The organism is Chryseobacterium oryctis, assembly GCF_025971925.1.
Classification (GTDB): Bacteria; Bacteroidota; Bacteroidia; order Flavobacteriales; family Weeksellaceae; genus Chryseobacterium; species Chryseobacterium oryctis.
Window position 1 is genome coordinate 57672 of record NZ_JAPDHV010000006.1, and the last position, 57671, is coordinate 115342.

57 protein-coding genes and 1 tRNA gene (2 of these 58 cut by a window edge) are annotated in these 57671 nt (G+C 32.1%); 26 read left to right on the top strand and 32 right to left on the bottom strand.

The annotated features are described in order from the left end of the window. The 3 genes from OH806_RS13140 to OH806_RS13150 all read right to left on the bottom strand — a co-directional run. Positions 1-210, bottom strand: the 5' end (the start) of a protein-coding gene (locus OH806_RS13140) for an enoyl-ACP reductase FabI (protein ID WP_264744131.1). It extends 600 nt beyond the left edge of the window; 210 of the gene's 810 nt are visible here — the first part of the coding sequence; the start codon lies at positions 208-210; its stop codon lies off the left edge, out of view. 676 nt (positions 211-886) lie between these two features. After that, positions 887-1741, bottom strand: coding sequence for a nucleoside phosphorylase (locus OH806_RS13145; protein ID WP_264744132.1), 855 nt, complete (start codon positions 1739-1741; stop codon positions 887-889). 296 nt (positions 1742-2037) lie between these two features. Continuing rightward, positions 2038-2361 (bottom strand): translation initiation factor, encoded by a 324-nt coding sequence (locus OH806_RS13150; RefSeq protein WP_123274767.1) that lies wholly within the window; start codon positions 2359-2361, stop codon positions 2038-2040. 113 nt (positions 2362-2474) lie between these two features. Here OH806_RS13150 and gpmI point away from each other — a divergent pair, with 113 nt between their 5' ends. The 5 genes from gpmI to OH806_RS13175 all read left to right on the top strand — a co-directional run bounded on the left by gpmI (position 2475) and on the right by OH806_RS13175 (position 7379). Continuing rightward, a complete protein-coding gene (gene gpmI / locus OH806_RS13155) occupies positions 2475-4016 on the top strand; it encodes a 2,3-bisphosphoglycerate-independent phosphoglycerate mutase (RefSeq protein ID WP_264744133.1) in 1542 nt (513 codons plus the stop codon). Positions 4017-4157: 141 nt separating this feature from the next. Further along, entirely contained in the window at positions 4158-5135 is a 978-nt protein-coding gene (locus tag OH806_RS13160) for an acyl-ACP desaturase (RefSeq protein WP_264744134.1), read from the top strand. An 88-nt stretch (positions 5136-5223) separates the two neighbouring features. Continuing rightward, positions 5224-5655, top strand: a complete 432-nt coding sequence (locus OH806_RS13165) for a BT0820 family HAD-type phosphatase (protein WP_264744135.1) — start codon at positions 5224-5226, stop codon at positions 5653-5655. Positions 5656-5802: 147 nt separating this feature from the next. Next, on the top strand, positions 5803-6612 hold the full coding sequence (gene map / locus OH806_RS13170; protein WP_264744136.1) for a type I methionyl aminopeptidase: 810 nt from the start codon (positions 5803-5805) through the stop codon (positions 6610-6612). Next, positions 6612-7379, top strand: coding sequence for a class I SAM-dependent methyltransferase (locus OH806_RS13175; RefSeq protein ID WP_264744137.1), 768 nt, complete (start codon positions 6612-6614; stop codon positions 7377-7379). Before map ends, OH806_RS13175 begins: the two co-directional genes overlap by 1 nt. A gap of 42 nt (positions 7380-7421) precedes the next feature. On the opposite strand, the gene OH806_RS13180 is transcribed toward OH806_RS13175, so the two are convergent. The 3 genes from OH806_RS13180 to OH806_RS13190 form a co-directional block, all read right to left on the bottom strand. Continuing rightward, the gene (locus OH806_RS13180; protein ID WP_264744138.1) at positions 7422-7748 is read right to left on the bottom strand and encodes a DMT family transporter; all 327 of its coding nucleotides are present in this window, start codon (positions 7746-7748) and stop codon (positions 7422-7424) included. A 72-nt stretch (positions 7749-7820) separates the two neighbouring features. Continuing rightward, the gene (locus tag OH806_RS13185) at positions 7821-8384 is read right to left on the bottom strand and encodes a Crp/Fnr family transcriptional regulator (RefSeq protein ID WP_264744139.1); all 564 of its coding nucleotides are present in this window, start codon (positions 8382-8384) and stop codon (positions 7821-7823) included. A 110-nt stretch (positions 8385-8494) separates the two neighbouring features. Further along, on the bottom strand, positions 8495-9499 hold the full coding sequence (locus tag OH806_RS13190) for a hypothetical protein (RefSeq protein ID WP_264744140.1): 1005 nt from the start codon (positions 9497-9499) through the stop codon (positions 8495-8497). Between the two features lie 257 nt (positions 9500-9756). Here OH806_RS13190 and era point away from each other — a divergent pair, with 257 nt between their 5' ends. Both era and OH806_RS13200 read left to right on the top strand, forming a co-directional pair. Further along, complete coding sequence (era, locus tag OH806_RS13195; RefSeq protein ID WP_264744141.1) at positions 9757-10632, top strand: GTPase Era; 876 nt, start codon at positions 9757-9759, stop codon at positions 10630-10632. Between the two features lie 67 nt (positions 10633-10699). Next, a complete protein-coding gene (locus OH806_RS13200) occupies positions 10700-11128 on the top strand; it encodes a DoxX family protein (RefSeq protein ID WP_264744142.1) in 429 nt (142 codons plus the stop codon). A 62-nt stretch (positions 11129-11190) separates the two neighbouring features. Here the strand turns inward: OH806_RS13200 and OH806_RS13205 are convergent, their stop codons facing one another. Then, positions 11191-11352 (bottom strand): bacteriocin-like protein, encoded by a 162-nt coding sequence (locus OH806_RS13205; RefSeq protein WP_264744143.1) that lies wholly within the window; start codon positions 11350-11352, stop codon positions 11191-11193. 119 nt (positions 11353-11471) lie between these two features. Between OH806_RS13205 and OH806_RS13210 the strand changes: the two genes are divergently transcribed. Further along, the gene (locus tag OH806_RS13210; RefSeq protein ID WP_264744144.1) at positions 11472-13874 is read left to right on the top strand and encodes a S9 family peptidase; all 2403 of its coding nucleotides are present in this window, start codon (positions 11472-11474) and stop codon (positions 13872-13874) included. A gap of 41 nt (positions 13875-13915) precedes the next feature. Here the strand turns inward: OH806_RS13210 and OH806_RS13215 are convergent, their stop codons facing one another. Next, on the bottom strand, positions 13916-14605 hold the full coding sequence (locus OH806_RS13215; protein ID WP_264744145.1) for an HAD family hydrolase: 690 nt from the start codon (positions 14603-14605) through the stop codon (positions 13916-13918). A 77-nt stretch (positions 14606-14682) separates the two neighbouring features. Here OH806_RS13215 and OH806_RS13220 point away from each other — a divergent pair, with 77 nt between their 5' ends. Then, positions 14683-15252, top strand: coding sequence for a Crp/Fnr family transcriptional regulator (locus OH806_RS13220; RefSeq protein WP_264744146.1), 570 nt, complete (start codon positions 14683-14685; stop codon positions 15250-15252). A gap of 31 nt (positions 15253-15283) precedes the next feature. On the opposite strand, the gene OH806_RS13225 is transcribed toward OH806_RS13220, so the two are convergent. From OH806_RS13225 to OH806_RS13255, 7 genes are all read right to left on the bottom strand, one after another. Continuing rightward, on the bottom strand, positions 15284-16645 hold the full coding sequence (locus OH806_RS13225) for an MATE family efflux transporter (protein WP_264744147.1): 1362 nt from the start codon (positions 16643-16645) through the stop codon (positions 15284-15286). 89 nt (positions 16646-16734) lie between these two features. Continuing rightward, positions 16735-17919: a sigma-54-dependent transcriptional regulator gene (locus tag OH806_RS13230; protein WP_264744148.1), complete on the bottom strand. Its 1185-nt coding sequence runs from the start codon at positions 17917-17919 to the stop codon at positions 16735-16737. 56 nt (positions 17920-17975) lie between these two features. Then, complete coding sequence (locus OH806_RS13235) at positions 17976-18635, bottom strand: YggS family pyridoxal phosphate-dependent enzyme (RefSeq protein WP_264744149.1); 660 nt, start codon at positions 18633-18635, stop codon at positions 17976-17978. A 119-nt stretch (positions 18636-18754) separates the two neighbouring features. Then, on the bottom strand, positions 18755-19621 hold the full coding sequence (locus OH806_RS13240; RefSeq protein ID WP_264744150.1) for a polysaccharide deacetylase family protein: 867 nt from the start codon (positions 19619-19621) through the stop codon (positions 18755-18757). 138 nt (positions 19622-19759) lie between these two features. Further along, complete coding sequence (locus OH806_RS13245; RefSeq protein WP_264744151.1) at positions 19760-22582, bottom strand: heavy metal translocating P-type ATPase; 2823 nt, start codon at positions 22580-22582, stop codon at positions 19760-19762. A gap of 143 nt (positions 22583-22725) precedes the next feature. Next, entirely contained in the window at positions 22726-23289 is a 564-nt protein-coding gene (locus OH806_RS13250; RefSeq protein WP_264744152.1) for a helix-turn-helix domain-containing protein, read from the bottom strand. Further along, complete coding sequence (locus tag OH806_RS13255) at positions 23286-23684, bottom strand: acyl-CoA thioesterase (RefSeq protein ID WP_264744153.1); 399 nt, start codon at positions 23682-23684, stop codon at positions 23286-23288. Before OH806_RS13255 ends, OH806_RS13250 begins: the two co-directional genes overlap by 4 nt. A gap of 403 nt (positions 23685-24087) precedes the next feature. Between OH806_RS13255 and OH806_RS13260 the strand changes: the two genes are divergently transcribed. Then, positions 24088-24447: an RNA recognition motif domain-containing protein gene (locus OH806_RS13260; protein ID WP_264744154.1), complete on the top strand. Its 360-nt coding sequence runs from the start codon at positions 24088-24090 to the stop codon at positions 24445-24447. Between the two features lie 66 nt (positions 24448-24513). Here OH806_RS13260 and OH806_RS13265 read toward each other — a convergent pair whose 3' ends face one another. Together OH806_RS13265 and OH806_RS13270 are read right to left on the bottom strand one after the other, a co-directional pair. Further along, positions 24514-24978 (bottom strand): BlaI/MecI/CopY family transcriptional regulator, encoded by a 465-nt coding sequence (locus OH806_RS13265; RefSeq protein WP_264744155.1) that lies wholly within the window; start codon positions 24976-24978, stop codon positions 24514-24516. A 9-nt stretch (positions 24979-24987) separates the two neighbouring features. Continuing rightward, on the bottom strand, positions 24988-25494 hold the full coding sequence (locus OH806_RS13270) for a phosphatase PAP2 family protein (protein WP_264744156.1): 507 nt from the start codon (positions 25492-25494) through the stop codon (positions 24988-24990). Positions 25495-25716: 222 nt separating this feature from the next. Here OH806_RS13270 and pdhA point away from each other — a divergent pair, with 222 nt between their 5' ends. The 6 genes from pdhA to OH806_RS13300 all read left to right on the top strand — a co-directional run bounded on the left by pdhA (position 25717) and on the right by OH806_RS13300 (position 31370). Next, positions 25717-26718, top strand: coding sequence for a pyruvate dehydrogenase (acetyl-transferring) E1 component subunit alpha (pdhA, locus tag OH806_RS13275; protein WP_264744157.1), 1002 nt, complete (start codon positions 25717-25719; stop codon positions 26716-26718). An 82-nt stretch (positions 26719-26800) separates the two neighbouring features. Then, positions 26801-28399, top strand: a complete 1599-nt coding sequence (locus tag OH806_RS13280; RefSeq protein ID WP_264744158.1) for a pyruvate dehydrogenase complex dihydrolipoamide acetyltransferase — start codon at positions 26801-26803, stop codon at positions 28397-28399. Positions 28400-28505: 106 nt separating this feature from the next. Beyond that, positions 28506-29174, top strand: coding sequence for an ABC transporter ATP-binding protein (locus OH806_RS13285; RefSeq protein ID WP_264744159.1), 669 nt, complete (start codon positions 28506-28508; stop codon positions 29172-29174). Between the two features lie 13 nt (positions 29175-29187). Further along, positions 29188-29763, top strand: a complete 576-nt coding sequence (locus tag OH806_RS13290) for a murein L,D-transpeptidase catalytic domain family protein (protein ID WP_264744160.1) — start codon at positions 29188-29190, stop codon at positions 29761-29763. Positions 29764-29799: 36 nt separating this feature from the next. After that, positions 29800-30477: a RadC family protein gene (radC, locus tag OH806_RS13295; RefSeq protein WP_264744161.1), complete on the top strand. Its 678-nt coding sequence runs from the start codon at positions 29800-29802 to the stop codon at positions 30475-30477. After that, a complete protein-coding gene (locus OH806_RS13300) occupies positions 30474-31370 on the top strand; it encodes a hypothetical protein (RefSeq protein WP_264744162.1) in 897 nt (298 codons plus the stop codon). The genes radC and OH806_RS13300 overlap by 4 nt, the downstream gene beginning before the upstream one ends. Here the strand turns inward: OH806_RS13300 and OH806_RS13305 are convergent, their stop codons facing one another. Next, positions 31371-32099, bottom strand: coding sequence for an FkbM family methyltransferase (locus OH806_RS13305; protein WP_264744163.1), 729 nt, complete (start codon positions 32097-32099; stop codon positions 31371-31373). 212 nt (positions 32100-32311) lie between these two features. Between OH806_RS13305 and OH806_RS13310 the strand changes: the two genes are divergently transcribed. The 3 genes from OH806_RS13310 to OH806_RS13320 all read left to right on the top strand — a co-directional run bounded on the left by OH806_RS13310 (position 32312) and on the right by OH806_RS13320 (position 36389). Then, positions 32312-32824: a DUF7935 family protein gene (locus OH806_RS13310; RefSeq protein ID WP_264744164.1), complete on the top strand. Its 513-nt coding sequence runs from the start codon at positions 32312-32314 to the stop codon at positions 32822-32824. 23 nt (positions 32825-32847) lie between these two features. After that, entirely contained in the window at positions 32848-33459 is a 612-nt protein-coding gene (locus OH806_RS13315; RefSeq protein ID WP_264744165.1) for an inorganic pyrophosphatase, read from the top strand. 191 nt (positions 33460-33650) lie between these two features. Further along, positions 33651-36389: a sodium-translocating pyrophosphatase gene (locus tag OH806_RS13320; RefSeq protein ID WP_264744166.1), complete on the top strand. Its 2739-nt coding sequence runs from the start codon at positions 33651-33653 to the stop codon at positions 36387-36389. A 59-nt stretch (positions 36390-36448) separates the two neighbouring features. On the opposite strand, the gene OH806_RS13325 is transcribed toward OH806_RS13320, so the two are convergent. After that, positions 36449-37588, bottom strand: coding sequence for an aminotransferase class I/II-fold pyridoxal phosphate-dependent enzyme (locus tag OH806_RS13325; RefSeq protein WP_264744167.1), 1140 nt, complete (start codon positions 37586-37588; stop codon positions 36449-36451). A gap of 90 nt (positions 37589-37678) precedes the next feature. On the opposite strand from OH806_RS13325, the gene OH806_RS13330 reads away from it, so the two are divergent. From OH806_RS13330 to OH806_RS13345, 4 genes are all read left to right on the top strand, one after another. Next, positions 37679-38731, top strand: a complete 1053-nt coding sequence (locus tag OH806_RS13330; protein WP_264744168.1) for a M28 family metallopeptidase — start codon at positions 37679-37681, stop codon at positions 38729-38731. Positions 38732-38805: 74 nt separating this feature from the next. After that, a complete protein-coding gene (locus OH806_RS13335; RefSeq protein WP_264744169.1) occupies positions 38806-39171 on the top strand; it encodes a VOC family protein in 366 nt (121 codons plus the stop codon). Positions 39172-39180: 9 nt separating this feature from the next. Further along, positions 39181-39675: an endonuclease V gene (locus tag OH806_RS13340; RefSeq protein ID WP_264744170.1), complete on the top strand. Its 495-nt coding sequence runs from the start codon at positions 39181-39183 to the stop codon at positions 39673-39675. Positions 39676-39889: 214 nt separating this feature from the next. Further along, positions 39890-41188, top strand: a complete 1299-nt coding sequence (locus tag OH806_RS13345) for a T9SS type A sorting domain-containing protein (RefSeq protein WP_264744171.1) — start codon at positions 39890-39892, stop codon at positions 41186-41188. Between the two features lie 101 nt (positions 41189-41289). Here the strand turns inward: OH806_RS13345 and OH806_RS13350 are convergent, their stop codons facing one another. The 4 genes from OH806_RS13350 to uvrA all read right to left on the bottom strand — a co-directional run bounded on the left by OH806_RS13350 (position 41290) and on the right by uvrA (position 45972). Then, a complete protein-coding gene (locus OH806_RS13350; RefSeq protein WP_264744172.1) occupies positions 41290-41718 on the bottom strand; it encodes a hypothetical protein in 429 nt (142 codons plus the stop codon). Positions 41719-41732: 14 nt separating this feature from the next. Then, positions 41733-42737 (bottom strand): hypothetical protein, encoded by a 1005-nt coding sequence (locus tag OH806_RS13355; protein ID WP_264744173.1) that lies wholly within the window; start codon positions 42735-42737, stop codon positions 41733-41735. Between the two features lie 28 nt (positions 42738-42765). Continuing rightward, positions 42766-42837, bottom strand: a tRNA-Arg gene (locus tag OH806_RS13360). Between the two features lie 342 nt (positions 42838-43179). After that, positions 43180-45972 carry an excinuclease ABC subunit UvrA gene (gene uvrA, locus OH806_RS13365; protein ID WP_264744174.1) on the bottom strand — a complete coding sequence of 931 codons (2793 nt, stop codon included), beginning with the start codon at positions 45970-45972 and terminating at the stop codon, positions 43180-43182. A gap of 556 nt (positions 45973-46528) precedes the next feature. Between uvrA and OH806_RS13370 the strand changes: the two genes are divergently transcribed. From OH806_RS13370 to OH806_RS13380, 3 genes are all read left to right on the top strand, one after another. After that, on the top strand, positions 46529-47317 hold the full coding sequence (locus OH806_RS13370) for a TonB-dependent receptor (RefSeq protein WP_264744175.1): 789 nt from the start codon (positions 46529-46531) through the stop codon (positions 47315-47317). Between the two features lie 119 nt (positions 47318-47436). Further along, a complete protein-coding gene (locus OH806_RS13375; RefSeq protein WP_264744176.1) occupies positions 47437-47577 on the top strand; it encodes a hypothetical protein in 141 nt (46 codons plus the stop codon). A gap of 67 nt (positions 47578-47644) precedes the next feature. Next, on the top strand, positions 47645-48091 hold the full coding sequence (locus OH806_RS13380) for a phosphohydrolase (protein ID WP_264744177.1): 447 nt from the start codon (positions 47645-47647) through the stop codon (positions 48089-48091). On the opposite strand, the gene OH806_RS13385 is transcribed toward OH806_RS13380, so the two are convergent. The 9 genes from OH806_RS13385 to OH806_RS13425 form a co-directional block, all read right to left on the bottom strand. Further along, complete coding sequence (locus tag OH806_RS13385) at positions 48088-48804, bottom strand: DUF2490 domain-containing protein (protein WP_264744178.1); 717 nt, start codon at positions 48802-48804, stop codon at positions 48088-48090. The genes OH806_RS13380 and OH806_RS13385 overlap by 4 nt on opposite strands. A gap of 58 nt (positions 48805-48862) precedes the next feature. Beyond that, positions 48863-49900 (bottom strand): TonB-dependent receptor domain-containing protein, encoded by a 1038-nt coding sequence (locus tag OH806_RS13390; protein ID WP_264744179.1) that lies wholly within the window; start codon positions 49898-49900, stop codon positions 48863-48865. Positions 49901-49987: 87 nt separating this feature from the next. Beyond that, a complete protein-coding gene (locus tag OH806_RS13395; protein ID WP_264744180.1) occupies positions 49988-51763 on the bottom strand; it encodes an acyl-CoA dehydrogenase family protein in 1776 nt (591 codons plus the stop codon). Between the two features lie 51 nt (positions 51764-51814). Next, positions 51815-52171 carry a four helix bundle protein gene (locus tag OH806_RS13400; RefSeq protein ID WP_264744181.1) on the bottom strand — a complete coding sequence of 119 codons (357 nt, stop codon included), beginning with the start codon at positions 52169-52171 and terminating at the stop codon, positions 51815-51817. 37 nt (positions 52172-52208) lie between these two features. Continuing rightward, a complete protein-coding gene (locus OH806_RS13405; protein ID WP_264744182.1) occupies positions 52209-53390 on the bottom strand; it encodes an acetyl-CoA C-acyltransferase in 1182 nt (393 codons plus the stop codon). 23 nt (positions 53391-53413) lie between these two features. Then, positions 53414-55807, bottom strand: coding sequence for a 3-hydroxyacyl-CoA dehydrogenase/enoyl-CoA hydratase family protein (locus OH806_RS13410; RefSeq protein ID WP_264744183.1), 2394 nt, complete (start codon positions 55805-55807; stop codon positions 53414-53416). Positions 55808-55817: 10 nt separating this feature from the next. Then, positions 55818-56267, bottom strand: a complete 450-nt coding sequence (locus OH806_RS13415; RefSeq protein ID WP_264744284.1) for a MarR family winged helix-turn-helix transcriptional regulator — start codon at positions 56265-56267, stop codon at positions 55818-55820. A 165-nt stretch (positions 56268-56432) separates the two neighbouring features. After that, positions 56433-57356 carry an ABC transporter ATP-binding protein gene (locus OH806_RS13420; protein ID WP_264744184.1) on the bottom strand — a complete coding sequence of 308 codons (924 nt, stop codon included), beginning with the start codon at positions 57354-57356 and terminating at the stop codon, positions 56433-56435. Between the two features lie 11 nt (positions 57357-57367). Next, positions 57368-57671: the 3' end of an iron ABC transporter permease gene (locus OH806_RS13425; protein ID WP_264744185.1), read on the bottom strand. Its footprint extends 668 nt past the window's final position; the window shows 304 of its 972 coding nt (coding positions 669-972); its start codon lies off the right edge, out of view; it ends in the stop codon at positions 57368-57370.

A 57671-nucleotide genomic window follows, 5' to 3' on the forward strand; every position in this document is an offset into this window, starting at 1 on the left:
TATAGAAGTTGCATCTGCACCAATAACTTCTGAACCTGTTTTTTCAGCTAAACCATTAAGTTCTCCCATTCTCAAAGCAATAGGAGCGTTTGATAAAATAAATTCAGCACCTTCTTCATGACATCTTTCTGCAACTTTCCATGCAATTGAATGTTCATTAAGGGCTCCAAAAATAATTCCCTTTTTGCCTTTAAGTAAACCGTATGACATAATTTTTTAATGTTTATTAATATACAAATGTAGCAATAATTTGTGTTTAGAGCATAATAAAAACGGAGCCTTCTCTAAAAAGACCCCGTTTTCTTGAAATATTTATACGACTTAATTTCTTTTATTAACTTCCTTACTTTATTATGACTATATACTATCTTGACGTTTTTAAAGATTTACCAAAATTTATTTTATCTTGCTTTCAATTTCTATTGATACTAATATTCTAACAATAATTATTCCTAAAACATTAGTTTTTTGTTAAACTTTTCATAATCTTTTGTTATATTTTCACAAGACTATTTATCTTTAAATAAATTCTGAATATTACATTATGGGAAAATTACATTGTTATTTCCAGATATCAGGAATGGTAAATAATTATATTGAAGATTATGTCATTAATATTTACAAAATACTTGGACAGGTTTCGTGTAAAAATGGATGACAAAGAGTTTTTAAAAAATGTGCAGATTTGATTGATTATAATAAAGAAGTAACCAAACAATCAAAAGATTTTGACAAAAAAGATAGGTTGCCTTATATTTCTCAAAAAATGCTTATATACGAAATGAATTTATATTTAGGAATTATAAAAAAATACGAGAAAAACAGCCCTTAACAATATAAAAAAGAACATGAAAAAGGGATTTCAAATTTTGAAATCCCTTTTGATTTATTTAATGATTCTATCCAAAACCCATGTAATAAGATTTTGCTCTGAAGCATGATGATCAGCTGAAAATTCGCCACGTCTTCTGTTCGCAATAACATTATTCACGGTAATTGCTTTATGACCTAGTAGTTTTGAAAGTGCATAGATTGCAGAAGTTTCCATTTCGAAATTGGTAATTCCTAAATCATTTAAAGTCTCAAGGAACTTATCATCAACAGCTTTTAAACGAAGCTGTCTTCCTTGTGGAGCATAAAAACCAGGGAAAGTAGCAGTATTTCCGTGGTATTTTGCGTCTTTATAATAATCTGCTATCTCTTCTGCCCAATCTGCAAAATAAAGCATCGGCTTAATTTTAGCATAAGGGAATTTTTCTAAAAAGTTCTTTGAAAATTCATTTTCAAAATCATAATCCTGATAAAAGTGCATCAACCCATCAAGACCTACAACATTTTGAGTAACAAGCATATTATCGACCTGTACATCCGGGTTTACACTTCCGCAAGTTCCCATTCTGAATAATTCCAGTGATTTATGCTCTGTTTTAAACTCCTTATTTTTAAGATCAATATTGACAAGAGCATCAAGTTCGTTCATTACAATGTCAATATTTTCTGTTCCGATTCCTGTTGACATTACAGTAATTCTCTCTCCGCGAAGAGTTCCTGTATGAGTATAGAATTCTCTTTTATTTTTTTTGATTTCTACTTTATCGAAATATTTTGAAACTTTTGCTACCCTGTCTGGATCTCCTACAAGAATGATTTTATCAGCAATATCTTCCGGTAAAAGATTCAAATGATAAACACTACCGTCTTCATTCAGAACAAGCTCTGAAGCTGCTAGTTTATTTAGCATAATTATGATTTTTAAAGTTTAATTATTAATAATTGTTTCATTAAAATTATCAATATAAAAAACGACAATTTTACCATAATAGTAAAATGCACATTATTTCAGAAATTGTTTATGATTTTGATAATTTTAAATTTTCCCTCAATATTCTTCAGTCATTATTTAAAATAGGTTGTCACAGAATTTTCAACCTTTACCTAATGAATTTAGATTTCGGGGTTTAAAATTAATAAAAAATACTTTAATTAAAACGTAAACAAAAATTAAAAACGAAGTTTTAGAAACTAACATTTTGAAATTTACCCACCAACTCTTTTGGTTTTATATCCCATTTCTTTAAGGATATTCATTATTTTATCACGATTATCCCCTTGAATAATAATTGTTCCATCCTTCTCAGAGCCTCCGATTCCCAAAGTGGTTTTAATTTTTTTTGAGATTTTCTTTAATTCTTCTTCACTGCCTTCCCAACCTTCAACAATTGTTACAGGTTTTCCATTTCTTCCTTTTTTCTCAAACTTGCATACCAAAGGCTCTTTTTGTTTAAATTCCTCTTCTGGCATTTCAAAATCCTGCTCTTCATGGTCAGGAAAAAGGTTTTTCAATTGATCTCTTAAATCCATAAAACAAAATTAATAATTTATTTGAAGTATTGATAACATGAGAAAATTAAGTAGACTAAATTCTTCAATTCATTCGAAATTAGGTAAATTTGTAGTACAAAATTTCATACAAAATGTCGAAAAAAGCAATATTGGCAATCCTTGACGGATGGGGTTTGGGAACGAATCCGAATGTTTCAGCAATAGATAAAGCAAATACACCATTTATAGATAGTTGTTATAAAAAATTTCCACATACTACACTTGAAGCAAGCGGTTTAGCAGTTGGGCTTCCTGCAGGACAGATGGGTAACTCAGAAGTTGGGCACATGAATTTAGGAGCGGGAAGGGTAGTTTACCAAAATTTGGTTAAGCTAAATATGGCTGTCGAAAACGGTACTCTGGGGCAAGAAAAGGTAATCCAAAATGCTTTTGAATATGCTAAAAATGAAAATAAAAAAATTCACTTTATCGGTTTGGTTTCCAATGGAGGGGTACATTCGCATATTAACCATTTAAAAGGTTTATTAACGGCAGCTCATGAATTTGGTTTAAATGAAAATGTTTTTGTTCATGCTTTTACAGATGGTAGAGACTGTGATCCCCATTCTGGATTAGGTTTTATTGATGAACTTCAAAAACACATGGAATCCACTACCGGAAAATTGGCAACCATTGTCGGTCGTTATTACGCAATGGATAGAGATAAAAGATGGGAACGTGTAAAATTAGCTTATGATGCTTTAGTAGAAGGAGTTGGTGAGCAGACAACTAATGCTTTAGCTTCAATAAAGGCTTCTTATGATAATAATGTGACTGATGAATTCATCAAACCTATAATTTTAATGAATACCACGCAAACTGGAAATGTAGTTCCTGTGGCTAAAATTATAGATAATGATGTGGTAATTTGTTTCAATTTCCGTACAGATAGAGGAAGAGAGATTACAGAAGTTCTTTCTCAACAGGATTTTCCAGATTATTTCATGAAAAAACTAAACCTTTATTATATTACATTAACCAACTATGACAAAACGTTCAAAAACGTTCATGTAGTTTTTGATGAAGAAGTTTTGCATGAAACAATGGGAGAAGTTTTGGAAAAAAACGGAAAAACTCAAATCAGAATTGCTGAAACAGAAAAATATCCACATGTTACTTTTTTCTTTTCAGGAGGAAGAGAAGCGGAATTCAATGGTGAAAGAAGATTGCTTTGTCCGAGTCCAAAAGACGTTCCTACATATGATTTAAAACCGGAAATGTCTGCCTACGACATTACCAATGCCATTGTTCCAGAATTGGAAAACGGAACTGCGGACTTTGTTTGTTTAAACTTTGCCAATACCGATATGGTAGGGCATACAGGAGTTTTTGAAGCAGCCGTAAAAGCAGCTGAAACCGTAGACAAATGTATTGAAAAAGTAGCTACGACTGCTTATGAGAACGGGTATGCTGTTTTTATTCTGGCAGATCATGGTAATTCAGATGTAATGATAAATCCGGATGGAACTCCAAATACACAACATTCAACGAATCTTGTACCTTTTATTGTAATGGATAAAGATCATACATGGGAATTAAAACCTGGTAAATTGGGAGATGTTGCCCCAACTATTTTAAAAGTAATGGGGGTAGAAGCTCCAGAAGTGATGACAGGAGATATATTAGTTAAATAAAATCTTTAGATATAGTAAAAATCATGCCGTTATATTAAAAATGACGGCATTTTTTTATAAAATTACGTTAAACACATCTGTTATCATGCTATAAATAATAAATTAATACTATCTTTGCTTCATAAAAATTAAATTTGTAAAATGTATCAAAAGCTTGTTAGAAAAGAAGTAATGGCGACATTAGAAAAGGAGGTTACTTCTTTTTTAGATAAATTTTTAACACCAATAGAAAAAATTTGGCAACCGTCAGATTATCTTCCTGATCCTTCAAGCTCAGATTTCAAATACGACTTAGAAGAAATTCAAACTTTTGCTCGTGAAATGCCTTACGATTTATTCGTAACATTAATCGGAGATTGTATTACTGAAGAAGCTCTTCCTTCATACGAATCTTGGTTAATGGGTGTTGACGGTATCGACCAGGAAGAGAAAGTAGGTTGGGCAAACTGGGTAAGAGCTTGGACTGCAGAAGAAAACAGACACGGAGATTTATTAAATAAATACCTTTATCTATGCGGAAGAGTAAATATGAGAGAGGTAGAAGTTACAACTCAATATTTAATTAATGATGGTTTTGATCTAGGTACAAGTATGGATCCGTACAGAAATTTCATCTATACAAGTTTTCAGGAAACAGCAACTAATATTTCTCATAGAAGAGTAGGTACTTTGGCAAAACAATCAGGAAACGGGAAATTAGCTAAAATGTGTGGTGTAATTGCAGCAGATGAAGCAAGACACGCTAAAGCTTACAAGCATTTCGTTGCAAAAATTCTTGAAATCGATCCATCTGAAATGATATTGGCATTTGAAGACATGATGCGCAAAAAAATTGTAATGCCAGCTCACTTGATGAGACAATCTGGTCAGAAAGCAGGTGAACTTTGGGGACATTTTTCAGATGCCGCACAAAGATGCATGGTTTACACAGGTCAGGATTACATCAATATCATGAAAGATTTGTTGGATGAATGGAAAATCGAACACGTAAAAGGACTTACTGAAAAAGCTGAAAAAGCTCAGGAATATTTAATGAAACTTCCTGCAAGACTACAAAAAATTACAGACAGAGTTTCAACTCCGGATTTACAATTTCAGTTTAGCTGGGTTAAAAGTTAATTCTATTATTAAAATATAAAACTAAGAGTGCTAGAGTTTTTTGGCACTCTTTTTATTTCTTATCTTTGCAAAGCTAAAAATAAACAGGATGTTAAATAATAAAAAAATTGCTGTTGATTTCGACGGAACTATTGTTGATGATGCTTATCCGGCAATTGGAAAGCCTAAAATTTTCGCATTTGAAACATTAAAAAGACTTCAGGCTGAAGGTTATAGATTAATTCTTTGGACATACAGACACGGCAAAACGTTAGATGAAGCTGTAGAATTTTGCAAAGCCAACGGAATTGAATTTTATGCAGTGAATTCTAGTTTCGAAGGTGAAGTTTTTGATGCTCAGACTCAATCAAGAAAATTAGATGCAGATTGGTTTATTGATGATAGAAATTTAGGAGGTTTTCCAGGTTGGGGTGAAATTTATAATATAATCCAGGAAAGAATAGAGTTCCGAGTGGAAGGTAAAGAAGTTTTAGCCTATTCAAAACTGAAAAAAGAAAAGAAAAAAGGATTATTCTGGTAGGATTATAGAAGTTAGAAATGAGACATTAGAAATTAGTTTTAATGTTGAGTTTAATTTGGCTTATAATAATATTCAGATAAAATTTTAGAATTGGAAGTTTAGGATTAACTAGTTTCTCAATTCTAATATCTAACATCTAAAATAAAAATGATTCAATTAAAAACAATAGACGAACTTCGTCTGATGAAACAAAGTGCTCAGTTGGTTTCTAAAACATTAGGTATGTTGGCAAAAGAAATCAAACCAGGGATTACCACTTTATATTTAGATAAATTAGCTCATGATTTTATTAAAGATCATGGTGCAGAACCTGCATTTTTAGGGTACGGAGGTTTTCCGAATTCTTTATGTATTTCTCCAAACGAACAGGTTGTACATGGTTTTCCAAATAATGATATTATAAAAGAAGGTGATATACTTTCTGTTGACTGTGGAGTCTTCATGAATGGTTTTGTAGGAGATCATGCCTATACTTTCGAAATTGGAGAAGTAAAGCCCGAAGTAAAAAAATTATTGAAAGTTGCTAAACAATCTCTTTACAAAGGTATTGAACAATGTATCAGAGGAAAGAGAATTGGTGATATTTCCAATGCAATCCAGATTCATTGCGAAAAAGAAGGTTACGGAGTAGTAAGAGAACTTGTAGGTCATGGAGTAGGAAGAGTAATGCACGAAGATCCTCAGGTTCCAAACTATGGACGACAGGGAAGTGGTAAAGTAATCAAAGATGGTTTAACGATTGCCATTGAACCGATGATTAACCTTGGAACAGAAAAAGTAAAATTCCATAATGATGGATGGACGGTAACAACTCTAGACAACCAACCTTCTGCCCACTTTGAGCACGATGTAGCTGTAATCAACGGAAAACCAGTATTACTTTCTACATTCCAGTATATTTATGATGCTTTAGGGATCGAAACAGACGAAGAGAAGCCTTTCCAACTGGATTTTTAATGAAAAAAGTAACTAAACTTTTATTAAATAAAATTCCGCGTCCAATGCTTATCAAAATGAGTATTTGGGCGAGACCTCTTATTTATCAGTTTTTCAAGGGAAATAATTTTTATGATCCTATTGACGGGCGTTCTTACCGAAAATTTCTCCCTTACGGATACGGAAGTCAGCGTGAAAATGCTCTTTCTCCAGGCACTTTAAGTCTTGAAAGACACCGTCAGATGTGGCTATATCTTCAGAATGAGACTGATTTTTTTATTAAAAATTATAAAGTTCTACACATAGCTCCGGAGCAGGAATTCTTGAGAAAGTTCAAGAAAATGAAGAATCTTGATTATATTTCGGCAGATTTATTTTCTCCTATTGTAGATGTAAAAGCAGATATTCTTGACTTACCTTTCGCTGATGAAAGTTTTGATATTGTTTTTTGCAACCATGTTTTGGAACATATTGAAGATGATGCAAAAGCAATGAGCGAACTGTATCGTGTGATACGTAAAGGAGGATGGGGTATTTTTCAGGTTCCGATGAAAAATTCTTTAGAAAAAACCTATGAAGATTTCAGTATAAAAGATCCGAAGGAGCGTCAGAAACATTTTGGGCAATACGATCATGTTCGCTGGTACGGAATGGATTATTTTGAAAGATTAAGAAGAGTAGGCTTTGAAACAGAACCTAATTTTTACTCAAAAAACTTTACAGACGAAGAAATCAAAAAATATGGTTTAAGACATAATGAAATCTTACCTGTAGTTTTCAAAAAATAAAAGAAACCCGTCTTTAACTGACGGGTTTTTATATTTTATCTCCTAGTGAGAAACAGCTTTCAGTCCTACAACCGAACCAATTAGAGTTACAATAAAAAATATTCTCCAGAAGCTCACAGGATCTTTAAAAAAGAAAATTCCCATCAGTGCTGTTCCTACAGCTCCAATCCCTGTCCATACGGCATAGGCAGTACCAATTGGCAATGTTTGCGTAGCTTTTATCAGTAAAAGCATACTTATTGTGAGAGAAATAAGAAACCCCGCAAACCAAAGATACATTACGCTTCCTGATGTTTCTTTTACTTTTCCTAAGCATGAAGCAAATGCCACTTCAAATAAACCTGCAATAATTAAGATAACCCAATTCATTTTTTAAATTTTCTGATGCAAAAATCCCAAATTATTCTCAGAAAAAATTTTACAATTGTTAAAAAAATGAATTTATTTAATTTCTGCCCGAATTCTGCTTAAACTAACCTGTGTAATTCCTAAATAAGAAGCAATATGTCCTAATTGCACCCTTCTTAAAAGACTGGGTTTATCTTTCATCAAATCTTTGTATCGGTCTAATGAGGTCTTAAACTGTCGAGAAATTATAAGTTCTTCAGTTTTTACCAATTCTCTTTCCGCAAACTTTCTTCCCCAATTTGCAATATGAATATCTTCATTAAATAGTTTTCTCAGATTATTAGTTTCTAGTTTATAAAGCTCACAATCTTCCAGAAGCTCAATATTTTCGTAACCAGGCTTATTTTCCACATAACTTTTCATTGAAACAACGGTTTCTCCCTCATTTCCAAACCAAAACGTGATATCATTTCCATCTCTTGAAGCATAGGCTCGTACAATCCCTTTTTTTATAAAATAAATATGCGGAATCACTTTATCTGCCTCCATCAGGCAAAATCCTTTAGGATGAAAAACCTCTGTTATATGCTTTTTTAATTCATTTTTAGAGTTTTCAGGTAGAGTATATATGTTATCAATTATCTGGTCAATATTCATAAACTAAGACTACGAAATTTCAAAAATACATGTAATTAGTTTAATCTTCACTATTTATTCAACAAAAAAAGGAGGTTAAAACCTCCTTTTTTTGTTGTGTTTTTAGAATCTTATTGGGCTTTTATTTGGTCTATAGTAAAAAATACCTTTGTTGCACCACATTTTCCATCAGGACAATTTGTGACATTCCCAACATTTGAAGGTGTGGAAGATCCCATCATATAATATAATTTGTAAAAAGTTTTATCATTGCCATCATTTGTAGTCCAAGAATACAAACGTTGTTCAGGCATTCCTCCTGCATATGTTTCGGGATCTCCCCAATATGGGTTTGTAGATGCAGTTTGTATTCTTGCTCCAGTTGTTGCATCAATAAGCGATGCGCTTGAGGTTGCATTATCACCAGCCCAAACTCCCGCAGGTAGTCTTAGTCGGTTTTGTTGATATCCTCCTGCACCACTCCATAAATAGTGACCATTAGAAATAATTTCTACAGAAGTAGTCGAATTATTTCGTATTTGTAAATTAACTTGTGAAAATGCTGTTTCTTCAGGTATAAAAGTTCTTACCGAAAATTTTCCATCTGGAGTGGTTATGGAGGTAGCATATCCCGCTCTCCCGTTATCTGTAGTAGCAGATAAAGGCCCCATTACAGCAATAGTTTCGACATTGGCTATATTTGTATTTCCAGAATTGTTATTGTTTCCTGAAGAAGTATTAAAAACCCTCCACTCAGAACCATTCCAAAAATAGTAGCCTGGTGATAATATAGGTCCTGTATTATAGATAAGTAGACCAGTAGCATTAGGGTTACTACTCAATTGCATTGTTGCTGATGATAAACTTATTCTGGGTCCTAAGATCCCCTTATCACTTGAAGTTACATCTAGAATTGCAGATGTATCAGGAGCGGTAGTTCCAATACCCACATTCCCATTATTTGTCACAATAAAATCATTAGATTGCTGTGCCGAAGATGGGACTCCTGTATTAGGATTATCTCTTGCACCATCTATATGAAAAATATTTTGTGGGTTAGCTGTATTTATTCCTACTTGGGAAAACACAAAACTTGAAGTAAAAAATAAACCTGATAATAAAAATTTAGCTTTCATGGGTAATTAATTAATATGATTAACAATTATACAAAAATAAATACATTACATTGAAATATTATTTCAAAAAATTACATATTATTATCAAAAATATACTTATAGTTCGATTATAAAATATAGAATTCAATCGGCTATGTATTTATAAAATTATTAATCTATTTTATAAAATTCACACCAGTTTTTTATTAATAAGTTTTAGGATTAATCGAAGAAGACAATTTTGTTTTATTAACTTTGCACTTCGTAATAAAATTTTTATGCACAAAGCTGGATTTGTAAATATAGTTGGAAAGCCCAATGCCGGAAAATCTACCTTATTAAATCAATTAATGGGAGAGAAATTGGCAATTGTAACACAAAAGGCACAGACAACACGTCACAGAATTTTTGGAATTTATAATGAGGATGATCTTCAGATTGTCTTTTCAGATACACCTGGAGTACTAGATCCTAAGTATGGTTTACAGGAAAAAATGATGGATTTTGTAAAAGATTCATTACAAGATGCCGATGTTTTTCTTTTCATTGTAGATGTTACAGATAAGGCAGAACCTTCAGAATTTTTAATAGATAAATTAAACAAAATTCCGGTACCTGTTTTATTGTTATTAAATAAAGTAGACCAAACGAATCAAGAGGGGCTCGAAAAACTGGTTGAAGATTGGCACAATAGAATACCAAAGGCAGAAATTCTTCCAATTTCTGCGCTTAATGCATTCAATACTGAAATTATTTTACCTAAAATAAAGTCTTTATTACCCGAAAATCCTCCATATTACGATAAAGATCAATTCACAGACAGACCCGAAAGGTTTTTTGTAAATGAAGCTATTCGTGAAAAAATACTTTTAAACTATGAAAAAGAAATTCCTTATTCTGTAGAAGTTGTTACTGAACAATTCAAAGAAAAAGAAGGAATAATATTCATTGATTCAATCATTTATGTTGAAAGAGACACCCAAAAGGGTATTATAATAGGTCATAAGGGAGAAGCAATAAAAAAAGTAGGGACTGAATCAAGACTAGATCTTGAGAAATTTTTCGCAAAAAAAATTCATTTGAATTTATTTGTAAAAGTGAAAAAAGACTGGAGAAAAAACGATAGAGATTTGAAAAACTTTGGTTACAGATAGACTAAAAAGTCAATATTCATCGTTGTATTAACAAGATTTTTATTATCTTTAATTAAATTTTCACTTGATGGATCGTTTCAATTCAAATTCCAACACGATATTTAAAGATGTTGCTTTGCTCGTTGTAAGAGTATTTATTGGTTTTGCTATGTTATCTCACGGATTTCCTAAACTGCAAATGTTATTAGACGGCGGAAAAATAGAATTCTATGATTTTCTTGGGTTAGGACCTCAGATATCATTAGGACTTACTGTTTTTGCGGAGTTTGCCTGTTCTATATTCCTTATTTTGGGGTTATTTACAAGAATAGCATTAGGATTTTTGATGTTTACAATGGCTTTTGCTGGGTTTGTAGTTCATGCAGGTGATCCTTTTGATAAAAGAGAAATGAGCTTGATTTACTTATCAATTTTTCTGCTTTTAATGGCTTTCGGTGCTGGAACGTTTTCAGTTGATTACATGATTGAAAAACGGAAGAGAGCTTCAGATTGGTAATTTATCTAGAAAACTTATAAAGAAAGAGGTATCTCAATTTTTTGAGATACCTCTTTTGTTACTTACGGTTTACAAGGAGACGAAGAAGGAATGCAGTCCCAGATAGGAATATCATTATCCGTCCAACCTACAATACATGCTCTGTATCCCGAGCCACATGCAGGAGCATTACCTCCAATAATACTTCCCAATTCCTTCCTAGACACTTTTTTTAATTTTTTCATAATGTTTTAATTTGGTTTGAATTACTAAAATATAATTATTTCTTTATAAGACAATAAGGTGAATGATATATTTAATTTTCTACTTAAAATTCATTAAATTCGTTGAAAAATGAAATATAATGAAGATAAGATTAACTATCTGCCTGCTTGCATTTCTTAATTTTTATGATGCACAGGAAAATATTACATACCAAAAGCCATCTGCGGAAATTCTTAAACTTGCAGATTATGAAAGACCTCCAAGTGTTTTGATGAACAGTAAAAAAGACTGGATTGTTTTTACCTACCGACCAACCTATAAAAACTTGGAAGACCTGAATCAGCAAGAAATGAAATTAGGAGGTCTAAGAATAAATCCTGTCACCAATATTTCAAGTACTGTTACTTATTTGAATAACCTTAAAGTGAGAAGAGTAAGTGAGAAAAACGAAATTCAGGTTAAGAATTTACCTTCAAATCCTAAAATTTCCAACACTTCATTTTCTCCGGACGAAAAAAAATTAGCTTTCACCAACACAACCAGTAAAGGTGTAGAATTATGGATTGTAGATCTTGAAAGTGCTACAGCAAAGAAAATTACAAATGATAATTTGAATGCAAATTTAGGCTCACCTTATATTTGGTATAAAGATTCTCAGAGTTTTTTAGTTAAAGCTCTTCCACAAAACAGACCTGTATTAATTGATTCAAGTAAAGATTTACCTACAGGACCAATAGTTTCTACATCTGACGGAAAAGTATCTCAAAATAGAACCTATCAAGATCTTCTAAAAAACCCTCAAGATGAGAAAAACTTTGAAACACTTACAAGTTCAGTAGTCTATAAAGTTGATTTAGATGGAAAACTAACCAAAATAAAAGATGCTGATTTATATTCTGGTCTAAGTTTTTCTCCGGACGGAAATTATTTAATGGCAACAACTATTAAAAAACCTTTCTCATACATTGTTCCTCTCAATAGGTTTCCGATGAGCACTACCGTTTATGATATGAATGGAAATATTGTAAAGGTAGTGAATGAAGTTCCCCTGAACGAAATAATGCCTAAAGGATTTTCTTCTGTAAGAACAGGAAAAAGAAATATGGGGTGGAGAAGTGATAAACCTTCAACCTTGACTTATGTAGAAGCATTAGACGAAGGAGACCAGGCGAAGAATGTGGAGTATAGAGATGAAATTTTCACTTGGGATGCACCATTTAATAATGCACCAAAATCTTTCTTCAAGACAAAACAAAGATATAATGGTATTGAATGGACAAATGACCATTATGCAATAGTAAGTGAATCTTGGTATGATACAAGAAAAGTGAAATCTTTCTTGATCGATCTTAATAACAATCAGTCTAAAGTAATTGATGACAGAAATTATCAGGATGTTTATAGCGATCCTGGGAATTTCAATACTACAAAAAATGAATACGGAAGATATGTAATTGATATAAAAGGAGAGAAAGCATATCTTATCGGAGAAGGCTTTACCAAAGATGGGCAACACCCTTTTATTGATGAAATGGATATGAAAACCCTGAATAAGAAAAGATTATATACTTCTCAATTAAAAAATGAAAAAGAAGACATTATAGATATTTTAAACCCAAGTAAAGGTGAAATTTTAACGGTTCAGCAATCTGCAAGTCAATATCCAAACTATTTTAAAAAGAATATTAAATCAAACAAAACAGAAGCTGTAACCAATTTTGCCAATCCTTTTGAAAGCATCAAAAATGTTTATAAAGAAGTAATTACTTACAAAAGAAATGATGGAGTTACGTTAACGGGAACTCTTTACCTTCCGGCAAATTATGACAGAAAAGCTAAAAATGAAAAACTACCTTTACTAATTTGGGCTTATCCTACGGAATATAAAGACAAAAATACTGCTGGTCAAAATACTCAGAATCCAAATGATTTTACATTCCCAAATTACGGTTCTTTCGTTTATTGGGCGGCTAAAGGGTATGCCATTTTAGATGATGCGGCTTTCCCCATCATCGGTGAAGGAAAAACGGAACCGAACGATACATTTATTCCTCAATTAGTTGCTAATGCTGAAGCTGCAATAAATGCAGTAGACCAGTTAGGATATATTGATAAGACTAAAGTTGCGGTAGGAGGGCACTCTTATGGTGCATTTATGACAGCAAATCTTCTTACACATTCCAAACTTTTCGCTTGTGGAATTGCCAGAAGTGGAGCTTACAACAGAACTTTGACTCCTTTCGGATTCCAAAGTGAGCAAAGAAACTATTGGGATGTTCCTGAAGTTTACAACACAATGTCTCCGTTCATGAATGCTGATAAAATGAAAACACCACTTTTATTAATTCATGGTGATGCAGATAACAATCCAGGAACGTTCACATTACAAACAGAAAGATATTTCCAGGCATTGAAAAATCTTGGAGCACCTGTAAAAATGGTTCTTCTTCCAAAAGAATCACACGGTTATGCTGCCAAAGAAAATATATTACATTTATTATGGGAACAAGACCAGTTCTTAGAGAAATGTTTAAAAAAATAAATTCATAAAAAAACTCGTTCAATTTTGAACGAGTTTTTTTATCAAATCAAATGTTTAAGGATATCATTTATTTGAGGTAATTCAATGAATTTTTCATGTACTAAATTATTTTCAGACTGTTCATGTGCCCAAGTTACATGATATGGAATGTGCGCTGCATATCCGCCAATTTCCAAAACAGGCAAAACATCAGATTTAATGGAATTCCCCAACATCAAAAAATTTTCAGATTTGCAATCCAAATGTTTCAACAAAGTTTCGTAGTCCAAAATCTTCTTATCACTCATAATTTCTATATGATGAAAATAATTCTGTAATCCAGAGTTTTTTAATTTACGTTCCTGATCCAACAAGTCTCCTTTAGTTGCAACCACCAATCTATATTTTCCTTTTAATTGTTCTAATGTTTCAGTAACTCCGTCTAAAAGAACAATAGGTTTTTGCAAAAGTTCTTTTCCTAACTCAATAGTTTTATTTATTAATTCTAAAGACGCTGTATTTTCAGAAACCTTACTTATAGTTTCTATCATGCAAAGCATAAAACCTTTTACACCATAACCATACAAATCTAAATTTTTCATTTCGACCTTAAACAGCTCTTGAGAAACAGAATGTTGAGGAAGATAATCTTCAAGAAGTTTACAAAATTCATGTTCTGCTTCCTGAAAGTAAGGTTCATTAATCCAAAGGGTATCGTCGGCATCAAATGCAATAGTTGTAATATTATTCATTTTAGTTTTGTAATTTTCTGCCAACAAATTTCATTATAAAAAACAAACGGAGAAAGGACATTTGTCCCTATTGAATTATGCTTAGAACCAATCAGTTATTTTTAAACTATATAGATGAACTTTACGAAAAACAAGAACGCAAAGAAGATATTGTATTGAAAAAATTCTTGAAAGGTGAGCTGATTTTAAAACAAAATGAAATTTCTTCTAAAGTAATGCTCATTAAAGATGGTATAACAAAATGTTATTTTATTGAAAAAAACGAAAAAGAATATATCATCGAATTTTTAAGTAAAGGTGAAATTGTTGGCGAAATAGAATTGATAAGAAATATACCATGTTTATGCAGTATTGAAGCATTGACGGAAGTCTATGTTTATGCATTATCAAAATCTTATTTTCAATCATTATTAAAAAGTGATTTGACTCTAAATAATCTCTTATTAGACGTTTTTGCAGAAAGAATTGTAAATACTTCTAGAAGGGCTTCTTATCAACAACTTTATACAACTGAACATACTTTACAGCAGTTATTAGAATTACAATCTCAGCAAGATATTAAATTATCAAAAGAAGATATGGCTGCTTATTTGGGAATCACAGTCAGAAGCCTGAACCGAACTTTTAAAAACTTGAATAATAAATAGAAAAGCAGTCTTTTTCAGACTGCTTTTAATTTTATGAATTCTGCTGAATTCTTTTTGATGACATATTTAGAAACCTAAATACAAGGAAAACTGCTGAGATTGTTAATCCTAAACCTAAGGCAATCCACATTCCGAAAGCTCCCATTTTTAAAGTTACACATAAGAAATATCCTAAAGGAATCGTAAATATCCAATAAGCAATAAACGTATAAATAGAAGGGATTTTCACATCCTGTAGCCCTCTTAATGTACCTAATGCCGTAACCTGAATACCATCTGAAAGCTGGAAAAGAGCCGCGATAATCATTAATTTTGATGCTAAAGCAATTACCTCTATTTCTTCCTTCTTGGTAAAGAATGTCGGAAGAATATTTCTACCTAAAATAAACACAATCCCGCAGATAAGCATGAAAATAAATGCTATTTTCAGGTTATTAATTCCTACTTTTCTTAATTCAACAAAGTTTTGCTCTCCCAATTTTCGACCAATCATTACAGTGGAAGCAACACTGAAACCTACACATAAATTAAACGTGAAAGAAGCCATACTCAAAGCTATTTGGTGAGATGCGATATCATGAGCTGAAATCAATCCGCAAATGAAAGCTGCACCAGCAAAAGCCGTTACTTCAAAAAACATTTGTAAAGCGGTTGGTAAACCTAGTTTAATCATTTTATCAAACATTTTCTTCGAAAAAACTTCAATTTTTAAACTGAAATCTTTGATGTATTGTCTCGTTTTCTTTTCATTCAAAAGAACAAAATATAAGAAAACAACCATGAAGATTCGGGCAATTAAACTGGCTAAAGCAGAACCTTTAACACCCATTTCAGGGAAAATCCAAAGTCCTTTAATGAAAACATAATTTAAAACAATATTAATTACGTTAGCTATAATTGTGGCTTTCGTTACACCAATTGTATAAGATAATCCTTCAGAAACCTCTCTCAGAGTCTGAAACGCCATAAACGGAACAATGCTTATTGCCATAATGGTTAAGAAATCTATTGTATCTGGTATAATTTTGTCTGGTTGCCCCGATTTGTAGAGTAGAGGCATTGCTAAAAACAATAAACCCATCAAAATAATTCCAACTGTCATATTAATAACAAATCCGTGGCTAAATACTGAATTTATGGTTTTGTGGTCTTGTTGAGAATGAGCTTCAGAAACCAATGGTGGAATAGCAAAAGAAAAGCCTAATGCCAATACAAACATTGAGAAAAACACAGCATTTCCTAGAGATACAGAAGCCAAAGCGTCTGCTCCCAACAATTTTCCGACAATAATATTATCGAACAAATTTACTGAGACCTGCCCAACCTGCGTAAGCATTACAGGAAGAGCCAAAGTCAAACACTCCTTAGTATAATTTTTATTTAAAAATTTCATAATAGTTTAATATTCATAGATTTTGTCAAAAAAAAATTTGCAGTAGAGTTACTGCAAATTTTTATAATTTATATTAAATAATAGTTAAATTATTTCCTTACAAAACTTGCAACGTCTTCGGCAGAAACCGTAGTTCCTCCTAAAATGATTAATCTTTCAACAACGTTTCTTAATTCTCTGATATTTCCAGTCCATGAAAGAGCTTTTAAGGCATCAATAGCCTTATCATCAAATTTTTTAGGTGCATTTCCGTGTTCATCAGCAATTAACCCAGAAAAATGCTCTACCAAAAGTTTGATATCTTCTTTTCTTTCATCAAGTGGCGGCACATAGATTTCAATCACAGAAAGTCTGTGATAAAGGTCTTCTCTGAATCGTCCAGCCTCAATTTCCGTCTGCATATTTTTGTTGGTTGCAGCAAGAACTCTTACATCAACTTTTATTTCCTTATCGCTTCCTACAGGAGAAACTTTACTTTCCTGTAAAGCTCTTAAAACTTTTGCCTGAGCAATAAGACTCATATCTCCGATTTCATCAAGAAAAATAGTCCCTCCGTTTGCTTGTTCAAACTTTCCTTGCTTATCCTTTATAGCTCCTGTAAATGAACCTTTTACGTGTCCGAATAATTCAGATTCAATTAATTCTGAAGGAATGGCAGCACAGTTTACTTCTACCATCGGACCTTTCGCACGTTCACTCTGATTGTGAATAGCATGAGCAACTAATTCTTTTCCGGCTCCGTTTGGTCCTGTAATAAGAACTCTGGCATCAGAAACTGCAACTTTCTCAATCATATCCTGAATTTTTCGCAAAGCCGCTGATTCACCAATCATTTGGTATTTCTTATTGACCTTTTTCTTTAAAGTTTTATTTTCAGTTTGAAGATTTTTATTCTCTTTCTTTAAAGTTTCTTTAGCTAAGGCATTTTTTACGCTTGTAATCAAACGGTTGATATCGATAGGTTTAGAAATGAAGTCATAAGCACCTTCCTTCAAACAAGATACCGCTGAATCTATGTCTGCGTGTCCTGAAATCATAATGAAAGTGGTTTCTGGTTTTAATGCTAAACTTTGTTTCAATAGTTCAGTTCCTGAAAGTTTAGGCATTTTAATATCAGAAATTACCAAGGCAAAATCTTCTTTTTCTACCTGTTTGTAACCTTCAAGTCCGTCTTCTGCGACAACAAATTCATAGTCAGTAAGTTCATCGGAAAGAATACTGTGTAGTACTCCTGAGATTGCTTTTTCGTCTTCTACGATAAGGATTTTTTGCATAGTTGCAAATTTAGATTTTTTGATTCAATTATTAGCAAAAACTATACCTAAATAATCTATATTGTGTAATTTCTGTTTCCGAAAATTGCAGAACCTACTCTTACAGAATTAGCCCCGCATTCTATAGCAATAGGGAAGTCATCACTCATTCCCATTGATAAAGTTTCCAGTGTTGTTAGTTGATTTAATTCATCAAAAACCTTTTTTAAAGTTAAAAATTCGCTTTTAACTTGGTTTTTATCATCTGTAAAAGTTGCCATTCCCATCAAACCAGTAATTTCAACATTGGGAAATTCTCCGCTTAAATATTGTTGGAATAACTCTTTAGCTTCATTTATTTCTAGTCCAAACTTAGAATCTTCTTCGGCAATTTTTACCTGAAGTAAAACTTTAATTTTTCTATCATATTTACCTGATTCTTTATTGATTTCAATAATTAATTTTTCCGAATCTACACTTTGAATTGTATCTATAAACTCGGCAATATATTTCACTTTATTAGTCTGCAAATGACCAATTAAATGCCATTGTATATCTTTCGGAAGGAGAGGGAATTTCTCCATAAGTTCCTGAACTTTATTTTCGCCAAAAACTCTTTGTCCTAGTTCATAAACCTCCTGAATTGCAGAAACAGGATGTGTTTTAGAAACAGCTACCAATTCTACATTTTCCGGCAACTGTTTTTTTATTTTGTTATAATTTTCCTGAATGCTCATAATTGCAAATTTCTGAATTTTAAATGCAAAAAGCTAATTTATTTTAAAATTTGAAGTAATAAAAAATCCATCTTAGTCTGAACAACCAAGACGGATTCAACTTTTAAAGAATTTTATATTTAATTTAGAATCTCATTGATTTTTGGATAGTCAGAAATTTTTCTAAAAACAAACCTATTCGTTTTCTGGAGCTTCTCAATGAATAAATCTAATTCATTAATAGAATCTGCATCTGTTAAATATTGGTCGTGAGTAAGAAAAACAAGATGTCTTGAAGTTTTTTCTAAGTCATTAAAGAAAATACTGTCGACTTTCTTCAGCATAGCTTGATGATTTCCCTTTAAAGACATTTTATTGGAATGTTTCCATTCCAAATCCCAACCAACAACTTTATAACCTGCCAATTTCAGCTTATCTGCTGCTTCGGTTGAACTTTTCAGGTCTGTTACGTTAATATTTTTAAGTCTCCAAATATTTCTTCCAGGTGTTCTGGCGATTTTATCATACAATTTCAAACTGTCTTTTGCCGTATCAAAATCATGAACTACCGCATCGGGGTTTTTATAAAAATCTGTGTATTTATTATTTGCGTGTGTAAAGCTATGATTTGCCAGTTCAATAAGAGGATTTTTTCTTAAAAGTTCCAGATTATCTTTTTGCTTCTTACTTCCATATACGTGTTTTCCTACTACAAAAGCGGTTGCACATACATTTCTTTTGTTCAAAATTTTGAGAAGGTTCTCAGTCCCTTGATTGGGACCGTCATCGAAGGTAAGATATATAACTCTTTTGTCTGAAGTTACTTCTTCATCATCGATTTTGGGGACTGTTTTCGCGACGGGATGTTCTTTGCGAATCAGTTTTTCTGATTCTTTTTTGTCGTTTTTACGGTTACAACCGTTAAATAAAATTGAAGTTGCACTCACCAATGCAAACATCCCAAGAAAAGTCTTGTTTATAGACTTTTCCGCAAAAATTTTTCTCATAAATTAAAGTGGAATTTTAGTTGTTAAAAAATGTTAAATTTTCCAATTGATTTTTAACAAATTATATGCCACATTTTCTTACTTTTTCACTTTTTAAGGATATTTTAAGGTTGATATAAAAAGATTTAAATCTTCTTGTTAATTAACATCTAAATCTACAGAATTCAATCTCAATGAATTCAAAATCACAGATAACGAACTAAAGCTCATTGCTGCTGCTGCAATCATGGGAGATAATAATATTCCGAAGAAAGGATATAATAATCCGGCAGCAATTGGAACCCCAAAAACATTATAGATAAAGGCAAAAAATAGATTTTGCTTAATGTTTGTCAACAATTTTTCACTCAGTAGCTTTGCTTTTGCTACTCCTAAGATGTCGCCTCTCAATAAAGTAATTTCAGAACTTTCAATTGCGACATCTGTTCCTGTTCCCATTGCAATCCCGATGTTTGCCTGAGCCAGAGCAGGAGAGTCGTTGATTCCGTCACCTGTCATGGCAACTATTTTTCCTTCTTGCTGAAGTTTTTTCACTTCATTCAGTTTGTCTTCAGGATGACAATTGGCTTTAAAATGTTTGATTCCCAACTCATTTGCAACAGCTTTTGCGGTATGTTCGTTATCTCCGGTCATCATTATAACGTCAACACCTTCTTTTAGCAACTGTTGAATCGCTTTTTTGGATGTTTCTTTAATTTTATCAGTAAAACTAATGAATCCTAAAACTTGATTCTCCTGAGCTACATAAGAGATTGTATGCGCTTTAGATTGAATTTCAATAGCTTTTTGTTTTATATTTTCGGGAATCAGAATTTGATGAGAGTTCAACAAACTTTCATTTCCTAAAAAGACGGTTTTTCCTTTTACAGTTCCTTTTACGCCTTTTCCTGAAATGTTTTCAAAATTTTCGACTTTCTCAGGAAGGATGTTTTCTTCTTTTGCTTTCTTAATAACAGCATTTGACAACGGATGTTCCGAATTTTGATTTAATGAATAAGCTAATTGTAAGATTAAATTTCTATCATTATTAACAGTTTCTACATATTCTACAGAAGGTTTTCCTTCGGTCAAAGTTCCTGTTTTATCTGTAATTAAAACGTTTACTTTATTCATTTGTTCAAGAGCTTCAGCATTTTTGATGAGAATACCATTTTTCGCACCTTTTCCAATTCCTACCATTAAAGACATTGGAGTTGCTAAGCCTAATGCACAAGGACAAGCCACAATCAGAACTGCAACAGCATTTACAAAAGCAAATAACGTTTTTTTACCTTCAGGACCAAAAAACTGCCATAAAATAAAGGTTAAAACCGCAATGAAAATAACCGTCGGAACAAATATTTTGGAAACTTTATCCGTTAGTTTTTGAATCGGAGCTTTACTTCTACTAGCTTCGTTCACCATTTTTATGATTTGTGAAAGCAAAGTTTCATCACCTACTTTTTCAGCTTTCATTATGAAAACCTGATTTCCGTTAATCGTTCCGGAAGATACTTTATCACCAACATTTTTTTCAACAGGAATTGGTTCTCCTGTTATCATACTTTCATCTAGATAAGAGTTTCCTTCTGCAATTTTTCCGTCTACAGGAATTTTTTCACCTGGCTTTACTTTCAAAAAATCTCCGATTTTCACCTGTGAAAGCAAAACTTTTTTTTCTTCACCATTTACCATGAGATTGGCTTCATCAGGCGAAAGGTTCATTAATTCTCTAATGGCATTTCCTGTTTTTTTATGAGCAGCAGCTTCCATCAATTGCCCTAAAATCACCAATGTTAAAATTACACAAACAGCTTCAAAATATAATGGAATTTCATGATTATGACCTCGAATTTCATGCGGAATTGCACTTGGAAAAATTAACGCAACAACACTGAAAAAAAATGCAGCGGAAACTCCCAAAGCAATTAAACTAAACATATTAAGATTCCAGGTTTTAAAAGAAATCCAACCTCTTTTCATCAAAAACCAACCAGAATAAAATAAAACAGGCAGTGTTAAAATAAACTCTACAAAACCTTGAGTTTGATGAGCAAATGGAAAATCAATAAACATTCCTCCCATCGAAAGAATAAAAACAGGAAGAGTAAAGACTAAAGAAATAATGAATTTTCTCTTTAAAATAGTATATGTTTCATCTTCGTCCTCATTTTTATCCGGCATTTTTACTAAATCCATCCCGCAAATAGGACAGCTTCCCGGTTCGTCCTGAACAATTTCAGGATGCATAGGACAAGTATATTTTGCAACTTTTTTTTCGGGATATTTTACCAAATCCATCCCACAAACAGGACAACCAACATTACTGTCATAAACTTTATCGCCTTCGCAATACATCGGACAATAATATTTTCCTGCCATATCATCTGTTACTTTTGGAGCCTCGTGATGTTGATGATGTGAATGAAATTCAGCATTTTTTACCAAATCTTCGGTGATTTCTTCCAAATGCATATGACAAACGGGACAATCTCCTTTTTCGTCATAAATTTTATCCTTTTCACAGAACATGGGACAATAATATTTTCCAATATTATCGTTGAAATTTTCAGGGAGATTTGTTGAAGAATAAGTCGGTTTATGATTCGGGTCTTTTGCTAATTTTTCCTCTATCGGAACTAAGTACATATTACAAACCGGACATCGTTTTCCTCGCTGGAAATATACCTTTTCGTCCTCACATTCCATCGGACAATAGTAAACGGAAGATGGAGAAATTCTGTCTTGAGGTTTAACAAACGTTTTTTCCGGATTGTTGGGATCTTCCAATTTATAATTGCCAATTTCTTCTAAGGCTTTATTTAAAATATTCAGTTCAATTTCTTTATCTGAATGTATGTTTGCAATGTTGTTTTCCAGATTTATGTTTGCATGTACTCCTTCAATTTCGTTCAATTTTTCAGATATCTTTTTCTGGCATCCTGAACACGTCATTCCAAGTACTTTATATTGCTTTTCCATGATCCTTATATTTATACAACAAATTTCCAAAATACAAATGGATGCTTGTTATAAATATAGGGATAATGTTTATAGAATTTAGTTTCCTTTTATCAATTACTATTAGAGACTTAATAAGAAACAATAAAAACTAAAATCCTATCTTAAACCTTATCAAGTGGTTTTCTAGTATGAACTTTCAGCTTTTTGAATTCGGTAGGAGTGAAGCCTGTGCTGTTTCTGAACTGTGAAGAGAGATGCTGAACACTTTTATACCCAAGTTTCCCCGCAATTTCTGTTAAAGTAAACTCATTATATAAAAGCAGTTCTTTTACTTTTTCAATTTTTTGAAGGATAAAAAATTGTTCTAAAGTAATATTTTCGTTTTGTGAAAAGGTTTTGGAAAGTGTGCTGTAATCTTTATGAAGTTTCGAGATTAAAAATTCAGACAAAAGAAAATTTTCATCAATATCCAGTTCACTTATTTTTACAATAATCAATTTCTTGATTTTCTCAATAAGCTGATGAGCGGAATCTTTAATTCTTTCAAACCCAGTTTCCAGTAGGCTTTTTTCTAAAACTAATAAATCGTCTTCTGAAATTTCAGATTCTACTTCCACTTCGCCAAGATTAATAGATTTAGTCTTAATATCCAAATCATTAAAAATATTCTGAACAGCAGATATACATCTACCGCAAACCATATTTTTTATAAAAACTTTGGTCATAGATTTAAATTGTTTAATCTGTCTTTTACATATTCAACCTTTGTTTTTCCGTGAGGAGCGGGATTTCCGTTTTCATCAAGATTAACCATTACAATTTTATCAACAGTGATAATGGTTTGATGAGTCATTTTATTTCTGACATCACAAGCCAGAGTAAGAGAAGTAGAACCGAATTTCACGACTTCTATTCCAATTTCAATAATATCTCCTTGTTTTGCAGAGCTCACAAAATTAATTTCTGAAATAAATTTTGTTACAACTTTTGTGTTTTCTAATTGAATTATAGCGTAAAGCGCGGCTTCCTCATCAATCCATTGCAATAATCTTCCTCCAAAAAGTGAATGATTTGGGTTTAAGTCTTCAGGTTTTACCCATTTTCTAGTATGATAGTTCATATTTTATGTTTTTTGTGAAACAAATTTAGTATTAAAAAATGGCTTTAACCGTAGAATAATATTCAGTTATCTGAAAATTAATATTTATTTTCTCAATTATTTTACCTGTATTAAATAAGAATATTTTAATTATAGTGATTTCAATACTTCAATCACAATATGCTTGTGAATTTTTATTTTCTTTAGAAAATATTCATATATAATTCACTAAAAATTAATACTTTTTAACAAAATAAAAAAATAATTAAAAATTTTACCAAAATAAAGTGAAAAAAAATTTTGTTTTGTAGTTTTTAATTGTACCTTGCGATAGTTTATATTTGGAATCAATATTTGTTCATTAATTTATGTTGCTTTTCTCTTATATACCAATTTTTTATTAATTTTTAATTTTTTATTTAAAATGAACATTTTTGTTTCAAACATCAATTACGCAACTAAAGAATATGAGTTGCATGACTTATTCGCAGAATTTGGAGATGTATCTTCTGCTAAAATTGTATTAGACAGAGAAACTGGTCGCTCAAGAGGATTTGGTTTCGTAGAAATGGGTGATGAAGAAGGAACACAAGCTATTGAAGCTTTAAATCAGAAAGATTTCAACGGGAAAATTCTTAACGTTTCTGAGGCTAAGCCAAGAGAAGAAAAGCCAAGAAGAAGTTTCGATAACAACAGAGGTGGTTATGGAAACAGAGGCGGAAACGGTGGAGGAAGCTACGGGAACAACCGTGGTGGAAACAACGGCGGAGGAAAACGTTGGTAAAAATATAAGCGGCTTTTGAAGCCGCTTTTTTTTTATTCATATATTTTAAAAAGATTAATTAAAAAATTAATCTTTTTTCTTTTTCTTCTTTTTATCTTTCTTTTTATCCTTTTTAGGATTCAAAATTTCATTGGCATATTCAAGTTTTGGTTCTTTAATTTTGGCTGGTTTTAATTCTATCTTCAAATCAAAATATCCTTTCAAATCATCCTGAGAAATCAATTTTTCATTAAATAAAAACTCCAAAATTTCCTTCCCTGAATCATTAAATAAATTATGAGAAAGCTCCCTTAAAAGAAATTTCTTGTATTCATCAAAAGGAACAATTACAGTATATTTAAAAATTCTCCCTTCCTTTTCTGTAGATAAATATCCTTTTTCAACTAATATCTTTAAGTAAGTAGAAACTGTATTTTGATGTGGTTTTGGTTCAGGATGATGCTCCATAATATCTTTTAAATAAAAGGATTCCAGCTTCCAAAATAATTTCATTAAGTTTTCCTCAGCAGATGTAAGATGGTTTATTTTCATATTAAATTCTTAATGTTGAAATTGTATATTGCAATATAGGTAAATAAAAGATATCATAAAAGCTATTAAAGCACCCATCAATACCTCTTTTGGTGTATGTCTTTTCAAGATAATTCTTGTTATTCCGACCAAAAATGCTATCCCAAGCCAAATGATTCCCATTTTCCAGTCAAGAACAAAAAATAATGCTGCAACAAATATATTGAATGCAGTGTGCATAGAGCTTTTAATGAATAAATTACTAATCTGTAAAACAAAAACTAAGATTAAAATAAAAAGCATTAAAAAATCGACATAATCATTTTTCACATAATTGTACACCAAATACGCCAGTACACATATTGCAATAAAAACATATAAGGTTTTTCGTTGAGTTCTGTCAGAAACATCCATATTGGTATATCGTCCGGTTTTCACATGCCAGGTAATCCAGATAACAACAGGAACAATAATCATTAATAATATAGGAAGAAAGTATGAAACTGAATCTTTAAAAGAATATTCCTTTATGCTCATGTATATAAAAAATATAAACAATGAAACTAAAGGATTAAAAAAATCAGATATAATTTTTGAGATTTTATGGATAAATAGAGACTGTTTTTCGTTCATGTTTCTGTTTGATAATGTAAATATAATACTATAACCAAAAAAACAATTAATATGTATACAATAAAAACAAAGTTTTTTTTATAATTTTGCTCAACTATTTCATAATAAATAAGCAAAGGCTAACACATGAAAGAATTTTCTAAAGAGGTATACCTGAAGTGGTATGAAGATATGACAATGTGGAGAAGGTTTGAAGACAAATGCCGTTCTCTTTACCTAAAACAAAAAATCAGAGGTTTTTTACATTTATATAATGGTCAGGAAGCAATTCCTGCAGGTTTCACTCATGCAATGGATTTAAGCAAAGATAGTATGATTACAGCATACAGATGTCACATTCATCCAATGGCGATGGGAGTAGACCCTAAAAGAATCATGGCTGAACTTTGCGGAAAAGCAACAGGTACATCAGGAGGAATGGGTGGTTCTATGCACATCTTCAGCAAAGAACACCGTTTTTATGGAGGGCATGGTATTGTAGGAGGACAAATTCCTTTGGGAGCAGGTATCGCTTTTGCAGATAAATATTTTGACAGAAAAGCTGTAAACATTTGCTTCTTCGGAGACGGAGCAGCAAGACAAGGTTCATTACATGAAACATTCAATATGGCAATGAACTGGAAACTTCCTGTAGTATTTGTGGTTGAAAACAACCAATATGCAATGGGAACGTCTGTAAAAAGAACAGCTAACCACGAAGATATTTATAAACTAGGGTTAGGGTACGAAATGCCATGTCTTGCAGTTGATGCAATGGATCCTGAAAAAGTAGCTGAAGCCGCTTATGAAGCAATTGAAAGAGCAAGAAGAGGGGACGGACCAACTTTCATTGAAGCAAGAACATACCGTTACAGAGGTCACTCAATGTCTGATGCTGAACCTTATAGAACTAAAGAAGAAGTTGCTCTTCATAAAAATGATGACCCAATTGAGCTAGTTAAACAAAGAATTTTATCTAATAGCTGGGCTACAGAAGAAGAATTGGAGGCTATGGATAATAAATCTAGAGATTTCGTAGAAGAATGTATTGAATTTATGGAAAACTCTCCATATCCGGATGCAGAAAAAATCTATGAATATGTATATGCTCAAGAAGATTATCCTTTCTTAGACAAATTAGAAAACTAAAAAAATAATTTGCTGATGTGCTCATTTGATTTTTACATAAACATCATCACATCACCACATTAACAAATTAATAAATTAAATTATGGCAGAAGTAATTACAATGCCTCGCCTTTCCGATACAATGACGGAAGGAAAGGTTGCGAAATGGCATAAAAAAGTAGGAGATAAAGTAAAAGAAGGTGATATTTTAGCTGAAATCGAAACAGATAAAGCAGTTCAGGATTTTGAATCTGAAATAGAAGGTACTCTTTTATATATTGGTGTAGAAGAAAATGGTTCTGCAGCTGTAGATTCAGTTTTGGCTATTATTGGTAATGAAGGAGAAGATATTTCTGGATTAACAGAAGGTGTAACACCTACTCCCAGTAATAACTCTGAAGAGAAAAAAGAAGAACCTGCAACAGAAAATAGTACAGCTTCTGCAGAAGTTCCTGCAGGGGTAGAAGTTATTACAATGCCTAGACTTTCTGATACAATGACGGAAGGGAAGGTTGCGAAATGGCACAAAAATATCGGAGATACAGTAAAAGAAGGTGATCTTCTTGCTGAAATAGAAACAGATAAAGCAGTTCAGGATTTTGAATCTGAATTCAATGGAGTTTTATTAAAACAAGGCGTTGAAGAAGGAGGTGCTGCTCCTGTAGATTCTATATTGGCAATTATTGGTCCTGCAGGAACTGACGTTTCAGGTGTTGGAGCTCCAAAGGCAGCTACTTCATCATCAGAGAAACCAGCCGAGCAAAAAGCAGAAACTAAAACTGATGAGAAAAACACTACAACTGTTACTTCTTCATCTACTGACAGAGTTGCAATTTCTCCTTTAGCTAAGAAAATGGCACAGGAAAAAGGTGTTGATATTAATAGCGTTCAAGGTTCTGGAGAAAACGGAAGAATTGTTAAAAAAGATATCGAAAATTATCAGCCTTCTGCTAAACCTGCGACAACAACTTCAACTCCGGCAGCAAGTCCTGCAGCTCAAGTTGCATTAAGCTTTGTACAAGGTGAAGATACGGAGACTCCAAATTCACAAGTAAGAAACGTAATCGCTAAGCGTCTTTCTGAAAGTAAATACTCTGCGCCTCATTACTATCTGATGGTAGAAATCAATATGGATAAGGCTATTGAGGCAAGAAAAGAAATTAATTCTTTACCAGATACCAAAATTTCTTTCAATGACATGATTATTAAGGCAACAGCTGTTGCTTTAAGAAAGCATCCTCAGGTAAATTCTAGCTGGGCAGGTGATAAAATCATTCACAGAGGAAACATCAATATCGGGGTGGCTGTTGCAATTCCTGACGGATTGGTAGTTCCTGTACTTAAAAATACAGACCAAATGAACTACACTCAAATTTCGGCTGCTGTAAAAGATATGGCTGCAAGAGCTAAAAACAAAGGCTTGAAAGCAAACGAAATGGAAGGTTCTACATTCTCGATTTCAAACTTGGGTATGTTCGGAATTGAAACATTTACAAGTATTATCAACCAACCCAACTCTGCAATCCTTTCAGTAGGAGCAATTATTGAAAAACCAATCGTAAAAGATGGTCAGATTGTAGTAGGTAACATTATGAAGCTTTCATTAGCTTGTGACCACAGAGTTGTAGATGGTGCTACAGGTGCACAGTTCTTACAGACATTAAAAACTTATTTAGAAAGCCCATTAACTTTGTTACTGTAATTTTCTAATTTATAAAATATAAAACCTCTCGATATGAGAGGTTTTTCTTTTAATATTAGTTTAATATTTTTTTGTAAAATCAACAATATGTTACTATTTTTGAATCATGATTAAAGCAAAAAATGTCCATAAATTTTATGGTAATTTAGAAGTACTAAAAGGGGTTGATATCCACATTAAAGTAGGAGAAGTTGTATCTATTGTTGGAGAATCTGGTGCAGGAAAATCTACACTTTTACAAATTTTAGGAACATTAGACCAACCTACAAATTCCAGTAAATACGGTACAGAACTGGCAATTGCTGGAGAATCATTTATCAATATGAATGATAAGCAGCTTTCTAAATTTAGAAATCAGAATATTGGTTTTGTATTTCAGTTTCATCAATTACTTCCTGAATTTACAGCAATAGAAAATGTTTTATTACCAACAAAAATTGCAGGAGCTAATGAAAAAGAAGCTATAGAAAAAGCTTATGCATTATTTGAAGATCTAAAAATAGAGCAAAGAATACATCACAAACCAAATCAATTGTCTGGTGGTGAGGCACAAAGGGTAGCTGTCGCCCGAGCTTTAATCAATTCACCTAAAATAATTTTCGCAGACGAACCAACAGGAAATTTAGATTCAAAAAACGCTGATGATCTTCACAGATTATTCTTTGATTTAAGAGATAAATACAATCAGACATTTGTTATTGTAACTCACAACCCTAATCTTGCTGAAATTACGGACAGAAAACTTGTAATGAAAGACGGAATGATAATAGAATAGACTTCTGTACATGATGAAAAACTTTATTTTATTATTCTTTTTTATAATTTCCTGCTCAAAATCTGAGGCACAGAAGATAAATGCAGATTTCTTACCCCAATCAAGGGTTACAGAGGTTAAAGATTATATAAAAGGAAAAAATTACAATCAGGATTTAGCTGTATTTATCAATTTTAAGATACCTTCAGGAAAATATCGCTATTTTGTTTATGATTTAAAGAATAATAAAATTTTGCAAAAAGCCATTGTTGCACATGGTGAAGGTTCTGTCGTTAGAAACTCAAACAGTTTACAATTCAGCAATGTGGATGGTTCTCATCAATCTTCATTAGGGAAATATGAAATTAGAGAAAGTTACATCGGAAAATTTGGTAAAGCCTATCGTTTGAAGGGGTTGGATTCTACAAATAGTAATGCAATGTCCAGAGCGATTGTTTTGCATTCATACTATTGCGTTCCGGATAAAGAATCTACAGATTTAACTTGTTTAAGTTTTGGTTGTCCTATGCTTTCTGCAAACGCATTTAATGAAACAGCTAAGTTTATTGATAAATCCAAACAACCCATAATTTTGTATGCTTTTTATTAAGGTATAAGCCAATCATTCATAACTAATAATCTCAAAATGTCCATAAAATTCCTTGCTGAAGATGACAGACCTCGTGAAAAGTTTTTATTAAAAGGTAAAAACTCACTTTCTGATTCAGAATTATTGGCAATTATCATGGGAAGCGGAAACAGAGATGAAACTGCAGTAGAATTGGCAAGAAGAATTTTGTCTTCCGTGGACAATAACTGGCATCAGTTGAGTCTTCTTTCTGTAAAAGATTTGATGAAATTCAAAGGAGTAGGAGAAGCAAAAGCCATTTCCATCGCAACAGCCCTTGAAATTGGAAGAAGAAGAGCCAGTCAGGAAGTTTTGGAAAAACCAATAATTTCTAGTAGTAGAAGTGCTTATTCAATTCTTAAAAACCACTTATCAGACCTTAGAACAGAAGAATTTTGGGCAATTTTCCTGAATCAAAGCAATAAAATCATTCATATAACTCAACTTACACAAGGAGGAATCAATCAATCTATTGTAGACATCAGAATTTTATTCAAAACTGCTTTAGAACATTTTTCAACAGGCATTATTGTAGCACATAATCATCCCTCAGGAAATTTAAAACCAAGTACAGAAGACCTTACTATTACTCAAAAAATAAAAGAAGCCGGAGAACTTTTAAACATTCAGCTTTTAGACCATTTAATAATTATACAGAATTCATATTTTAGTTTCTCAGACGAAGGATTATTATGATTAGAAGATTGAAATATCACGAAATTGATTTCAAAAAATATACTGATTGTTTGGAAAATTCTGAACAAAGAAAATACTCTGCAACCAAAGATTTTTTAGATATCACTTCAAAAAAGAATTGGGAAGTTTTGGTATATAAGGATTATGAAGCTGTGATGCCTATTCCGTATGTCAAAAAGTTGGGTTTTATAAAACTTGTTATTAACCCTAAACTTTGCCAACAATTAGGTATATTTTCTAAATATGATAACATTGAACTTAATGATAAGTTTTTAAATTATTTTAAGAAAAAATATAACATTTGGTATTACGCTTTTAATGCTGAAAACAAATTCTCTACGAAATTAAATCAAAGACAGAATTTTCTGATTTATCCTGATAATTATGAAAATGTAAAACAAAAATATTCCCCGAAAAGAAAAAGAAAACTAAGACTTGATGAAGAAGTTCTGCAAAATTCTGAAGTAAGAGAAGTTACGATGAATGAGGCAATAGGATTTATTTCTGAAAATACGATTGGTGCTAAAGATGAAAAAGATAAGCATGAGTTTTTGCAGACATTTTCAGATTTTGAAAAAACAAAACATTTAAAACTGACTGCATTTTTCTATCATCAAAATATCATTAACGCAATAGCTGTTTATTCAGATGATAAAACTTTAGCTTTATTAGGCACATTTAATGCCAAAGAATATATAAAACTGTCGGGTTCATCGGTTATTATTGATCATATTATTTCCAAAAACATTGAAAACAAAATTTTTGATTTTGAAGGAAGTGATGTACCTGCGATCGAAGAATTCTTTAGAGGTTTCAGACCAGAGTTACAGAAATATTCGATGATTTTAAATTCCAAAAAGGATATTTTAAAAAGAATTCTGAAACTTTCATAGCTATTCTAGCTTATTGGCAAACAAAACAAAATTTTCTTCAAACTTTACCTTAAAATCAAACGGTTTCAAATCATTATGAAGATTTTCTCTAGTATAAGGTCTATGAATTTCAATAATAATATTGTCAACATTCGTTAACCATGAATTATTTTTACTCAACAACTCAATTTCTCCGCCCTCAATATCAATTTTAAGTAAATCTATTTTGGCAAAATTATAATTTTTCATTAAAGTTTCAACAGAAACAGCCTTAGTCTCCCTTCCTTTTTCAGAAATACTTTGATTATAAGAAAGTTTATCGTTACCGAAATAAACAGTTCCATCTTCAAAATAAGCTGCCGCATTAATACATTCAATGTTTTTAAAAGAGGATGTGTTTTGCTTGAGCATTAAAAAATTTTCTAAAGAGGCTTCAACTGAAATAATTTTAGCATTAGGATATTTCAATGCAAAATAGATTGAAGTCATCCCAATATGTGCCCCTAAATCTATAATAACCTTAGGTTCTTGACCCAATAAACTTAAATGTTTATCATAGGTTTTCTTCCAAAATATTTCATAAAAAATATCAATATCACCTTTAAATGTCCTCAAATAAAGGTCAAATTTGCTTTTGTTTTGTTTGAAATTATAAATAAAAGTTTCGTTATTATTTAAATCAAGCTTATTTTCTTTAAATTTAGAACTGTATCTTTTTGAATTTACAATAAAAGCGACAAGCGTTTTCAAGTTGCAGCTCATTTCTCTGCTGAAAGATAATTTTGATATATAGTTTTTTAAAGACACTCTCTTTTTATTTAATTAAACTGCAAATTAATGGTATTTACATGTATCAAGTAGCATATTAAGATTAAAAAATTTAATTTATAGCCATAAAAAGAAGAATTGGTAAAAACTTATTTAAAAACTACCAAATTATTAGTAATTTTGCACATCAAATTATGGCGAGTCTTTCAGAATACCTACCGTACGCATTTGCATTAATCATTGCAATACCTTTTTTGGTTTTGCTGAGACAGTTTGTACATTCATATATAAATCTTAAAAATCAAGAACTTAAGCTTCTTTCCGTAAAGTCCAATTCCGAGAATAAAGCTCAGGCATATGAAAGAATGACTCTTTTTCTTGAGAGAATAAAACCGTCAAATCTTATTCAGAAGTTTGATAAAGGTTTAGCCATTCACGAATTTATTTTTCTGACAGAAAAAACAATCAATGAAGAATTTGAATACAATTCTTCTCAACAGCTATATTTAGGCAAAAATTCTTGGCAAAATATAGTTGATTCAAAATTAGCCATAATAGATTTACTTCACAAAACTTACGAAGGTCTTAGCAACGAAGTTAATCTGGAAGAATTCAAAACCATTTTATTAGTAAACTATATGAATGGTAACGACTATATTTCAGCAACAATTGAAGACCTGAGAAGAGAGATTTTAATAGTAGCATAAAATTTAAAAAATAAATATAAATAATGATTCCAAATTTTAAAGCACATCCATGGCATGGAATTTCTGCGGGAGAAGATGCGCCAAATGTTGTTAATGTATTTGTGGAAATTGTTCCTTCAGATACCATCAAATACGAAGTTGATAAAGAAACTGGTTTTTTAAAGGTTGACAGACCACAAAAATTTTCGAATATTATCCCTGCATTATATGGTTTTGTACCTAGAACATACTGTGATAATGCTGTAATGAATTTAGCAATAGAAAGAGGAGCAGATGATGTTACAATGGGAGATCATGATCCACTTGATATTTGTGTTTTAAGTTCACATAATATTCACGCAGGAGGTTTATTAATGGAAGCTATTCCAATCGGAGGATTCAAAATGATTGACGGAGGTGAGGCTGATGATAAAATTGTTGCTGTAATGATTGGAGACCACGCTTTCGGGCATTTCAGAGATATTTCAGAATTACCTGAAGCTGAAGTTAAAAGATTAATGCATTATTTCTTAACATACAAAAACTTACCGGATGAACCTGCAAAATGTAGAATTCAGGAAGTTTATGGAGCAGAACACGCTAAAAAAGTAATTATAGCTTCTCAGGAAGATTATGCAAATAAATTCGGAGGATAAAATCTTCTTAATTAAAGATATTAAAGGATAAATGAGTTTTTCATTTATCCTTTTTTATTGAAGAAATGTGATAAATCTCAATTAAGCCTTTTATACTTTTAAATATTAATTTTTAAAGAGTTATGAATATTTTCACTAACTTCAAATAATTATTTTTATTTAATTTTTCTATTACCAAAAAATATTAAACTATGGATCTATTCGTATTAGTACCAATTTTTGGTGTGATTGCTTTGCTTTACACATTTCTTCAAAGTAATTGGGTAAATAAGCAAAATGCCGGAAATGAGAAAATGAAAATTATCAGCGGACACATCGCTGACGGTGCAATGGCTTTTCTAAAAGCCGAGTACAAGATTTTAACCTATTTCGTAGTTGTTGTAGCTATTTTATTAGCAGTAATGGGAATGAGCAATTCTAACTCTCACTGGAGTATAGGGATTGCATTTGTAGTTGGAGCAATATTTTCAGCTTTAGCAGGTTTCATCGGGATGAAAATTGCAACCAAGGCTAATGTCAGGACGGCAGAAGCGGCAAAAACTTCTCTTTCAAAAGCTCTCAAAGTTTCTTTTACAGGAGGTTCTGTAATGGGAATGGGAGTTGCAGGATTGGCAGTTTTAGGATTAGGTGCTTTATATTTAATTATAAAACAGATTTTCGCCCCTGATGCTACTGTAGATTCTCACGAAATGGAAAGAACCATAGAAATTCTTACAGGATTCTCATTAGGTGCAGAATCAATTGCCCTTTTTGCAAGAGTTGGTGGCGGTATTTACACAAAAGCCGCTGATGTAGGAGCAGATTTGGTAGGAAAAGTTGAGGCAGGTATTCCGGAGGATGACCCTAGAAATCCTGCAACTATTGCAGATAACGTAGGGGATAACGTAGGTGACGTTGCAGGAATGGGAGCTGATTTATTTGGTTCTTATGTAGCAACAGTATTAGCAACAATGGTTTTAGGAAGAGAAACTATTTCTGAAGATTCATTCGGGGGTTTTGCTCCGATTCTTTTGCCTATGCTAATTGCAGGAACCGGAATTATATTTTCAATCATAGGTACTTTATTTGTCAGAATTAATGATAATGAAGGTTCATCCACTTCAAGTGTTCAAAATGCTTTAAATCTAGGAAACTGGGGAAGTATTGTTATTACAGCAATTGCATCTTATTTTTTAGTTACTTATATCTTACCGGAAAAAATGATTTTGAGAGGTCATGAATTTACCCAAATGGGAGTATTTGGAGCAATCATGGTAGGATTAGTTGTGGGGACTCTAATGAGTATCATCACTGAGTATTATACGGCAATGGGTAAAAGACCCGTTTCTAGTATTGTAAGACAATCTTCGACAGGTCATGCTACCAATATTATTGGCGGACTTTCTGTTGGTATGGAGTCAACTTTACTTCCAATCATAGTTTTGGCTGGTGGAATTTATGGTTCTTATTTATGTGCCGGACTTTATGGAGTTGCAATTGCTGCAGCAGGAATGATGGCTACAACAGCAATGCAATTGGCTATTGATGCTTTCGGACCTATTGCAGACAATGCGGGAGGAATTGCTGAAATGAGCGAGTTACCTAAAGAAGTTCGTGAAAAAACAGACATTTTAGATGCTGTTGGAAATACAACGGCTGCAACCGGAAAAGGTTTCGCGATTGCTTCTGCAGCTTTAACCGCTTTAGCGTTATTTGCAGCTTTCGTTGGTATTGCGGGAATTGACGGAATTGATATTTACAGAGCAGATGTTTTAGCCGGATTGTTTGTTGGTGGAATGATTCCGTTTATATTTTCTTCTTTGGCCATTACTGCAGTTGGACAAGCTGCAATGGCAATGGTAGAAGAGGTGAGAAGGCAATTCCGTGAAATTCCGGGGATTTTAGAAGGAAAAGCACAGCCTGAATATGAAAAATGTGTAGCTATTTCTACCGATGCATCTATCAGAAAAATGATGCTTCCTGGTGCTATTGCTATTATTTCTCCACTTTTAATTGGGTTTATTTTTGGTCCTGAAGTTTTAGGTGGATTTTTGGCAGGAGCTACCGTTTGCGGAGTTTTAATGGGAATGTTCCAGAACAATGCAGGAGGAGCTTGGGATAATGCTAAAAAATCTTTCGAAAAAGGAGTTGATATTAACGGGCAAACCTATTATAAAGGTTCAGAACCGCACAAAGCTTCTGTTACGGGAGATACTGTTGGAGATCCTTTTAAAGATACATCTGGTCCATCAATGAATATTTTGATTAAATTAATGTCAATTGTATCATTAGTAATTGCGCCTACTTTAGCCGTTTTACATAAAGATAAAATAGAGGCTAACAGACAAACTAAAATTGAAAATTTAACAGGAATAAAAGCCGTAATAGATCACAACGGAGGAAATGGAAGTATCCAGCAAACAGTCTTGTCTAGAGAAAATGCAACTGGCCATCTCAATGAAGACGGTGACTTTGTGTATGAGACCGGAAATATTGAAGAAATCCAATTAAAAGGAGGAAAGAAGATTTCCATAGGACAAGGAAGTCAATTATTTGGAATGTACAATGCTATCAAGCAAAAAGATCAATCTATTCTCGATCCTAATAATTGGTATACCATTGAAAATCTTTATTTTCAGACAGGTTCAAGTGATTTAAAAACAGGCTCAGAAGTTCAACTGATGAATTTAGCTGAAATTATGAATGCTTATCCTGATTTGAAAGTAAAATTAGGAGGATATACAGATAATACAGGAAATGAAGAAAGCAATCAAAAACTTTCAAATTTAAGAGCTCAGACAGCCAAACTTAAACTTTTGGAAATGGGGATTGCAGGTGATAGGATAGAAGCAGAAGGTTATGGATCGCAATATCCTGTGTGTGAAGCAAATGATACCGAAGAATGCAAAGCAAGAAACAGAAGGATTGATGTAAGAGTTTTAGCTCTTTAAACAATCCAATTAATTAAAATACAGCACTACAATTTGTAGTGCTTTTTTATTGTATCAATTTATAACACCTTTCTCAAATGCTCCAAAGCCTGAATAATTACTTCATCTTTTTTGGCAAAACTAAATCTTATATAATCTGAATTTTTTTTAGAATTATAAAAAGCAGAAAGCGGAAGGCAAGATACTTTTTTATCTATAGTAAGCCATTTTGAAAACTCAACATCTGACATTTTTTTAGAAATATTCCGAAAATTAACAACCTGATAAAAAGCACCTTCAGAACAATTTTCAATTATTAAAGGGGTATTTTTGACCAATTCACAGAAAAGATTTCTCTTATTTTCCATAATTTTTTTGCTTTCTACTGTATCAAAAATAGTAAGATATTGAGCAATAGCATACTGAGCCGGTGAATTCGTACTAAAAGAAATATATTGCTGATGTGCTCTGAAATTTTCCAAAAGCTCTTTAGAAGCAAGCAAATAACTTACTTTCCAGCCTGTTGCATGAAACATTTTTCCAAAAGAAAAAATACAAAAAGTTCTTTTTCTAAGTTCAGGATGATGAAATGAACTGTAATGCTCCACACCGTCATAGCAATATACATCATAGATTTCTTCTGAAATGAGATAGATTTCCTGGTCTTTAATTAAATCATACAGTTGATTCCAATCAGATTCAGTCCAAATTTTGCCTGTAGGATTTTGTGGAGAATTTACAATAATTGCTCTAGTTTTTTCAGAGATACAATTTTGAAGTTTTTCCCAATTTATTTTAAAATCATTATCAACATCACAATAAACAGGAATACCTCCATTAAGGATAATTGAAGGTACGTATGTATAATAAGAAGGTTCAATTACAATTACTTCATCTCCCTGATTCAAAACAGATTTAAGGGAAGTATATAAAGCAAAAGTAGAACAGGGAACAACATTTACCTCTTCATTCTTAACAGGCAGACTGTTTTTTCTTTTAAAATTAAATTTCACAATACTTTCAATAAGTAAAGGATTTCCTGCAAGTGGCTCATAACTATGTGTTAAAACATCCGCAGATTCTTTTAAATAATATCTTAATTGTGGATCAATTTCATAATCAGGTACTCCTAGAGATAAATCAAAACTATTATGCTTCAGAGCAAGTTCCGACATTTCCGAAAAAAAATTATAATGATCAAATTCATAAATTTTCCTCATATCTTTTGTAATTATATCAAATATAATAAAATTTACAATCCATAATAGATTAAATAAAATTTGTTATTTTTAAATAAAATTATTTTTGAAATGAAAAAAATACTCATTCCGCTATTTGCTGTTACTTTAATGGTGAGCTGCAATACAGCAAATGTCTCTAATAACAATAATAAAACAGAAAATTCATCTTCTCAAACTGTAAAAGGAGATAAAGACTTTCTTTCTGCATATAAAACAATTAAGGCTGATGACTTAAAGAAAAACTTATATGTAATTGCATCAGATGAAATGGAAGGTAGAGATACTGGAAGCCCCGGACAGAAGAAAGCCGGTGAGTATATTGTAAATTACTATAAAAATCTGGGAATAGCTTTTCCAAAAGTTTTGGGTTCTTACTATCAAAAGGTTCCGTCAGATTTCATGAAAAAAAGAGGAGGAGGAAACCTTCCTGATTCCGAAAATATTTTAGCTTTTATTGAAGGAAGTGAAAAACCTGAAGAAATTGTAGTTGTTTCTGCTCATTACGACCATGTGGGAACCAAAAATGGAGTAGTATATAATGGAGCTGATGATGATGGAAGTGGAACAGTTGCTGTAATGGAAATTGCAAAAGCTTTTCAAAGTGCAAAGAAAGCTGGAAAAGGACCTAAAAGATCAATTCTTTTTCTTCATGTAACAGGAGAGGAGCATGGCTTGTTTGGCTCTGAATATTATACAGACAACCCTGTTTTTCCTCTAAAAAATACTGTTGCTAACCTGAATATTGATATGATTGGTCGCGATGATCCTGAAAACAGAGGAAAACAATATGTGTATGTAATTGGTTCTGATATGTTGAGCTCCCAATTGAAAGTCATTAATGAAGCTGCAAACAATAAAACAAATAATCTTGAATTAAATTATAAATATGATGATCCCAATGATCCACAAAGATTATACTACAGATCAGATCATTATAATTTTGCAAAAAATAATGTTCCGGTCGCGTTTTTCTTTGACGGTATTCATGAAGACTATCACAAACCAACTGATGATCCTGAAAAAATTGATTATCCTTTATTGGAAAAAAGAACGCAGCTTGTTTTTGCAACAGCTTGGGAAATTGCAAACAGAGCAGAAAGAATTGTAGTGGATAAAAAATAGTTCAATAAAAATATTTAAACCTATAAGATACAGTTTCTTATAGGTTTTTATTAAACAAATACTCCATACAAATTATGGTACAAAATGTAAGATCAATACGTCCATTTATTGGTTCTCAAAACTTTGCTCTTAGCCGTAACTTTTATAAAGATTTGGGTTTTGAAGAAGTTGTTTTGGAACCAAAATTATCCTTATTCAAATGGCAAAATATTGGGTTTTATCTTCAAGATGCTTACGTAAAAGATTGGCTTGACAATACAATGCTTTTTATTGAAGTAGAAAATGTTGAAGAATTCTGGATCAATCTTTTATCATTAAATCTTACGGAAAAATATGAAAATATAAAACTGACGCCAATAAGAACCATGCCTTGGGGAAAAGAATGTTTCGTACATGATCCTTCAGGAGTTTTGTGGCATTTTGGACAGTTTTTTCACTAACCATGAGAAATGATTTACGCTTTCGATACCTATTATTACGATAATTACGCTCAAACAATCTGCATAGCTTTTGAGGATTGGAGCTCAGAAAAAGAAATTAAAATATTCAGTGAAAAAACACCTGTTCTTTCTGATTATGAAAGTGGATCTTTTTATAAAAGAGAGCTACCTTGTATCTTGAGTTTATTGAAAAAGATTGATTTAAAAGAAGGAGACATCATTATTGTTGACGGATATGTAACTCTGGATGATACTGGAAAAAAGGGTTTAGGTGGGTATCTTTTTGAAGCTCTGAATAAACAATACCCAATCATAGGCATTGCCAAAAATGAATTTAAAAGTAAGGATTCTCAAAGAAGAAATATTTACAGAGGAAAAAGTAAATCACCTTTATTTCTTACAGCAAGAGGAATTAATGTTGATGAGATTAAGACAAGAGTAGAGCAGATGCATGGAAGTTTTAGAATTCCTACATTGTTGAAAAAAGCTAGATCGGTTGACTAGAACTTTATTATGATTTTGGCTTAATTTATTAATTCCGATTTTTTTCTTTAAAAAATATAAAAGATTACCTTTAATAGTAGTCTTTTTTGCTATATAATATCTTTTATAAAATACATATTATCTCAATATATAAGTGGCTGATAAATATCATTAGAAATATTATTTTTATTAATTCTAAATAAATATAAATTTGTAATCAATAAAAATAAAAAAAATGAAAAAACTCTATTTGATTTTAACACTTAGTATTTCTATCACAGCTTTTACTCAGTCACAATATTGCAAACCTACGTTTCAATACGGTTCAGACGGTAATATGATAACACAGATTATTTTTGGAAACATTAATAATACTTCACCTGCTCAATCAGGAACAACTCCAATATACGAAGATTTTACTGGTTTATCAACAGATGTACAAGCTGGAAGTGTTAATTCAATTTCTATAAAAGGACCGTCAAGCACTTTTCCAAGTGATGTTGTAGTATTTATTGATTTTAATAGAAATGGCTCTTTTGACGACTTAGGTGAAAGTTTTCACATCGGTCGTTTGGCTGCAGCAAATCCAGCAAATGCTCATACCATAAATGGCAATATTATAATTCCATCTAATATTACAACAGGACCAACAAGAATGAGGATTCTTAAAAATACCAATACAGCAGCATATTCTGACCCAAACGCTCCGAATTCTATCTTAAGCTCATGCCAAAACCTCAGATCAGGTCAGGCAGAAGATTATACAATAAATATTGTAGGAAGTAATGCAACTTTTCCAGCACCTTATTGTGGAGACGAAGGTATTACCACACTTTCTGTAAACGAAATCAGTCAAGTAGAATTTGCAGGAATTACACAAAATAGTACAATTGATGGAAATTCTCCAGTAATAGAAAACTTTACCGGAACTGTTTTTAATGTAAATAAAGAAAATACTTATCCTATTTCTATTACAGGAGGAACCGATGAACAATCAACTGTTTCAGTTTATGCTTATATAGATTTTGATCACAACAATACTTTTGAGCCAAACGAAACTTTCAATTTAGGATATTTAGATAACTCAAATCCTATTTCAGGTACAGCATCTGGAAAGCTTTCATCCCAAATCACAATTCCTGATACTGCAATGCTTGGTGAAACACGCTTCAGAATTGTAAAGGCATATGAATCTAATTCATGGATGGGAGTATTACAGAATCTTCCTTGTCCAAGAGATTGGTTTATTGGTCAGGTAGAAGATTACACTATCAATATTTCACCTTCTGCATTGTCAACAGTAGAAACAGAGAAAAATAATCTTAAAATATATCCAAATCCTACAAACGGATTGGTAAATATTCAAACTTCTGATAAAATAGAGAAATATGAGATTTATAGTTTAACTGGTCAGAAAGTAGCGGAAGGAAATAATAATACAATTAACCTCTCTGATTTTCCGGCAGGAACTTATTTAGTGAAAATTCAATTTAATAATCAAAAAATAGTTACGCAAAAAATTATCAGAAGATAAAGACACAAATCATATCATATCCATATCAATTTTTGTTTTTTTTAAACCGACGGAGAGCCATATTCCGTCGGTTTTATTTTATTAAATATTACGCCATGTTATTAGCAATCGTTCATTTCATAGTTTACCTGCTCATATTTTTCATCATAAGGCTGAATGGTTTTAGCATTTGTTTTAACTTTTTGAAGGTTTACATTCAGCTTTTTGTTTCCGTCTGGTGAAATCCAAAATCCTTTCAGATTATCACCTGTTTTCTTCACGCTGATAATTCCTGTAATACCACCTTCAACCATTACCAACTTATCATCTTCATTGTCTGAAATTTCCAGATAAAGCCAATTACTAACCTTATCATATTTATACATACCCGAATAATGTGTAGTAGGACAACCGGAAATTTCCTCAATAAGAAATAATGTTACAGGTAGCTTATCTATAGTTCCTTTATACAAATATTTATGAATTTCTTGTGCTGAGAAATTGCTAAAGCACATCAAAAATAGAGTAATTAAGAAAAATTTGTATTTCATATTAAAAATTGTTTTTATTTTTTGAATAGTATTTTATGTAAATCGAGTTCATAAGAAGATTCATCTTCGTAGGTTATTTTTAAGGTATGCTCATTGATGAATTCAATGCTTTTATTACAAAAATGAGCACAACTCTCAACAATGACAGGAAAATATAATTTTTTAATTTTATCATAAGCAATTATATCCCCACGAAAATAGGAAACTACCAGATAATTTTCATTTTCAATTTCATCAGGAACTCCACCAGAAAGCTCAAACAAATTTTCTTTGTAATAAGTGGAGTAGATTACAGACATTTCACCAATATTTCCTGCCCCAAAATGACTATCCGTTTTATTATCAATCTGCCATTTTTCATCATAATTTTTGTAATGACTAATATTTTTCTCGGCAACATTCGGTTGATAAATCATTTTAGATTTTTTTGCAAAATCGTAAAGTATTTTTTTAACTGATTGATTGCTGTTCAATTTTTTATTTTCAACAAAATCTCCCTTTATACATTCTGTACAAAGATTTGAAGGATAACCTGAGTATAATAATTCATAATTATCATCAACATTAGCTGTATTAATTGCCCAAAATTGCACTATCTGATCCGGTACAGCTTTTCCCATATTCGTCGTATTGGCTGAAATAAGAAAGTATTCTTTTCCATTAAGTTTTTCGGTTTTAATATTGCTACTATCAATTTCAAAATACGACCATTCGGTTTGAGCTAGATTTACAGTTTTTAGTTTCGAAAACTTATTATTCTCAAATGCGTATTGTTCGGCTTTTAAAATATTTAGTGTATCTGAATAGAAATATTTTCCTCTCGGCTCTTTACTTTGAACCCAAATTCTGAGAACCCCTTTTTCATTTTTACTTGTAAATAAATTATTCTTAGAAAGACTATCAGGAATTTTAAAACTTACAACAGAATCATGAGTATTCTCTTTGGCTGAAACTTTTTCTTTTTTCTCACATGAAAACAGCAGAAGAAAAGATAATAAAACAAAAAAATATTTTTTCACTTTGTGCAAATCGGTTAATAATAAATTGTAGCTCCACCAAGAATCGAACTTGGATCTAAAGTTTAGGAAACTTTTGTTCTATCCGTTGAACTATAGAGCCATAAAAAAGATAAAGTTATTAATTTACTCTAAATTCTCAAATATAATATAAAAGAATCCGCTCTTTAGAAGCGGATTCAGTAGATAATACATCTCATTTTTTTAATTAGACAACAATAAAAAAGCACAGCCGACAATGCTGTGCTTAAATTTTTATAAATTTAATTGCAATTTCAAAGTTGAAAAAAGCAAAATATGTTTTCACCTCAGTTTTATTACATAGTAAATGTAGTAATAAATTCCTTACAAACAATTAATTAAATGTTAAAACTAACAAGTTATCCACATTTTTTTGTGGAAAAATATCATCTGCTAAACTCATTAAATGAAAAGTAGTGACTTACTAATTTTCCAGCTTTTCCTTAATATATTTCGCAGTATGGGATTTTTTATTTTTAATTAAATCTTCTGGTGTTCCCATAAAAACAACTTCTCCACCATATTTTCCTGCTTCAGGACCAATATCTATGATATAATCTGCACATTTAATAATATCCGGCTGATGTTCAATTACAATTACGGAATGTCCCAAATCAATTAAAGCTTGTAAAGACTTCAACAATTTTTGAATATCGTGGAAGTGCAAACCTGTAGAAGGCTCATCAAAAATAAACAATGTTTTATCTGTTGTAACACCTTTCACAAGGAACGAAGCCAACTTCACACGCTGCGCTTCACCACCTGAAAGGGTAGAAGAACTTTGCCCAAGTTGCAGATATCCTAAACCAACATCTTGTAAAGGTTTTAACTTAGTAAAAATTTTCTCTTCTTTATTATCTTTAAAGAAAACTAAAGCCTCATCAACAGTCATATGAAGAATATCCGAAATATTTTTCTCGTCATATTTCACTTCCAAAATTTCACTTTTGAAACGTGTTCCTTTACATGCTTCACATTCCAGCTCAATATCTGCCATGAACTGCATAGATACATTGATTACCCCTTCACCTTTACATTCATCACATCTTCCACCATCTACATTAAAGGAAAAATGTTTAGGCTTATAACCCATCATTTTTGCCATTTTCTGCTTAGAAAACAAATCTCTGATATCATCATAGGCTTTAAGATAGGTTACAGGATTGGAACGTGAAGATTTCCCGATAGGATTTTGGTCAATCAATTCTATATGCTTGATTAATCTAAGAGGAAATTCCACCGAATCATAATCGCCTTTTTTACCACCCATTCCAAGCTGAATCTGGATATCATTCGTAAGAATTTCTTTCATCAATGTAGATTTTCCGCTTCCTGAAACTCCGGAAATCACCACAAGACTTTCTAGAGGAATATCAACATCGATGTTTTTAAGATTATTCTGTCGTGCTCCTTTTATATGAATCCACTCTTTAGCTTTTCTTCTCTTTTCAGGTACTTCAATTTCTAATCTGCCTGTAAGATATTTTGATGTTAAAGTATCTGCATTTTTCAGCTCTTTATAATCTCCTGCGAAAACCAATTCACCTCCAAGATATCCTGCCTCCGGACCAATATCAATGATATAATCCGCGGCTTTCATTACATCTTCATCGTGCTCTACAACAATCACGGTATTACCCAAATCACGAAGATTTTTCAAAACCTCAATTAAATTTTCAGTATCTCTTGAATGAAGCCCGATTGAAGGCTCATCCAAAATATAAATAGAACCCACCAAAGAACTTCCTAAACTTGTAGCAAGATTAATTCTTTGGCTTTCACCTCCTGAAAGGGTATTTGAAGTCCTGTTTAAAGTTAAATACCCTAAACCAACCTTTAATAAAAACTCAAGGCGGGTTGTAATTTCGTATAATAATCTTTTTGCGACTTCTTTATCGTGATCGGATAACTTCAATCCCTTTATTAATGGAAAAAGTTCATCTAAAGGAAGTTCAATCAATGACTGTATATTGTGACCATCAACTTTCACCCAACTCGTTTCTTCACGCAATCTCAATCCTTCACAGGTAGGACAAAGCGTTTTTCCGCGATATCTCGAAAGCATCACTCGATACTGAATTTTGTATAAATTTTCTTCAACCATGCTGAAGAAATTATTGATGGAAGGGAAAGTACTTTTTCCGTCACCTTTCCAAAGATAACTTTTCTGCTCTTTTGATAATTGATGATAAGGCTTATGAATAGGGAAATCTTTTGCTTTTTTAATGAAGTCTTTTTTCCATTCGCTCATACTTTCGCCTTTCCACGCCGCAACAGCATCTTCGAAAACAGATAAAGTCTTATTCGGAATCACCAAATCTTCATCTATTCCAATTACTTTTCCGTAACCTTCACAAGTAGGACAAGCTCCGTAAGGATTATTAAAACTAAAGAAATGTACATTCGGCTCAAGAAACTCTATCCCGTCAAGCTCGAATTTATTCGAAAATTCTTTTACTTTTCCAGTATCAATATTTTTTAAATAACAATATCCTCGACCTTCATAAAATGCCATTTGAATAGAATCTGCCAAACGTTGAAGAAAACTTTCATCTTCCTCGTAAGAAAAACGATCGATGACAAGATTGATTATCATTCCTTTTTCCGGAGTGAACCCAAAACTTTCCAAATCTTCTATCCCAGCAATATTTCCATTGATTTCCAGTCTTGTGAAACCTGCCAGTTTTAAAACCTTCAGATTTTCATCAAAAGCATTGATATCATATTCAAAAGGAGCTGTCAATAAAAATGAAGTATCTTTTTTTGATGCCTTAATAAAATCTACCACATCAGACACCGAATCTTTTTTCACTTCTTCCCCTGAAACAGGAGAAAATGTTTTTCCGATTCTGGCAAAAAGAAGTTTAAGATAGTCATAAATTTCCGTAGACGTACCTACTGTGGAACGTGGATTCGATGAAATTACTTTTTGTTGAATAGCTATTGAAGGAGCTAAACCTTTTATATCATCCACTTTTGGCTTTTCTAATTTACCCAAAAACTGACGTGCGTAAGAACTCAAACTCTCAACGTATCTTCTTTGTCCCTCTGCATAAATTGTATCAAAAGCAAGAGATGATTTTCCACTTCCGGAAACTCCTGTGATAACAATAAGTTTATTCTTTGGAATAAGTACATCTATGTGTTTCAGGTTGTTAAGATGTGCATTTTTAACAAAAACCTGTTTCTTTATATCTATTTCTGTAGTTGAAGCCATAGTAAAATTAAGACCCACAAAATTACAAATTTTTAGCCTACCTTTTTGATTTATTTATTCTCCCAAAATAGCAAATTCCAAATCCAGACCATTAATAAAATTTCAATTTATATTGATTATTACAAACTAATAATCAATAAATCACACATAAAAACACTAAAGTAACATTTTTTAAAAGTGTAAATGTTAATATTAAATAAGACTTTACACGAGAAAAAAATAAATAATTTCAATTAAAAAAAACAATTTATTACACAACATTCACAACCAGTGATGATTTTCATGATTTTATTCAGTTCTTTTAATCATGCTCTTGTTTAGTGTCTTAAATTTATTTAAAATTGCATTAATAAATATGTAATATAGAAATGAGAAAGTTATTCAGAGATCTAGTTACACATTTAATGAGAAAAAGATAATTTTACAACTACTCCCACATAAGATGCAGAAAAACTGCATCTTTTTTTATGATAATTATCATTTTCCAGTCTTAAATAACTCCACTACTTTTGGAATTTATTAAAAGAAGAAACTAACACCCAACAAACTAGTTAGCATGCTAAAAAAAACAGGAAGCATTTTTTTCTTAGGATTATTTTTTTTCATTAATGCTCAGGAAAAATCTACAGACATTGAAACAATAGAAATTCAGGGAAAATTTATTTCCACACCTTATAAAACAGCTAATCAGAATATTACTGTTATTACAAAAGAGGAAATTATAAATTCACCTGCAAAAAGTATCGATGAAATGCTTCAACTAGTTGCCGGAATGGACATCAGAAGGAGAGGAGCCAATGGAGTACAAAGTGACGTTTCTTTTAGAGGAAGCTCTTTTGAACAGGTTCTTCTTCTCATCAACGGAATCAGAATGAACGATTCTCAAACCGGACATAATTCTCTAAACATTCCCGTAGACTTGGAAGATGTAGAAAGAATTGAAGTAATAAAAGGGCCTGCAGCAAGAAGGTTTGGTCAAAATGCTTATGCCGGAGCTATTAATATCATCACTAAAATCAATCTTGGAAAGAATGTAAAAATAAGTGCTAATGCTGGAGATTATGAAACCTTTGGTTTTGGTCTTAATGCCAATTTAGGAGGTGAAAAGTTTTCAAATTCTTTGAATATTAATTCAAACTCGTCTCAAGGTTATATGCATAATACGGATTATGAAATTCGTAATATTTTTTATCAGAGTCAATTGAAAATAAAAGAGGGAGATGTAAAGCTACAAGCCGGTTTTTCTGAGAAAAAATTTGGTGCAAACGGATTTTATTCGTCTTCAAATGCAACAGAACAGTATGAGGAGCTTCAATCATCTATTGTATACTTCCATTTATTTTAATATCAGGTTTTGCTCTCGCTCAGGAAAAGCAAGAAGAGTCTCAAAATAAACTTATTGATACTTTGAAAGCTTACAAAAAGATAAACATTAAAGAAAATAAAAAACGAAATCTTTATAATATGCCGGTGGCTAAACCAAAAGATTCATCGATTTATTCTGGTCTGAAAAATTCTAAAACAGATACTACAGATTACAAAATTTTAAATGCGACTCCTCCTGAAAAGAAAAAAATAGCAAAGAAGGATGAAAAAAATAATTAAAATCTTATTGTAATATTTTAAAGAATTTTTCATTCATTTTTTATTTTTGTAATCTATTTCCAATAGAATGACAAAAGAAGAACTACTCAACAGAGCAATAAAAATTGCTGATAAAGCCCACAAGGGACAAACAGATAAGTATCACGCACCATACATTGCTCATGTTATGCGTGTAATGGAATACGGGAAAACGATTGACGAAAAAATTGTCGGGGTTTTGCATGATGTTGTAGAAGATCATCCCCTAGAATTTAGTCTTGATTATTTAAGAAGTGAAGGCTTTCCCGAATATATTATTTTTGCTATAAGTTGTCTTACAAAATTTGATCCTGAAGAAGATTACGATGATTTTGTAAAAAGAACCGAACGTTCTCCCCTTGCTGTAGCTGTAAAATTAAACGATTTGCGTGATAATATGGATTTGCGTAGGGTAAATCGAGAGCTTACCCCAAAAGATATCAAAAGATTTAACAAATACCTGAAAGCATATAGATATTTGATAGAAAAATATTAATCAGCTCCAGGGAAATCATAAGATTTTACAGGATGATTAGTCTCGTCAATATTGATGTTTAAAGCAAGATAAACGAAATGTAAATTTTTATTTCCTGTTGCTTCAAATTCTCTTTGCCAAAGATAGCCAGTTGCAATTCCGAAATAGTCATCAATTTGGTATCCGAGACCGCCATAAACCCTGTTTCTTGCAAAAGTGGGTTTCATTGGGGTTACAAAGAAAATTTCATCATAGGCGTTGGCAAAGATGGTTCCTTTTTTTACTTCTTTAGAATTTAAAGGGACACTTACGTTTAGACGATAACGATAACGCATTCTTTGAGATGTTTTATCTAAATTAGGCTCATAAAACCAGCTTTTTTCAACCCGAAAACGATTTTCAAATTTTATAATACCTTTTTTTACATCGATCACGTCCTGAAGCCATACCCTGAATTCTTCTTTATTTAGATCGTGTTTTTTGTAATTAACATATCTTCCAAGTCCTACAAAAGGTTTATGATTTTTGGTAAGGTTATATCCAAGCCCTCCTTTTATTTCATAATAATCAGGATAGGTGTAGTCTTCATTTCCTCGTAACTGACCTTCTGCATAGATGAAAAATTTTGGATGAAATTTATAGGTTAATGTAAGTGAATTAAAACTTGAAATATGACTCTGTGCTTTAGAAAAAGTAACAAGAAAAAGTAAGCTAAGACTCCAAAAAAGTTTCATTTTTTTAGTAAAATTTTTTGCAAAAATAACCTTATTTAACTATTAGATAATATTAAGTTTACTTAATATTAATATTATAAGAAAAACCAAGATGAAACCATCTGCTAGGCATTTGAACACCAAAAGCTTCCGTATATTTCGTATTGGTAATATTGTTAATTAAAACATAAACAGAAAAATCTTTTTTTGCATAGCTAATTTTTTCATCCAGAAGATTATAACTCGTCAAATTTAAGCGGTCATTATATCTGTAAACAAGCTCATTGGTGAAATACTTCAAGAATTTTGTCTCCAATTTTGCTGTAAACTGATGTTTTAAATTATCTAAAGTATATCTTGAAATAAAGTCTTTAGGTTCTTTAAAATCATTATCTAGATAGGTATATCCTACGGAATATTTCAACCAGTTTAATAATTGATGATTTACTTCAAGTTCTATACCTTTTATTTCTGTATCACCAACGTTTTGAGCATACCAAATGGGATCATTTACAGAGGTTTTTATCCAATCTATTGAGTTGTTTGAACTTCTTAAAAATCCGCTTACTTTTGCTAGAATATTTTTAGTCTGAAACTGATATCCAATTTCTGCATATACTGCATTTTCAGGCGTTAGAAAAGGGTTTCCCTGTTCTGTTTTACTTACATAAAATAAGTCTGTAAATGTGGGAACTCTATGTACTTTAGAAATATTTCCATAGACTTTATTGTTTGCATTGAAATTGTATCCAACATCTAACCCAGGATAAAAGAAATTTCCTTCATTAGAATAATTTGCCCACGAAATTCCGGGAGAAATATTTAGTTTATTATTGAAAAAGGAGAAATAATGTTCCAAAAATACTTGTGAAACAAAACGCTTCCTGTTTCCTAAATTATTACTTGCCAAAAATTCTTTCCTCAATTCAACGCCTAAACCTGTTGTTCCTAATCCCCATTTATAACTAGAATTTACTTCACCTCCTACATTATTTCCAATGTGCATATTTCTATAAATTTCGGGCTTTTTACGATTGTATAAGTACATATCTTGCCCTCTTCTCCAATAGATATTTGAGTTGAGTTTAAATTTTCCGAAACTTTGTCTGTGAGCCAAACTTACATTTCATCACTAATTTTTTATAAAGATAAAAAAAACGTCTCATTTCTGAGACGTTTCAAAATCAAATTTATGTTATAAAGACTAATAATTTCCTTTTTCAATATAGTGAGCAGCAATTTTTTCAGTCAATGCAACTACATTAGGATGATTAGTATACTTCGTAAATCTCCTTAATCCTGAAAGCATCATTCTTTGTTCATCACCTTCAGCAAAAGAAACAATTCCTTCTTTTGCAGCTACAATGATTTTTTCTACTGCTTTATAAAGATTTAATTGAGCCATTGCAGCTTCTACAGAGTCCGGAGAGAAATGTTTTTCAGCTCTTAAAACTGCAGATTCAGCCATGTAGATTTGGTTAAGAATCTCAGAAGCATTTAATAATAAATGTTGTTGTTTCTCAATATCCATCATATATTTCTGAAGAGCAGCACCAGAAACCATTAAGAATACTTTCTTAAGATTTGCAATAATTGCTTTTTCTTCGCTCATGAAAGCAGAATAATCCGGAACTTCAAATGAAGGAATTCCCATTAATTCTTTACTGATCGCCATTGCCGGAGATAATAAATCTAATTCTCCCTTCATCGCTCTCTTAATCAACATTCCTACAGAAAGAAGTCTGTTGATTTCGTTAGTTCCTTCATAAATTCTTGAAATTCTAGAGTCTCTCCATGCAGATTCCATTGGAGTGTCTTCAGAGAATCCCATTCCTCCGTATACCTGAATTCCTTCATCAGCAGTGGTTTGAGCTAAATCAGAAACAAAAACTTTAAGAATTGAACATTCTACCGCAAACTCTTCAACACCCTTCAATTCAGCAGCCTGATGATCCATTCCTCCAGCTACTAATTCATCAATTTTATCCTGAACATCTTTAGCTGCTCTGTAAGATCCTGCTTCACTTACGAAAGTTCCTGTTGCCATTTCAGCAATTTTCTTTCTGATAGCTCCAAAAGTCGATATAGAAACGCCAAACTGTTTTCTCTCATTTGAATATTGAATTGAGTGATTCAAAATTCTTCTTTGTGCATCAAGACAAGCAGCAGCCAATTTAATACGACCAACATTTAATGCATTTAAAGCGATTTTGAAACCGTTGTTTCTTTCTCCTAAAAGATTCTCAACAGGAACTTTCATATCATTAAAGAAAACCTGACGAGTAGAAGATGCACGAATACCCAATTTGTGTTCTTCTTCACCAAAAGTTAAACTTTCAGGGTTCTCAAGCTCAGATCTGTTGATAACGAAACCTGTAATATTTTTATCATCATCAATTTTAGCAAATAATGTGAAAGTATCCGCAAATCCTGCGTTAGAAATCCACATTTTCTGTCCGTTGATGATATAATGTTTTCCATCTTCAGAAAGTTTAGCTTTTGTTTTCCCTGAATTTGCATCTGAACCAGCATCCGGCTCAGTTAAACAATAAGCACCAAATTTAGTTCCTGCAGCTAAATCAGGAAGATATTTTTTCTTTTGTTCTTCTGTACCGTAAAGTAGGATAGGAAGCGTACCAATTCCCGTATGTGCTCCATAAGCTGTAGCTAATGAACCTGTAGCTCCTGAAAGATAATCACAAGCAAGCATGGTTGTAACGAATCCCATTCCTAGACCTCCGTACGACTCAGGAACTGTAATACCCAACATACCCATTTCTCCCAGTTTACGCATTACTTCTTCAGTCAATGCATAATCTTTCTTTTCAAAACGTTCTTTTTGTGGAACAACTTCTCTGTCGATAAATTCTTTCGCAGAGTCACGAAGCATCTTTTGCTCTTCTGAAAGTTCTTCAAGTGTGAAAATTTCGTTTGCAGGAATTTCTTTAATTAGGAATTCTCCACCTTTTAATGTAGCCATATATTTTTTTGTTTTTTTTAGATTTAAGAATAAAGAGAAAAGAATAAAGACTTATAATTTTAAGTTTTTTTGAAAGCCTGAAATCATTCTCTGTAATTCTGTGATTTTATTTTCTATAGTTTCAAGTTTTGATAACTCAAAATAATTTCTGTTTGAGGAAATTATAACCTGAGTTTGTAATTCATAAAGAGAACCAAGACTTATTTCTAAAAATCTATTAAAATCTTTATTTGAGCTTCTGATCGAGCCTTCCGCTATGTTGGAAGCAATAGACACAGAACATCTTCTTGTTTGAGACTTTAATCCGAATTCTTCACTTTTTGGAAAAGCATCAGTAAGAATGTAAATATCATTAGCTAATTCTATTGATAGCTTCCATATATTCAAATTCTTAAAATTATGCTTCATCTTGGTCTTTTCTCTTTATTCTTTGTTCTTTTCTCTTCTAAAGAAGTTCAAAAATAGATGCAGCACCTTGCCCTGTTCCTACACACATAGAAACCATACCATATTTATTTCCGCGTTTTCTCATTTCGTCAAGAAGCTGAACGGTTAATTTTGTTCCTGTACAACCAAGAGGGTGACCCAATGCAATCGCACCTCCGTTTACATTCAAAATATCCGGATTTAGACCTAATTCTTTCTTGATCGCAACCGATTGAGAAGCAAATGCTTCATTCAATTCAATAAGATCTATATCATTAAGTGTAAGTCCTGCTTGTTTTAAAGCTTTTGGAATAGCATAAATTGGTCCCATTCCCATAATTCTTGGTTCAAGACCTGCTGCAGCATAAGCTACTAATCTCGCTTCGGGCTGTAATCCTAACTCTTTTACCATTTCCTCACTCATTACCATGACGAAAGCTGCGCCATCACTCATTTGAGATGAATTTCCAGCAGTTACGCTACCTCCATTGGCAAAAACAGGTCTTAATTTAGCCAAACCTTCCAAAGATGTATCTGCTCTAGGACCTTCGTCTACTGAGAAATCAAACTTTTTAGTTTGCATTTTCTGGTTTTCATCCAAGAAATTATACTCCACAGGAATTGGAACAATTTGGTTTGCAAATTTACCTTCCTGATTTGCTTTTAAAGCTTTCATATGAGATTCAAATGCAAATTGGTCTTGCTCTTCTCTCGTGATATTATATTGCTTAGCAACTTCTTCAGCAGTATAACCCATTCCCCAATAATAATCAGGGTTTGTTTTCGCAATATCTGTTTCAGGAACAGGTTTATAACCTCCCATCGGAATATAAGACATAGATTCTGTACCTCCCGCAATAATACAATCAGCCATTCCTGCCTGAATTTTTGCAGAAGCAATTGCAATCGCTTCACTTCCAGATGCACAATATCTGTTTACTGTAACTCCTGGAACTTTGTCAGTATTTAGCCCCATCAAAGAAATTAAACGAGCAACATTCAATCCTTGTTCTGCTTCAGGCATTGCGTTTCCTACGATAAGGTCGTCAATTCTGTTTTTGTCTAATTGTGGTAGTTCAGCCATTAATTTTTCAATAACTGTAGCCGCCATTACATCGGGTCTTGTAAATCTTAAACTTCCTTTTGGTGCTTTACCAACGGCAGTTCTGAACCCCTTTACTATATATGCTGTCTTTGACATTTTAATTCTTAATTATTAAATGATTAGTTTCTAAGTGGTTTCCCATTTTGAAGCATGTACTGAATTCTTTCCAAAGTTTTTCTTTCTCCACAAAGCTGAAGGAAAGTTTCTCTTTCAAGATTTAACAGATATTGTTCAGTTACAACTGTTGGTTCAGAAAGATTACCTCCTACCATTACATTAGCAAGTTTATCTGCAATTTTCTTATCGTGCTCAGAAATATAGTTTCCTGTTAACATTTGGTCTGTTCCTACATAGAACATTCCTAATGCATCTTTACCTAAAACTTTTACTTTTTGCTCGATTGGTTGTGTATAACCATGGTCAGCCATTAATCTAGCTACTTGTTTTGCTTCAGCAATCTGAGTGTTTCTATTTACAGCAACGATATCTTTATGCTCTTCGAGAATTCCCATATCAAAAGCCTCGTAAGCAGAAGTAGCAACTTTACCCATTGCAATATTCATGAATGCATCACGAAGTCTGTTTGTTTTAACATCATCATTGTGGAAGTCTCTAGAAGTTCTTAATGTGAACTCTTTAGTACCACCACCTCCAGGAATAACACCAACACCAACTTCTACAAGACCGATGTAGGTTTCTGCTGCTGCAACAACTCTGTCTGCGTGCATTGTCATTTCGCAACCACCTCCTAAAGCCATTTGGTGAGGCGCAACAATAACTGGAATAGAAGAATAGCGAACTCTCATCATTGATTTTTGGAAGTAAGCGATTGCCATATTCAAATCATCCCAATCTTGCTCAATAGCCATCATCATAATCATCGCTAAATTTGCACCAACTGAGAAATTTGTTCCTTGATTTGCTATTACTAAACCATCATATTCTTTTTCAGCTAAATCTATTGCTCTATTTAATCCGTCTAGAACTTCTCCTCCAAGAGAGTTCATTTTTGAACGAATTTCGAAATTGATGATACCATCACCTAAATCGATAATTGACGCACCTGAATTACTCCAAAGTGTTTTATTCTTTCTAAGGTTATCAAGAATGATGAAGGCATCTTTTCCAGGGATTTTAGAATAATTACCTGAGTTTTTCTCGAAATAAGTTGTTTGACCTTCTTCAGAAACTTTATAGAATGATTCAACATTTTTAACCCAATCAGAAACTTCATATCCCGCTTCTTTAGCCAATTCGATACCTTTTTGAGCTCCTACAGCATCCCAAATTTCGAATGGCCCATTTTCCCAGCCGAAACCGGCTTTCATCGCGTCATCAATTTTGTAGATGTCATCAGAAATTTCAGGAACTTTATGAGAAACGTAAGCGAACATTGCTCCGAAAGAGGCTCTGTAGAATTCTCCGGCTTTATCTTTACCTCCAATAAGAACTTTGAATCTGTCAATTGGTTTATCGATAGATTTTGTTAATTCCAAAGTAGGGAAGGCAACTTTACCTTGAGGTTCATATTCATTCGTATCAAGGTTTAATCTTAAAATTTCAGATTTACCTCCTTCACCTTTTACTTTTTTGAAGAATCCCTGTCCTGATTTAGAACCTAGGAATTTATTCTCCATCAAGAATTCAATATAGCTTGGCATTGCAAACTGATCTTTGAACATATCTTGCTCAACACCGCTTTCGCGAACTCCGTTTGCTACATGAACTAAAGTATCTAATCCTACAACATCAGCTGTTCTGAAAGTCGCTGATTTTGGACGCCCAATAACCGGACCTGTTAATTTATCAACATCAGAAATATTCAATCCTAATTTTTGAATAGTATTGAAAATATTCATAATTCCAAATACACCAATTCTGTTGGCAATAAAAGCTGGAGTATCTTTTGCCAAAACCGTAGTTTTTCCTAAGAATTTTGCTCCATAATTCATGTAGAAATCTATAACTTCCGGAGCTGTATCATTAGTAGGAATAATTTCTAAAAGAGGCAAATATCTTACAGGATTAAAGAAGTGAGTTCCTGCAAAATATTTTTTGAAGTCATCGCTTCTTCCTTCTGTTAAGAAATGAATAGGAATACCAGATGTATTAGAAGAAATTAAAGTTCCAGGTTTTCTGAATTGTTCAATTTTCTCATATACAGATTTTTTGATATCAAGTCTTTCAACTACAACCTCAATAATCCAGTCTGTATTTTTTATTTTCTGTAAATCATCGTCAAAGTTTCCTATTTTGATTCTATCAGCAAACTTTGGTGAATAAAGCAATGCCGGACTAGCTTTCTTTAGTTTTTCAAAGTTTTCGGCAGCTATTCTGTTTCTTACTGCTTTATCTTCTTTGGTCAAACCTTTTTTCTGCTCAGTTTCAGTTAATTCAAAAGGAACGATATCTAAAAGCGAAACTTCTACTCCTATATTAGCGAAGTGAGCTGCAATACCGCTACCCATAATTCCTGAACCAAGAACCGTAACATGTTTGATTCTTCTTTTCATTTGATAATATTTATTTTCTGTTATTTAAATCTGTTGCAATTTTCATTATTTCATGCATCACTTCCTTGAAAATTTCTAGTCTTTCAGGAGCAATTTTTTCCATTACTTTTTTATTGAAGTTAACGACAACTTCTTTTGATATATTTCTGGAATTCAATCCTTTGTCCGTAAGTTTTATAATAACTTCACGTTTATCTGTTGTCGTTTTTTCTTTATAGATGTATCCGTTATCCTCTAAGAGTTTAATAATTCTCGTAAGAGAGGTAGGTTCAATAGCCATTTTAGGCCCCAGATTCGTACTTCGTGTTCCTTCTTTAGGGTCAATTTTAAGAAGTGTGAGAGCTTGAACAGCCGTAGAATCATGTTCTTGTGCAAGTTCTGTGTACATTTTAGAAACAGCCAACCAAGTCTGTTTTAAAATTAAATCTACATTTTCTATTTTTTCTTTATTTTGAGCCATCATTTTTTGGGTAATGGTTTTATCCAAATTTAGTAAATATTATGCATGCATAGCATTATTCAACGTTAAAATTTGTTAACAAACTGATAATAAAGCAATTAAATTATATGACAAGCATAATACTATGCATGCATAGTATATAAAATAAACAATAAAATAAGAGTATTAATAAATGATTTTCACTAAATTAATAATTTCTTCGAAAGATTCACATTTCCATTCTTGAGAATCTCTAGAAATAACCCAAATATTATCATGAAAATCAAAATTGAAAGAAGAAAGATCCTTTTGAAAGTTTTTTTGAAGTAATGAGTACAACATTTCCTTATAAAAATTGGGAGCGATAATCTTAGGTGCTACAAAATTTTCGTTAACCTGAAATAAAGACGCATTAGTAAGTTCAGAGTGTTGCAATAAAACATCTTCGACAATTCCGGAAAACAGTTGCTTATCTTTCACATACCATATTTTGTCGGCAAACTCTTTCGCCAAACGCCAATCGTGTGAAGAGAAAAGTATAAGCTTATTCTGTTCTTTTGCTAATTTTCTAAGGGTTTTAAGAATGATAATTTTATTTTTTTCATCTAAATGTGTTGTTGGTTCATCAAGAATAATAATAGGGGAATTTTGAGTTAAAGCTCGACCAATAAATGCTTTTTGCAGATTTCCGTCTGACAGATTTTTGAGAAGTGTATGTTTATATTGATCTAAGTCTAATTCTTCAATAATACCCGAAACTTCCTCTCTATCTTCTTTCTTAAGTTCAAAATAAAAAGGATAATAAATGTACTTTCCAAGGGAAACAAGATCTTCAACAGTATAATTTTGCGGCACAATAGATTTTGAGAAAACCACTGCAATATTCTCTGCAACTTCTTTTACAGAAAGGTTTTTAATATTCTTATTATTGATGAAAACTTCACCATTCAATAAAGGAATCTGATTCAGAATAGACTTAATTAAAGTCGTTTTGCCCACACCATTATTACCAATTAACAAACAAACTTCCCCCAAATTCAAATCAGCATTCACATTTGAAATTAAGGTTGTACTATAACCGATATTTGTTTGTTTGATCTGTAAATACATTGCAAAAACTATTAAACTTTATTCTGTTTCAAAAGCATCATTAAAATTACAGGAATTCCGAAAACCGAACTTATTACATTCAAAGGAATTTGTGTTGTCTCCGCAACAATTGAAAATAACAACATCATCAACATTCCTAAAAACATGTTCAAAATCCATTGCTGCCAAAGCTTTGAAGGATTGTAAATCAGTCTGCAAAAATGAGGAACAATGATTCCAATAAATAAAATCGGACCTAAAAAGGCTGTAATTGAAGCAGAAAGTAGGGAAGAAGCAACAATTATCAATATCTTCAGCTGTGTAAGATTTACACCT

What these genes read in the sequence shown, in the direction of transcription:
- OH806_RS13145 (WP_264744132.1), bottom strand. Translation starts at nt 1,741, where the DNA reads ATGCTAAATAAACTAGCAGCTTCAGAGCTTGTTCTGAATGAAGACGGT.
- OH806_RS13150 (WP_123274767.1), bottom strand. Translation starts at nt 2,361, where the DNA reads ATGGATTTAAGAGATCAATTGAAAAACCTTTTTCCTGACCATGAAGAG.
- gpmI (WP_264744133.1), top strand. Translation starts at nt 2,475, where the DNA reads ATGTCGAAAAAAGCAATATTGGCAATCCTTGACGGATGGGGTTTGGGA.
- OH806_RS13160 (WP_264744134.1), top strand. Translation starts at nt 4,158, where the DNA reads ATGTATCAAAAGCTTGTTAGAAAAGAAGTAATGGCGACATTAGAAAAG.
- OH806_RS13165 (WP_264744135.1), top strand. Translation starts at nt 5,224, where the DNA reads ATGTTAAATAATAAAAAAATTGCTGTTGATTTCGACGGAACTATTGTT.
- map (WP_264744136.1), top strand. Translation starts at nt 5,803, where the DNA reads ATGATTCAATTAAAAACAATAGACGAACTTCGTCTGATGAAACAAAGT.
- OH806_RS13175 (WP_264744137.1), top strand. Translation starts at nt 6,612, where the DNA reads ATGAAAAAAGTAACTAAACTTTTATTAAATAAAATTCCGCGTCCAATG.
- OH806_RS13180 (WP_264744138.1), bottom strand. Translation starts at nt 7,748, where the DNA reads ATGAATTGGGTTATCTTAATTATTGCAGGTTTATTTGAAGTGGCATTT.
- OH806_RS13185 (WP_264744139.1), bottom strand. Translation starts at nt 8,384, where the DNA reads ATGAATATTGACCAGATAATTGATAACATATATACTCTACCTGAAAAC.
- OH806_RS13190 (WP_264744140.1), bottom strand. Translation starts at nt 9,499, where the DNA reads ATGAAAGCTAAATTTTTATTATCAGGTTTATTTTTTACTTCAAGTTTT.
- era (WP_264744141.1), top strand. Translation starts at nt 9,757, where the DNA reads ATGCACAAAGCTGGATTTGTAAATATAGTTGGAAAGCCCAATGCCGGA.
- OH806_RS13200 (WP_264744142.1), top strand. Translation starts at nt 10,700, where the DNA reads ATGGATCGTTTCAATTCAAATTCCAACACGATATTTAAAGATGTTGCT.
- OH806_RS13205 (WP_264744143.1), bottom strand. Translation starts at nt 11,352, where the DNA reads ATGAAAAAATTAAAAAAAGTGTCTAGGAAGGAATTGGGAAGTATTATT.
- OH806_RS13210 (WP_264744144.1), top strand. Translation starts at nt 11,472, where the DNA reads ATGAAGATAAGATTAACTATCTGCCTGCTTGCATTTCTTAATTTTTAT.
- OH806_RS13215 (WP_264744145.1), bottom strand. Translation starts at nt 14,605, where the DNA reads ATGAATAATATTACAACTATTGCATTTGATGCCGACGATACCCTTTGG.
- OH806_RS13220 (WP_264744146.1), top strand. Translation starts at nt 14,683, where the DNA reads ATGCTTAGAACCAATCAGTTATTTTTAAACTATATAGATGAACTTTAC.
- OH806_RS13225 (WP_264744147.1), bottom strand. Translation starts at nt 16,645, where the DNA reads ATGAAATTTTTAAATAAAAATTATACTAAGGAGTGTTTGACTTTGGCT.
- OH806_RS13230 (WP_264744148.1), bottom strand. Translation starts at nt 17,919, where the DNA reads ATGCAAAAAATCCTTATCGTAGAAGACGAAAAAGCAATCTCAGGAGTA.
- OH806_RS13235 (WP_264744149.1), bottom strand. Translation starts at nt 18,635, where the DNA reads ATGAGCATTCAGGAAAATTATAACAAAATAAAAAAACAGTTGCCGGAA.
- OH806_RS13240 (WP_264744150.1), bottom strand. Translation starts at nt 19,621, where the DNA reads ATGAGAAAAATTTTTGCGGAAAAGTCTATAAACAAGACTTTTCTTGGG.
- OH806_RS13245 (WP_264744151.1), bottom strand. Translation starts at nt 22,582, where the DNA reads ATGGAAAAGCAATATAAAGTACTTGGAATGACGTGTTCAGGATGCCAG.
- OH806_RS13250 (WP_264744152.1), bottom strand. Translation starts at nt 23,289, where the DNA reads ATGACCAAAGTTTTTATAAAAAATATGGTTTGCGGTAGATGTATATCT.
- OH806_RS13255 (WP_264744153.1), bottom strand. Translation starts at nt 23,684, where the DNA reads ATGAACTATCATACTAGAAAATGGGTAAAACCTGAAGACTTAAACCCA.
- OH806_RS13260 (WP_264744154.1), top strand. Translation starts at nt 24,088, where the DNA reads ATGAACATTTTTGTTTCAAACATCAATTACGCAACTAAAGAATATGAG.
- OH806_RS13265 (WP_264744155.1), bottom strand. Translation starts at nt 24,978, where the DNA reads ATGAAAATAAACCATCTTACATCTGCTGAGGAAAACTTAATGAAATTA.
- OH806_RS13270 (WP_264744156.1), bottom strand. Translation starts at nt 25,494, where the DNA reads ATGAGCATAAAGGAATATTCTTTTAAAGATTCAGTTTCATACTTTCTT.
- pdhA (WP_264744157.1), top strand. Translation starts at nt 25,717, where the DNA reads ATGAAAGAATTTTCTAAAGAGGTATACCTGAAGTGGTATGAAGATATG.
- OH806_RS13280 (WP_264744158.1), top strand. Translation starts at nt 26,801, where the DNA reads ATGGCAGAAGTAATTACAATGCCTCGCCTTTCCGATACAATGACGGAA.
- OH806_RS13285 (WP_264744159.1), top strand. Translation starts at nt 28,506, where the DNA reads ATGATTAAAGCAAAAAATGTCCATAAATTTTATGGTAATTTAGAAGTA.
- OH806_RS13290 (WP_264744160.1), top strand. Translation starts at nt 29,188, where the DNA reads ATGAAAAACTTTATTTTATTATTCTTTTTTATAATTTCCTGCTCAAAA.
- radC (WP_264744161.1), top strand. Translation starts at nt 29,800, where the DNA reads ATGTCCATAAAATTCCTTGCTGAAGATGACAGACCTCGTGAAAAGTTT.
- OH806_RS13300 (WP_264744162.1), top strand. Translation starts at nt 30,474, where the DNA reads ATGATTAGAAGATTGAAATATCACGAAATTGATTTCAAAAAATATACT.
- OH806_RS13310 (WP_264744164.1), top strand. Translation starts at nt 32,312, where the DNA reads ATGGCGAGTCTTTCAGAATACCTACCGTACGCATTTGCATTAATCATT.
- OH806_RS13315 (WP_264744165.1), top strand. Translation starts at nt 32,848, where the DNA reads ATGATTCCAAATTTTAAAGCACATCCATGGCATGGAATTTCTGCGGGA.
- OH806_RS13320 (WP_264744166.1), top strand. Translation starts at nt 33,651, where the DNA reads ATGGATCTATTCGTATTAGTACCAATTTTTGGTGTGATTGCTTTGCTT.
- OH806_RS13325 (WP_264744167.1), bottom strand. Translation starts at nt 37,588, where the DNA reads ATGAGGAAAATTTATGAATTTGATCATTATAATTTTTTTTCGGAAATG.
- OH806_RS13330 (WP_264744168.1), top strand. Translation starts at nt 37,679, where the DNA reads ATGAAAAAAATACTCATTCCGCTATTTGCTGTTACTTTAATGGTGAGC.
- OH806_RS13335 (WP_264744169.1), top strand. Translation starts at nt 38,806, where the DNA reads ATGGTACAAAATGTAAGATCAATACGTCCATTTATTGGTTCTCAAAAC.
- OH806_RS13340 (WP_264744170.1), top strand. Translation starts at nt 39,181, where the DNA reads ATGATTTACGCTTTCGATACCTATTATTACGATAATTACGCTCAAACA.
- OH806_RS13345 (WP_264744171.1), top strand. Translation starts at nt 39,890, where the DNA reads ATGAAAAAACTCTATTTGATTTTAACACTTAGTATTTCTATCACAGCT.
- OH806_RS13350 (WP_264744172.1), bottom strand. Translation starts at nt 41,718, where the DNA reads ATGAAATACAAATTTTTCTTAATTACTCTATTTTTGATGTGCTTTAGC.
- uvrA (WP_264744174.1), bottom strand. Translation starts at nt 45,972, where the DNA reads ATGGCTTCAACTACAGAAATAGATATAAAGAAACAGGTTTTTGTTAAA.
- OH806_RS13370 (WP_264744175.1), top strand. Translation starts at nt 46,529, where the DNA reads ATGCTAAAAAAAACAGGAAGCATTTTTTTCTTAGGATTATTTTTTTTC.
- OH806_RS13375 (WP_264744176.1), top strand. Translation starts at nt 47,437, where the DNA reads ATGCCGGTGGCTAAACCAAAAGATTCATCGATTTATTCTGGTCTGAAA.
- OH806_RS13380 (WP_264744177.1), top strand. Translation starts at nt 47,645, where the DNA reads ATGACAAAAGAAGAACTACTCAACAGAGCAATAAAAATTGCTGATAAA.
- OH806_RS13385 (WP_264744178.1), bottom strand. Translation starts at nt 48,804, where the DNA reads ATGAAACTTTTTTGGAGTCTTAGCTTACTTTTTCTTGTTACTTTTTCT.
- OH806_RS13395 (WP_264744180.1), bottom strand. Translation starts at nt 51,763, where the DNA reads ATGGCTACATTAAAAGGTGGAGAATTCCTAATTAAAGAAATTCCTGCA.
- OH806_RS13400 (WP_264744181.1), bottom strand. Translation starts at nt 52,171, where the DNA reads ATGAAGCATAATTTTAAGAATTTGAATATATGGAAGCTATCAATAGAA.
- OH806_RS13405 (WP_264744182.1), bottom strand. Translation starts at nt 53,390, where the DNA reads ATGTCAAAGACAGCATATATAGTAAAGGGGTTCAGAACTGCCGTTGGT.
- OH806_RS13410 (WP_264744183.1), bottom strand. Translation starts at nt 55,807, where the DNA reads ATGAAAAGAAGAATCAAACATGTTACGGTTCTTGGTTCAGGAATTATG.
- OH806_RS13415 (WP_264744284.1), bottom strand. Translation starts at nt 56,267, where the DNA reads ATGGCTCAAAATAAAGAAAAAATAGAAAATGTAGATTTAATTTTAAAA.
- OH806_RS13420 (WP_264744184.1), bottom strand. Translation starts at nt 57,356, where the DNA reads ATGTATTTACAGATCAAACAAACAAATATCGGTTATAGTACAACCTTA.